Raw genomic sequence first — 50,419 nt, forward strand, 5'->3', positions numbered from 1 at the left:
ACGTTTGGAGCTCACTCGGCCACTGGCCGTCGGGGAAACTCATGACGCAAGCCAATAACGCCGTGTACACCGATCTGAGTGTTGATGATCTGGTAAAAGAAGCCCTGAAGCGCGGTGAGGGCGAGCTTGCCGATACCGGCGCCCTGGTAGTCCGCACCGGTCACCGCACCGGCCGTTCGCCGGTCGACCGTTTCATCGTTGAAGAGCCTTCCACCCAGGCCGCCATCGCCTGGGGCCCGATCAACCGCAAGTTCCCGGCCGACAAGTTCGACGCGCTGTGGGCCCGCGTCGAGGCGTTCAACAACGCGCAAGAGCATTTCGTTTCCCACGTGCATGTAGGCGCGGCGGCCGAGCACTACCTGGCCGTGAAGATGACCACCCAGACCGCCTGGCAGAACCTGTTCGGCCGTTGCCTGTTCATCAACCCTGAACAGTACAACCCGGCCGGCCGCGACGAGTGGCAAGTGCTCAACGTCGCCAACTTCGAGTGCGTGCCGGAGCGTGACGGCACCAACTCCGACGGTTGCGTGATCATCAACTTCGCCCAGAAGAAAGTGCTGATCGCCGGCATGCGTTACGCCGGTGAAATGAAGAAAGCCATGTTCTCCGTGCAGAACTTCCTGCTGCCGGCCGCCGACGTGCTGCCGATGCACTGCGCCGCGAACATCGGCGAAGCAGGCGACGTGACCCTGTTCTTCGGTCTGTCCGGCACCGGCAAGACCACCCTGTCCGCCGACGAAAGCCGTTACCTGATCGGTGACGACGAACACGGTTGGGGCGAAGGCGTGGTGTTCAACATCGAAGGCGGTTGCTATGCCAAGTGCATCGACCTGTCCGAGAAGAACGAGCCGGTGATCTGGAAAGCCATCAAGCACGGCGCGGTGCTGGAGAACGTCGTCATCGACGACGCCAAGCACGCCGACTACGCCGACGTCAGCCTGACCCAGAACAGCCGCGCAGCCTACCCGCTGGAGCACGTCGCCAAGCGTTCCGAGAAGAACCTGGGCGGCGAGCCGAACGCTGTGATCTTCCTGACCTGCGACCTGACCGGCGTTCTGCCGCCGGTGTCGATCCTGAACAACGAGCAGGCGGCCTACCACTTCCTGTCCGGCTACACCGCTCTGGTGGGCTCGACCGAAATGGGCTCGGGCAGCGGCATCAAGTCGACCTTCTCCACCTGCTTCGGCGCACCGTTCTTCCCGCGTCCGGCCGGCGAATACGCCGAGCTGCTGATCAAGCGCATCAAGGGCTTCAACTCCAAGGTCTACCTGGTCAACACCGGCTGGACCGGCGGTGGCTACGGCGTCGGCAAGCGCTTCAACATCCCGACCACCCGTGCGGTGATCGCAGCGATCCAGAGCGGCGCGCTGATCGGTGCCGAAACCGAGCACCTGGACACCATCAACCTGGACGTGCCGCTGGCCGTGCCGGGCGTCGAAACCAACCTGCTCAACCCACGCAACACCTGGGCTGACAAGGCTGCCTACGACGAAGCCGCCAAAGCGTTGGCCGGTCTGTTCATCGAGAACTTCAAGAAGTTCGAAGTGAGCGACGCGATCAAGGCTGCCGGACCGAAGCTGTAAGGTCTGGTTCTGCGCATGAAGAAGCCGCCCCCCGGGGCGGCTTTTTTGTGGGCGTCTTCCTTGCCGGATCCTGCCCGCGGCTCGGCGGGCGGGAAACGGCTGTTCGGCGCCGCGCACTCAACGGATGTGCCGGTACGCCTCCACATCCAGCACGCTGGTCGTCAGCCCGCTGTCCGGCGCGTAGATCCCGCCCTTCACCGCCGAGAACCTGACGCCGTTGCTGCCCAGCGAGACATAGCGCTCGCCTTCGTCCAGCTCGGTGAACCAGGTGTAGGAGCATTTCTCCATGAGCTTGTACTTGGCCGCGTCGCGCACCATCGCGTCGCCGTGTCCCTTGAGGACGGCATCGCTCAGCTTGAGGGTCTTGCTCAGCGGGGTGCCCCAGCGTTGCAGGCACACTTCGGCGAAGTGGCGAACCGTCAGGCCCGGTTCGGCCAGGGCCTTGGGGCCGCTGACGCCGTCGGCGGACGCGTTGCCGACCAGGGTGGCGTGGCGGCCGGGCATCGGATAGATGTGGGTCCGGGTGCCGGTGGCGGTTTGCGGGATGACGCAGCTGAAACCTTTGGAGCGTTCATCCCGGGCGTAGAACCCGACGTACTCCTTCACGTTGCGGTTGAGCTTTACCCGGTGTTCCTGAAAGTTGCCGATCCCCGGCACCGGATCGATGGCGAAGATGTTCACCGGAATGTGCGCCAGTTGCCCGTCGTTGTACATGGCATTGGCCAACATGTGGCAACTGATGCCGCCGCGGCTCCATCCCACAAGATTGACCTGGGTGGGGATGACGCCGTCCTTGCGGAAGGTTTTGATGATCTGTTCCTGCAGGGCCTGTTGGGTAATGCTGCGTTCGCCGTAGTTGTACCTGCGCCAGAACCACGAACCCTCGACCTTGACGTCTTCGATGGGAATGCCGGCAGCCTTGAGACGGTTGTATTCCTCTTCGGTCAGTTGCAGGCGCTGCCAGGTGCACTTGCCCTTGATGATGTTGATCGCGTGCTGGACGTTTTCCTCCCAGCCTTTGCCGAACAGCGTGCCGCTGAGCCCGTAGTCCTTGTTTTGGGTAAACAGTTCGTCGGCCTGCAGGTTGCTGGTGCCGGGGCCGTCGACCACGATCCACTCGGCGAACTCGCGGCCGGTGTGATGCGAGGCGAGGGTGGACACCAGCTCGCCGTCCCAGTAGTTGTCGTGGCTCGTGTCGAACTTGGTGGAACCGGTGCCGCAGAAGAAGATAGTCAGTGTCGTCATGATGTTGCTCTTGATTGAAGTAAGAGCAGGCAGGCTAGTTTTCGCTGTTTTGCATTTGAAGCGATGGATTATTGCCGGATTTGTGTCCCGTGTTGATTTATCCGGGATGCCTTAGTTGCTGCCTCGCAACTTCCAGCAGTTCGCAACCATCCTGGGTCAATAAATAAAGGGCGTTGACGATATTGGGGATGTCTTTGACGTCTGCCTGTTTGAAACACATGCAGTAAAGGGTTTCCAGCAGGTCGCTGGCCGCGCGGATGCGTTGTTGGGCGGCGTCGAGCAGATCCCCGTGACCGGCTGCGGTGTCGATGACCAGGGTGGGGCTGTCGTTGTAACTGGTCTTGAGGGGGCGATAGCGGTCGGGCATCGGATTGAACGTGTTCATGGCTCGGAAGTGTCCTGTACGAAGTCACACCAGTGTTTCGGTCGCGTCGGCCACTATAGGAGCGCAGGCGAAGGTGGGACAAGACAGCCGCAATGGACAGACGTTGTAAGGGTTTTACCGGCGGACGGGCATTTGCCCTACGCGTTTTCGCAGTTATTTCAGGGCAAAACCCCTAGCGGTTAAATTTCCTACCGGATTCTCAGGCGGTTCTTGTAAAACCTCTGTATGGTGCGCGCCAGAATCCGTAGGGCGTTTCCATGCGTCCGATACACGCTTGAAGGGAATTGAGTATGCAGTGGCTAAGAATGGCCTCAATCATTTTGCTGTGGGTGGGCGGTTGCCGTTTGGGGGCCGCATCCGATGCAGGCAATGCACTGGTGTTGACGAACCTGGAGCGCACGGGCTGGCCGGACGCGCTCACCAGCCAGGCGAGCGTCGATACCGCCTCCCGCGCTGAAGTGTTGATGTTCGGCAAGGCGCTGCTGGCCAGCGAGGCGCTGGATGAGCAGGGCCTGAAGCAACGGCTGGATGTGCCGCAGGTCCGGCTCGAATCCATCAGGCGGGTACGTGACGGCTTGTGGGAGCGCCTGCTGGGCACCTATCGCAACGCCAGCCAGAACTGCGACGGGCAAGCGTTCTGCCCGCGGGTGCGCAACGTCGCCGACTTGCGTCAGCTGGCGGCGGCGTTCACCGGCGACATCAGCCCTGCCCACGCCCTGTGGGTGAACAGGAGCCAGGATGTGCACGAGCAGGCGGTGAACGAGCAATTGCGGGTTGCGGTGCTGCAGCCCTGAGACCCGTTGCGCGGGAACTACGCCAGGCGGGCGGTGCCTTGGGCCGTGTGGCCGGCCTGGGGCTGGAAGTCCCCGGGTATCGGCATGCATCCGCTCAACAGCGGCGGCGCAATGATCAGGGCGAGGGTCAACGTCAATCTGTGCAGCATGGTTCATTCCTTTGCCAGTGACCTGCGCACATCCGCCCTCATGGCGGGATGCAGGTTACGCAGGCCGAAGAGCGGCCACCTTATCCCCGAACCGGTGTTTCGGCGATAAACAAAGTGTGTCGCCTTTTCTTTGTCTGGCGCCGTCGCCGGGGCTGTATCATCCCGTATCGATTTGCCCCCCGACCTTCTCTCGACTCGTTGCGATCCCCCGCTAGGCTGTCGGCATTGCAGCGGTCAAAGGAGTGACAGCCTATGCACGACACCCTGAAACAGGTCTTCGGTTTTTCACGGTTCCGCCCCGGTCAGGAGGCAACGGTCGGCGCGGTGCTGGCCGGGCGTTCGGCGGCGGCGATCTTTCCCACCGGCTCCGGCAAGTCCCTGTGCTACCAGTTGCCGGCGCTGCTGCTGCCGCACCTGACCCTGGTGGTCTCGCCGCTGCTGGCGCTGATGCAGGATCAGCTGGCGTTCCTGCAGCGTCATGGCATTTCGGCGGGCAGCATCGATTCGGCCCAGGGCCGCGAGGAGGCCAACGAGGTGATGGCCCGTGCCCGCAGCGGTGAGCTGAAGATCCTGATGGTGTCGGTGGAGCGCCTGAAGAACGAGCGTTTCCGCCATTTCCTGCAGCAGGTGCCGATCTCGCTGCTGGTGGTGGATGAGGCGCATTGCATCTCGGAGTGGGGCCATAACTTCCGCCCCGACTACCTCAAGCTGCCGGACTACCAGCGCCAGTTCAACATTCCGCAGGCCCTGCTGCTGACCGCCACGGCGACGCCGAAGGTCATCGCCGACATGCAGGCCAGGTTCGCCATCGCCGCCGGGGATGTGGTGACCACCGGCTTCTACCGGCCCAACCTCGAATTGCGGGTGGAGCCGGTGCGGGGGCAGGACAAGCGCCGGCGGCTGGTGGAGTGGATGGGCGAGCGCATGGGTCGGCCGGGCATCGTCTACGTCACCCTGCAGAAGACCGCCGAGGACATCGCCGGGCACCTGGGGCGCAACGGCATTCCGGCCGAGGCCTATCACGCCGGGTTGCCCCATGACCGGCGGGAGTCGATCCAGCGGCGCTTCATGGCCGGGCAGACCCACTGCATCGTCGCCACCATCGCGTTCGGCATGGGGATCGACAAGCGTGACATCCGCCATGTGGTGCATTTCGACCTGCCCAAATCCATCGAGAACTACAGCCAGGAAATCGGCCGCGCGGGGCGTGACGGGCAGCGCTCCGAGTGCCTGGTGCTGGCCAACCGCGACAGCCTGAACGTGCTGGAGAACTTCGTGTACGGCGACACGCCGGAGCAGGACGGCATCCGCTGCGTGCTGGACGAAGTGCTGGCGGCGGCCCCGGACGGGCAGTGGGAGTTCCTGCTCGGCCCGTTGGCGGACCGCAGCAACATCCGCACCTTGCCGCTCAAGACGCTGCTGGTGCAGCTGGAGCTCAGGGGGCTGATTGCGCCGCGCTATGCCTTCTACGCCGAGTACCGGTTCAAGTACCTGCTGGAGCCCGAAGCGTTGCTGGAGCGCTTCGAGGGCGAACGGCAAGCCTTCGTCGCGGCGATCATCCAGGCGTCTCCCCGCGCCCGCACCTGGGCGACGGTGGATTTCGAGGCCCTGTACCGGCAGCACGCCGCCGAGCGGGGCCGGGTGGTGAAGGCGCTGGACTACTTCCAGGAAAAGGGCTGGATCGAGCTGGAAAGCAAACAGATGACCGAGGTCTACAGCGTGCTCGACAGCGGCTTCGACAGCCACGCCTTGAGCCGCGAGCTGCATGGTCATTTCTCCCGGCACGAGCAATCCGAAGTGGCGCGGATACACGCCATGCTCGAGCTGTTTTCCTCGGACCGCTGCCTGGGGCGGCGATTGGCCGAATATTTCGGCGACCACAACGCCCCCGTGCAGTGCGGGCATTGTTCGGTGTGCGACGGGCAGGTCGCCCGGCTCCCCGCTCCCCCGGAGTTGCCCGCGCTTGTGGATAAGTCTTTCGCCTCATTGTGCGATGCTTTTATCCACAGGCACGAACAGCAGACGGGCAACACTCCTTCGCCCGAACGGGTGACGCGTTTCCTGTGCGCGATCGGCATGCCGCTGTTCACCAAGCTCAAGGCGCGGGCGATCTCCGGCCATGGCGCGCTGGAAGCCTATCCGTATGCCGAGGTGCGCGCCTGGGCGCAGCGGCATCTGTCCGCCTGACCCGATGCGCGTTCCCGCAAGGGGCGCGGGTCGGCTGCATCCATCCGCTGAATGTCGATCATCACGGCAACGGGCTTCTAAAACGGCCACCGGTTGACTAGGGTGAAACCTGTCTTCGGGTCGCCAACAAGAGAACGACAATGAGCCAGACGTCCTTCGATATCCGCCAGGCCGCCGTGATCGGCGCCGGCACCATGGGCCGCGGCATCGTCATGTGCCTGGCCAACGCCGGCGTGTCGGTGCAGTGGGTCGACAACAATCCGCAGATGCTGGAGCAGGCGCTGGCCGCGGTGGCCGACACCTATGCCCACAACGTGCGCCAAGGGCGCATCGACCAGGCCGAGGCCGATGCCCGCGTCGCCCGCATCGCCCCGGCGGCGGACTACATGGCGATCCGCAATGTCGATCTGGTGATCGAGGCGGTGTACGAGAACCTTGAGCTCAAGCAGAAAATCTTCCGCGAGCTCGACGGCCTGCTCAAGCCCGAGGCCCTGTTGGCCAGCAACACATCGGCGCTGGACATCGATGCGATCGCCGCCGCGACGCGGCGTCCGGCCCAGGTGCTGGGCCTGCATTTCTTCAGCCCGGCGCACATCATGAAACTGCTGGAGATCGTGCGCGGCGCGCAGACCTCGCCGGCGGTGCTGGAGGCGGCGCTGGCGCTGGGGGCGCGCATGGGCAAGGTCAGCGTGGTGTCGGGCAATTGCCATGGGTTCATCGGCAACCGCATGCTGCACCCGTATGTGCTTGAAGCCCGCAAGATGCTGCTGGAGGGGGCTTACCCGCAGCAGGTCGACGCCGCCTTGCAGGGCTTCGGCTTCGCCATGGGCCCGTTTCGCATGTATGACGTGGTCGGCATCGACCTGGAATGGCGGGCCCGGGAGCTGGCCGGCCAGGGACAGGACGCCCCGGAGATACAGGTGGACAACCGCTTGTGCGAACTCGGGCGGTTCGGCCAGAAGTCCGGCAGCGGCTACTACCGTTATGAACCGGGCAGCCGTCAGGCCGAGCATGATCCCGAGGTGGATGCGCTGGTGCTGGAGGTCAGCGAGCGGCTGGGCTTCCATCGCCGCGTGATCGGGCCTGAGGAAATTCTGGAGCGGTGTCTGCTGGCGCTGGTCAACGAGGGGGCAAAGATCCTTCAGGAAGGCATTGCCCGTTCCTCCCATGACATCGATCTGGTGTACTTGTACGGCTACGGTTTCCCGGCGGACAAGGGCGGGCCGATGGCCTGGGCGGACTCCCAGGGGCTGGCGGACATCCACCAGCGCTTGCTGGCGTTGGAGACACGGCAGGGGGATCAGTGGAAGCCGGCGCGGCTGATCGGTGAGCTGGCGGCGCAGGGCAAGGGGTTCGCCGATGACTGAGGCCCCATCGCGAGCCTGCCGGCGATTGGGAACGACGCGGATTTGACCTTAGACTCACCACCCGACTTCAGGAACTGACACCGATGTCCAACCCGATGCCCCAGCGCAGCGATTACCCGCACTTCCAGCCGATCACCACCCGCTGGCACGACAACGACGCCTACGGCCACGTCAACAACGTCACCTATTACAGCTTCTTCGATACGGCGGTGAACACGTACCTGATCCAGGTGGGCGGGCTGGATATCCATGACGGGGAGGTCGTGGGGTTTGTGGTGAGTTCGTCGTGCGACTACTTCGCCTCGATCGCGTTTCCGGACCTGATCGAAGTCGGTCTGCGGGTCGGCAAGCTGGGCAGCAGTTCGGTGCAGTACGAACTGGCGGTGTTCAAGGCGGGCGAAAGCGAAGCCTGCGCCGCCGGGCGGTTCGTCCATGTGTTCGTCGACCGGGCCAGCAACCGGCCTGCGCCGATTCCGCCGCAGCTGCGGCAGGCGCTGGAATCCCTGGTGGTGTGACAGGCAAAAAAAACGCAGCCCTCAGGCTGCGTTTCTCGGATCACCGGGCAACGGGGCGCTGACGCCTCAGTCGCGGTAGTAGCGGTGATGCTTGCGGTGGCCATAGGCGTGGCCACGGCCCGGATGGCCGTCGCGGTAGTAGCGACGGTCGTCGTGACGGCGGTCGTAACGACGGTCGTCGTCATCGCTCTTGTTGCCCATGTAGTTGCCCAGCGCGCCGCCGGCGCCGCCGCCTGCCGCTGCGCCGATCAGGCTGCCGGTGGTGCCGCCCATGCTGCGGCCGACCACGTTGCCGCCGGCTGCGCCCAGCGCACCGCCGATGGCGGCTTCACCACGGCTGCGTTTGTCTGCGCCGACGGCGCTGCCACCTGCGCCGCCCAGGGCCGCGCCGATGGTGGAACCTGTGCTGCCGCCCAAGGACTGGCCGACGACCGAGCCAAGCACCCCGCCCAATGCGCCGCCCACGCCTGCTTCGGTGGTGCCTCCGGCAGAGGCGACGCCGCTGACCAGGCCAAGGGACAACAAGAGAATCGAGGAGAACTTCATAGAGGAGCCTCAAAGGGATGACGGCGCGATCCTGAGGCTCTGGAATGGGCGTGACAATCGAAATCCGACGAGTAGCACGACCTGTGCACAATTCTCTAAGTTATTGTTTTTTGGGTGGAACTTAACCGATTTTCGCCGGTCTTTAGCTACTTCGACGAGGCCGCTTTTATGCAAGAGCGGCCTTTTTTGTGGGCGTTCGAAAATGCGCGGATCCGTGACGGGGAAGCTCGTTCCCGACGGTCGTAGCGCCCCCCAAACGGGAGTCCTTCGGACTCCCGCGCCAGGGTCACGCAGACTTGGACAGGATCAGTCCGGTTTCGCTCGCGGCCTCCAGGCGGATCGCGATGAACTTCGAGGTCGGCGTATGGCTGCCGTCGCCGACGCTTTCCAGCGGCACCAGCGGGTTCACTTCCGGGTAGTAGGCCGCCGCCTGGCCGGCGGGAATGTCAAACGCCAACAGGGTGAAGCCTTTCACCCGCCGCTCGCGGCCATCCTCCCACAGCGACACGATGTCGGCCTTCTGGCCCGGCTTGAAGCCCAGGCGGATGATGTCGGCTTCGTTGGCGAACAGCACGTCGCGCTGGCCCTTCACGCCGCGGTAGCGGTCGTCGAGCCCGTAGATGGTGGTGTTGTACTGATCGTGGGAGCGCATCGACTGCAGGATCAGGTCCGGCCGTTTTCCCGTCGCGTGGGTGCGTTCGTGGATCAGGTCTTGCGGCAGGGCGTTGGCCTTGAAGTTGGCGCGGCCCGAGGCGGTGTTCCACTTGCGTGCGCCGGCGGTGTTGCCGAGGTAGAAGCCGCCCGGGTGCTTGACCTTCTCGTTGAAGTCCTTGAAGGCCGGAATGGTGTCGGCGATCAGGTCGCGGATGCGCCGGTAGTCGGCCACCAGCCAGTTCCAGTCCACAGGCTTGCTGCCCAGGGTCGCGGCGGCGATGCCGGCGATGATCGACGGTTCCGAACGCATCTGGTTCGACAGCGGCTGCAACTGGCCGTTGGAGGCGTGCACCATGCTGAACGAGTCTTCCACGGTGACCGCCTGCGGGCCTTCGCTCTGCAGGTCGATGTCGGTGCGGCCCAGGCACGGCAGGATCAGCGCGTCCTTGCCGTGGGCCAGGTGGCTGCGGTTGAGCTTGGTGCTGATCTGCACGGTCAGGTCGCAGTTGCGCAGGGCCTGGAAGGTGCGCGGGCTGTCCGGGGTGGCTTGGGCGAAGTTGCCGCCCAGGCCGATGAACACCTTGGCGCGGCCTTCGGCCATGGCGTGGATCGCCTCGACCACGTTGTGGCCGTTGTGGCGCGGCACCTTGAACTGGAAGCGCCGCTCCAGGGCGTCGAGGAACGCCACCGGCGGACGCTCGTTGATGCCCATGGTGCGGTCGCCCTGCACGTTGCTGTGGCCGCGCACCGGGCACAGGCCGGCGCCGGGCCTGCCGATGTTGCCGCGCAGCAGCATCAGGTTGGCGATTTCCTGGATGGTCGGCACCGAGTGGCGGTGCTGGGTGATGCCCATCGCCCAGCACATGATCACGTTCTTGCCCTTGGCGTACATCCGTGCGGCCTGTTCGATCTCCACCAGGGTCAGGCCCGATTGCGAGACGATCTGGTCCCACGGGGTGTCGTCGACCACGGCGAGGTAGTCCAGCACGTTGACGCTGTGCTCATTGAGGAAGCCGTGATCGAACACGGCGGGCGCGCCGGCCTTCTGCGCATCGCGCTCCCATTGCAGCAGGAACTTGGCCATGCCGCGCAGCACCGCCATGTCGCCGCCCAGGGCCGGACGGAAATACGCGGTGTTGGTCGGCTTGTCGCCGTTGGTCAGCATCTCCAGCGGATGCTGCGGGTGCTGGAAGCGTTCCAGGCCGCGCTCCTTCAGCGGGTTGATGCACACCACCTGGGCGCCGCGCTTGACCGCCTCGCGCAGCGGTTCGAGCATCCGCGGGTGGTTGGTGCCGGGGTTCTGGCCCCAGACGAAAATCGCATCGGCGTGTTCGAAGTCATCGAAGGTCACGGTGCCCTTGCCGACGCCGACACTCTGCGCCAGCGCCACGCCGCTGGCCTCGTGGCACATGTTCGAGCAGTCGGGGAAGTTGTTGGTGCCGTAGGCGCGCACGAACAGTTGGTAGAGGTACGCCGCTTCGTTGCTGGCGCGGCCGGAGGTGTAGAACTCGGCCTGATCCGGGCTCGACAGGGCTTGCAGGTGCTTGCCGATCAGCGCGAAGGCGTCGTCCCAGCCGATGGCCTTGTAGCGGTCGGTTTCGGCGTCGTACACCATCGGCTCGGTGAGGCGGCCCTGATACTCCAGCCAGTAGTCGCTCTGCTCCAGCAGCGAGGTGACGCTGTGCTTGGCGAAGAACTTCGCGTCCACCCGGCGCTTGGTCGCTTCCCAGTTCACGGCCTTGGCGCCGTTCTCGCAGAACTTGACCATGCCGCTTTCCGGCGAGTCGCCCCAGGCGCAGCCGGGGCAGTCGAAGCCGCCGTTCTGGTTGGTCTTGAGCATCATGCGCAGGTTCTTCAGCGCGTTGTCGCTGGTCAGCCAGGCCTGGGCCACGCTGATCAGGGCGCCCCAGCCGCCGGCCGGGCCTTTGTACGGCTTGTAGCGCGGGACGGGTTTCTGGTCGGCTTGATGATGTTGGCTCACAGGTGTTTCTCCCTTTCTGGGCTGTACACCCGCGGCGCATTCTTCTGCGGCAGGTGGATGAGATTGAGGTTGTGGCGGCGGGCCCACTGCACCGCAAGGCCGGTGGGCGCCGACAGGCTGACGAGGGTCTGGATGCCGGCCCGCAGGACTTTCTGGATCAGTTCGAGGCTGCAGCGGCTGGTGACGATCGCCAGGCCGCCGGCTGTGGATATCTTTTGCCGCACCAGGCCGCCGATCAGCTTGTCGAGGGCGTTGTGCCGGCCGATGTCTTCGCGGCCCAGCAGCAGTTCGCCGTCGGCGTTCATGAACACGGCCGCATGCACCGCGCCGCAGTGCTGGCCCAGCGGCTGGAACTCGCCGATGCGCTGGCGCAGGCCGTCGAGCCAGTGCGGCGGCGGCAAGGGCACGCCGGGCAGCACCTGGAGTTCGGGCAGCGCCTGCTCCACCGCTTCCACTCCGCACAGCCCGCAGCCGCTGGTGCCGGCCAGTTGCCGACGCTGTTGCTTGAGGTTCCAGAAGGCGCGGTTGGCGATGGTCACCTGCGCGTACTGCGCCTGGCCCGAGCCGCTCAGTTGCAGGTCATAGATGTCGGTGGGGTCTTCGATGATGCCGCTGCCCAGGCTGAAGCCGACGATGAAGTCTTCCAGGTCGGTCGGGCTCACCAGCATGACGGCCTGGCTGATGCCGTTGTAGGCGATCGCCAAGGCGACTTCCTCGGCCAGGGCGGTGTCGGCCGATTCGCTTGGGGGAAGGTCGCTGTAGCTGTAGGTCCGGCTGGCGGCGGGCGCGCTCGTTTCGACAGCAGGCGCCGCGCAGGCAGGGCGCTTGGCGTTCATGGCATCACCGACGGATTGATCAACGTTAAGCCTAGGCGCGTCAAGTTGTCGCGTCTAATCGCTAGTGTCGATCTTTCGATAGATGCCGTCGATCAAGCGGCGGCGGGCGATGTTCGGTACAGCGCGAAGCAGGCCTCGGCCAGCGCCGAGCGGGGTGCCCCGCGCCGCATGATCAGGCCCAGCGGCGCGAGCGTGCGGGCGTTGTCGATCGGTTGCAGGCGCAGGTGATCGGTGAGGTTTTCCAGGCCACCGTCCAGCGGCATCACGGCGCAGCACAGGCCGCCGTGCACGGCCTGCAGTAATTGATGGACGGCGTCGGTCTGCAGCAGCGGCTGCGGGGTCAGGCCGCGGCTGTGGAAGTTGTGGTCGATGGACTGGCGAAAGTGCATGCCGCTGGTGAGCATGCCCAGCGGCAGTTCGATCAGCGACTCCCAGCTCAGCGGCGCCTCGCCGAAGCTGAAGAACCGCTGATCGTAGAGCAGGCCCATGCGGGTTTCGCTCAGTTCGAGGGACTCGAAGCGTTCGCCGTCCAGTCGGTCCAGGTAGGACACGCCCAGGTCGATGCGGTTGTTGGCCAGGTGTTCGAGGATCTGCTCGGAGCTGAGCGACGACAGCTCGAAGCGCAGGTCCGGGTGCTGCCCGTGCAGGCGGCGCATCAACGGCACGGCGTCGAAACTCGACAACGGCACGACCCCCAGCCGCAACGTGCCGATCAGGTTGCCGCGGCAGGCCGCCGCTTCGGCCTGCAAGCCGTCGTAGGCCGCCAGCACCGTGCGCGCCCAGGCCAGCACCCGCTCCCCCGGCGCGGTGAAGCCTTCGAAGCGCTGGCCACGGTTGACCAGCGGCAGGTCCAGCTCTTCTTCAAGGCTGCGCAGGCGCATCGACAGGGTCGGCTGGGTGACGTGGCAGCGGGCCGCGGCCTGGCCGAAGTGGCGGGTCTCGTCGAGGGCGATGAGGAATTTCAGCTGCTTGATGTCCATCTTCGCTCCAGGGCGCGGCTTTGGGGGGTGGGCGATTCTAACGCTTGCGCGGGGGCAGGGTCATTGGTCGGGCCGGAACCGGCTCCGTGCGGGGTGGTCTAGGCTTTGTCGACTGACCCTTTATTCCATGGAGAGAACACGATGAGCATTTTCAGTTTTGTGAAAGAGGCGGGCGAGAAACTGATCGACCTGCTGACGCCGGGCAACGCCAACGCCGGCGAACAGCTCAAGGATCACATCAGCAAGGTCGGCCTGGGCAACCCGAACGTCCAGGCGACCGTGGACGGCGACAAGGTCACGGTCACCGGCGAGGTGGCGAGCCAGGAAGAGAAGGAAAAGATCCTGTTGGCCCTGGGCAACATCGCCGGCGTCGGCAGCGTGGACGACCAGATCACCGTGACCGGGCCGGCCGCGTCGGCTGCGCGTTTCGTCACGGTGAAGAAGGGCGACACCCTCAGCGCGATCTCCAAGGCCGAGTACGGCGACGCCAACAAGTACAACAAGATCTTCGAGGCCAACAAGCCGATGCTGTCGCATCCGGACAAGATCTATCCGGGTCAGGTGCTGCGCATCCCCGAATGACCTTGTGGCGAGGGAGCTTGCTCCCGCTGGAGGCCGCAGGACTCCCGGTCTGGGGTCGCTGCGCAACCCGGCGGCAGAACGCTCTCTCGCCACAAAAGCTCAGAGGCCTGCGATCAGGTCCCGGTAATCCCCGACCGCCGCAAACTCCGCCGTGTCCTTCGGCCCCTTGCGGCTGTCCGGCTCCTTGACCGCCAGCAAGTGCGCCACGCCGAAGTCCCGGGCGCTGCGCAGGATCGGCAAGGTGTCGTCGATGAACAGGCTGCGTGCCGGATCGAACCGCAGATCCGCCTGCAGCGCGCCCCAGAACTGCGGGTTCTCCTTGGGGAAACCGTAATCGTGTGAGCTGATGAGCCGCTCGAAATAGGGCGCCAGCTCAATCCGCTCCAGTTTCAGCGACAGCGAGTCACGGTGCGCGTTGGTGATCATCACCACCCGCTTGCCGGCCCGCTTGATCGCCGCGAGAAAGGTGTCGGCATCCGGGCGCAGGGCGATCAGGTGCGCGGTCTCCTGTTTCAGTTCGCGCACCGACAGTTTCAGCTCGGCGCTCCAGAAGTCCAGGCAGTACCACTGCAGCTTGCCCGCGTTGCTTTCGAACAGCGGCTGCAGCTCCATCTGCGCCATGGCCAGGCTCATGCCGTGCAGTTCGGCGTAGCGCCGGGGCAGGTGTTCCAGCCAGAAATGGTTGTCGAAGTGCAGGTCCAGCAGCGTGCCGTCCATGTCCAGCAGAACGGTATCGATGTCGGACCATGGTAATGAAGGCATGGCAACGTCTCGGGCGGTAGAAAGATATCCGACGCAAACAATCGGAAAAGCCGCGTTATAGTAGCGCGTTCACGCCAAGGAGCTTCGCATGCGCCAGAAACCCACCGTACTCGCCCGCGAGATTGTCGCCACCAGCCGGCTGTTCTGCGTCGAAGAACTGAAGCTGCGTTTTGCGAACGGCGTGGAGCGCACCTATGAGCGCCTGGTCGGCAAGGGCGCCGGGTACGGCGCCGTGATGATCGTGGCGATGCTCGATGCCGAGCACGCGGTGCTGGTGGAGGAGTATTGCGGCGGCACCGACGCGTATGAAATGTCGCTGCCCAAGGGGTTGATCGAGCCCGGCGAAGACGTGCTGGCGGCGGCCGAGCGTGAGCTCAAGGAAGAGGCCGGCTTTGGCGCGCGTCAGCTGGAGCACCTGACCGAACTGTCGCTGTCCCCGGGCTACATGAGCCAGAAGATTCAGGTGGTGCTGGCCACCGACCTGTACGAAGAGCGCCTTGAAGGCGACGAGCCCGAGCCGATGCGGGTGGACAAGGTCAACCTGCGCGAGCTGTCGGCCCTGGCGCAGAACCCGAATTTCTCCGAAGGCCGTGCGCTGGCCGCCCTGTACCTGACCCGTGATCTGCTGACCCAGCGCGGTTTCTTCAAGCCATGAGTGAGAGCCCGATGAATCTTCCCCATCCGATGATGGCGCCGGTGGTCGAACTGGCCTTGCGCGCAGGCGAGGCGATCCTGCCGTTCTGGCGCGCCGGCGTGGCGGTCACCGCCAAGTCCGACGACTCGCCGGTGACCGCGGCGGATCTGGCTGCGCATCATGTGATCGCGGCGGGCCTGGCGGCGTTGGCGCCGGACATTCCGGTGCTGTCCGAAGAGGACGCCGACATTCCCCAGGCCGTGCGCGCCGGGTGGCAGCGCTGGTGGCTGGTGGATCCGCTGGACGGCACCAAGGAGTTCATCAGCGGCAGCGAAGAGTTCACCGTCAACATTGCCCTGATCGAGAACGGCCGGGTGGTGTTCGGCGTGGTGTCGATGCCGACCAGCGGGCGCTATTACGTCGGCGGCGCCGGGTTCGGTGCCTGGCGCGGCGACACGGGCGGCACGCCGCAGGCGATCCGGGTACGCGATGTGCCGGGGCCGGGCGAGGCGTTCACCGTGGTCGCCAGCCGTCGGCATTCCAGTCCGGAACAGGAGCGGCTGCTGGACGGGCTGAGCGCCAGCCTCGGTGAGCTGCAACTGGCGAACATCGGCAGTTCGCTGAAGTTCTGCCTGCTGGCCGAAGGGGCGGCGGACTGCTATCCGCGATTGGCGCCGACCTCTCAGTGGGACACGGCGGCGGCGCAAGGGGTGCTGGAAGGGGCGGGCGGCGAGGTGCTGGACCTGAACGGCGAAGCCTTCAGTTACCCGGCGCGGGAGTCGTTGCTCAACGGATTCTTCCTGGCGCTGCCGGCGAAGGCGGCGTGGCGCTCGAAACTGCTGGAGCTGGCCCGCGCCTGACGGGCGAGGGGCTTTTGTGGCGAGGGAGCTTGCTCCCGTCGGGTTGCGCAGCGACCCCAAGCCAGGAGTCCTGCGGCCTCCAGCGGGAGCGAGCGCCCTCGCCACAGGGGGCTTCAGCGATGCAGGACGTATTGGCCGGTGAAGGTCACCGCGTCCTCATCGCTCCCCGCATTGACGATCCGCGTGTGCAGCGTCAACCGTGCGCGCCCGTAACGCCGGTACATCGCCAGGAACCTCTTCCACACCGCCGCACCCGGCGCCGGGCAGAGGGCGATGGCGTCGCCGGTCACCGGCAGGGGATAGCTGATCTGCCCTTCCTGGATCACGATGTGGCCGTCGGCGATGCCTTCCTCTTTCAGCCGCAGGTGCAGCCAGCCCCAACCGGCCAGCACCGCGCCGCAGTAGAGGCTGCCGCCGAACATGGTGCTCTTGTGGTTGACGTTGGCCTCCAGCGGCAGGTGCAGGCGCAATTGCCGCTCATGCCAGTCGAGCACCTTGAGGCCCATGTCCCGGGTCAGCGGGATGTCGTGATGGAGGACGGATTCCAGGTAGCGGCTGTCGTGGCTCATGCCCGATCCCCTTGCGGCAGCGTGTGGGCGGAAAGGCGGTTCATTCGGATTCCTCGGAATGGCCGGCGCTGTCGGCGAAGTTCAGGCCGTGCTTGCGCAGCTTGTCGTGGAGGGTCTTGCGCGGGATGCCCAGGGCTTCGGCCAGGCTGCGCACCGAGCTGTGGGAGCGGGCCAGTTCGGCGGCGATCAGCGACTTCTCGAAGTTTTCCACTTGCTCGCTGAGGCCGGCGCCGACCGCTCCGGCGGTCGGGCTGCCCTGGCCGCCGGTCTCCGAGTTGTCCAGCGCCAGTTCCAGTCCGAGGGCAAAGCGTTCCGCCGCGTTCTGCAGCTCGCGCACATTGCCCGGCCACGGATGGCGCAGCAACAGGGCGCGCTGGGCCGGTTGCAGCTCGTGGGGAGGCAGGCCATGGCGGGCGCTGGCTTCGTCGGCGTAATGCTGGAACAGCACCAGCACGTCCTCGCCGCGTTCGCGCAGCGGGGGAATGCGCAACGGCGCGACGTTGAGGCGGTAGTACAGGTCGGCGCGGAAGCGCCCCTGATCGGCGGCCTGACGCAAATCTTCCTTGGTCGCGGCGATGACGCGGATGTCCAGCGGGATCAACTGATTGCCGCCCAGGCGCTCGACCACCCGTTCCTGCAGCATGCGCAGCAGCTTGACCTGCACGTCCAGGCTCATGCTTTCGATTTCGTCGAGGAACAGCGTGCCGCCGTTGGCGAACTCGAACTTGCCGATCCGGCGTTTCTGCGCGCCGGTGAAGGCGCCGGGCTCATGGCCGAACAGTTCGCTTTCCACCACCGACTCGGCCAGGGCGCCGGCGTTGATCGCCACGAACGGGCCGTTGCGCCGGCCCGACAGGTCGTGCAGGGCACGGGCGACGACTTCCTTGCCGGCGCCGGTCTCGCCGAGGATCAGCACGTCGGCCTTGGTCGCTGCCAGCGCGCCGATCTGTTCGCGCAGGCGCAGCATCGGCGCCGAGTGCCCAACCAGCCGCGCGCTCAGCTCGTTGCGGTCGCTGAGCGCCAGCCGCAGGCTGCGGTTGTCCAGCACCAGGCGGCGCAAGGCCAGGGCGCGGCGCACGCTGTCGAGCAGGGCGTCGCTGGCGAAGGGTTTTTCCAGGAAGTCATAGGCACCGGCGCGCATCGCCTGCACTGCCAGCGGCACGTCGCCGTGGCCGGTGATCAGCAGCACCGGCAGTTCCGGATCCAGAGCGTGCAGTTCGGTCAGCAGCTCCAGGCCGTCCATGCCGGGCATGCGGATGTCGCTGACCACCACGCCCGGCCAGTCGCGCTCCAGTTGCGTGGCCAGGCCGTTGGCCTCTGACAGCGACAGGACTTTCAGGCCGGCCAGGTCCAGGGTCTGGCCGAGGGCCTGGCGCAGGTGCGGATCGTCGTCGATCAGCAGCACCTGGATGCGGTTGTCGATGGTCATGCGCTACGGTCCTCGGACGGTTGCAGGCTGACGCCGGGCGCTCCGGCGCGCAGCCGCAGGGTGATCAGGGCGCCGCCTTCCTTGTGGTTGGCGAACGACAGTTCGCCGCCGAAGGCGCGCATCAGGGTGTCGCAGATCGCCAGCCCCAGGCCGAGGCCCTGGGTGCGGGTCTTGGTGGTGTAGAAGGGCTCGCTGGCGCGGCCGAGGGCTTCCATGCAGAAGCCGGGGCCGTTGTCGCGAATGTACAGGTTGACGCCGTCGCCGGTGGATTCGGCACTCAGCCACAGTTTGCGCGGCGGGCCCTTTTCGGTCAGCGCGTCGAGGGCGTTGGCCAGCAGGTTGCCGAGCACCTGGCGCAGGCGGGTTTCCCCGGCCTCCACCCACAAGGTGGCGGCGGGCAGGTCGCGGATCAGTTCGACGTCCATGCTCCTTCGGCGCTTGGCCAGCAGCGCCAGGGCGTCGTCCAGCGCCGGCTGCAGGGCGACGCTTTCCGGGGCGTGGCGGTCGCGGCGGGCGAAGGCGCGCAGGTGGGCGATGATCGAGGCCATGCGCCCGGTCAGTTCGCTGATCAGCTTGAGGTTGCCGCGGGCGTCGTCGGTGCGCTGGTGGTCGAGCAGCACCTCGGCGTTCTCGGCGTAGCTGCGGATCGCCGCCAGCGGCTGGTTGAGCTCGTGGCTGATGCTCGCCGACATCGTCCCCAGCGCCGACAGCTTGCCGGCCTGCACCAGGTCGTCCTGGGCCCGCACCAGTTCCTGCTGGGCGTGCTCGCGCTCCAGCACTTCCTGCTTGAGCCGCCGGTTGAGCCCTTCGAGGTCGCTGGTGCGCTCGGCCACCCGGCCCTCCAGCTCACGCCGGGCCTTGCCTTCGAACGCGATCCGTTCCAGGTAGTGCCGGCGCCGCTGCATCATCAGCCCGAGCAGCAGCATCACCACCAGCAGCGTGGCGCCGCCGATCGCCACCACGGTGCGCACGGGCCGGTCGATCAGGGTGCGCGGCGCGAGGATGCTGACGCTCCAGCCGGTTTCGGTGATTTCCCGGGTCTGGGTCAGCCACGCCGTGGGGCTGAGGTTCAGCGGGCGCGGATCGCGGGTCGGGTAGGGCTGGATCGCGGTGATCGCCGTGCGCTCGCTGTCGCTCAGGGGCCGGGTCGAGCGGAAGCGCCATTCCGGGCGCGAGGTGAGAATGACCACGCCGTTGTGGTCGGTCACCAGCAACTGCTCGGGCGTCTTGCCCCAGAGGCTTTCGGTGTGGTCGAGGTCGACCTTGATCACCAGCACGCCGATGGTCTTGTCGCCCGCGCGCACGGCGGCGGCGAAGAAGTAGCCGCGCTTGGCCGAGGTGGTGCCCAGGCCGAAGAAGCGTCCGAGGTGCCCGGCCATGGCTTCGCTGAAATAGGGCCGGAAGGAGAAATTGCGGCCGACGAAACTGTCGTGCTTGTCCCAGTTCGACGCGGCCAGGGTCTTGCCGGTGGTGTCCATCAGGTACATGACTTCGGCGCCGGTCTGGGCGGCGATGTTCTTGAGCAGACGGTTGGCGTTGGCCTGGGTGTCGCCGTCGTCGGGGGCCGCGAGCATGGCGCGCAGGGCCGGCAGGTCACCGAGGATCTGCGGCAGCACTTCGTAGCGGTGCAGGGTGCCCAGCAGGTTGGCGACGTAGAGATCCAGCGTCTGGCGGTTCTGGCCGGCCAGTTCGCTGCGGTAATAACGCTCGGCCAGATGCTCCAGCGGCCACAGCAACGGGGCCAGGCACAGGGCCAGCAGGGCGAGGCTGCGCCAGCGGGGCCGGCGGGGGAGGGTCGGAGTCATGGGCATCGTGCGCCTTTGGGTACAGGCGCATTATGCCTAGGCCGACGGCGGCAGTCTGCGCGCCGGTTGTCCGGGGCGCAGCGCCGCTGAAGATTCACGCGGCGATTCAGGAAAAGACGTCGGCGTCCTTGAGCAAGGCGCCGGCCTGATCCTTGGCGGACAGCTTCGGAGCCTCCTCCAGTTGCCAGTCGATGCCCAGGTCCGGATCGTCCCAGCGAATGCTGCGCTCGGCCGACGGCGTGTAGTAGTTGGTGGTCTTGTAGAGGAATTCGGCGAACTCGCTCAGCACCACGAAGCCGTGGGCGAAGCCTTCCGGCACCCAGAGCTGGCGATGGTTGTCGGCGGACAGGCGCACCGCCACCCACTTGCCGAAATGCGGCGAACTGCGACGGATGTCCACCGCCACATCGAGCACTTCGCCGACGGTGACGCGGACCAGTTTGCCCTGGGTGTTTTCCAGCTGGTAATGCAGGCCGCGCAAGACACCTTTCTGCGAGCGGGAATGGTTGTCCTGGACAAACTGCGTGTCCAGCCCGGTCGCGTCCTGGAAGGCCTTGGCATTGAAGCTTTCGTAGAAGAAGCCGCGTTCGTCGCCAAACACCTTGGGTTCGATGATCAGAACACCAGGCAGGTCGGTGGTGATTACATTCATGGGGGTTTCCAGTGACAGGTGTGAATGGGCGACATTCTTGCGCAAAGCGCCGGCCGGCGCGAGTGCCGAAGCACGGACGGGGCCGGATCCGCCGCGCAACGGGATGATCGGAGGGGGTTGCAGATCGCCCGAAGCAGTGGCGATATAGGCGCCTAATAAAATTCCGGGGGTCGTTCCATGTCGTTCGCCACATTGATTCATCGCGCCAGTCTGCCCAGCCCGCAGGTCTCTGCGGAACAGGCCCTGCAACTGTTGATGGAGCATTACGGGCTGAGCGGTGTGCTGCACCCCTTGGGCAGCCAGCAGGACCTCAACTTCCGGGTCGACGCCGGGCACGGGCGGTTCGTGCTCAAGATCTGCCGCGGCGATTACTCGCTGGTGGAGCTGCAGGCCCAGCACGCCGGCCTCAAGTACCTCGCCGAACACTGCGCCGTGCCGGTGCCCCGGGTGATCCCGGCGCGCAACGGCGAGGGCCTCTTGACGCTGAACGTCGGCGGCGAGGCGATGCATGTGCGGCTGCTCGATTACATCGAAGGCCAGGCGCTGACCGCGTTCGGGCATCTGGGGCACGAGGTGGTGGCCGGCTTCGGCCGGCTCTGCGGCGAGATGGACCTGGCCCTGGCCGGGTTCGACCATCCGGGGCTTGAGCGCACATTGCAGTGGGATGCCCGGCACGCTGGCGCCTTGACCGAACATTTGTTGCCGGTGATCGGCGACGAAGCGCAGCGCGCGCTGATCGCCGATGCGGCGGCGCAGGCCCAACACCGGTTGCAGCCGTTGCTGGAGCGCTTGCCGGTGCAGGCGATCCACATGGACATCACCGACGACAATGTGGTCTGGCAGCGGGATGCCCGGCGTCAGTGGCAGTTGCAGGGGGTCATCGATTTCGGCGACCTGGTGCGCACCTGGCGCATCACCGACCTGTCGGTGACCTGCGCGGCGCTGCTGCACCATGCCGAGGGCGACCCGTTCGTGATCCTGCCGGCGGTGCGGGCCTACCACGCGGTCAACCCGCTGCTGCCCGAAGAATTGCAGGCCCTGTGGCCGCTGATCGTGGCCCGGGCGGCGGTGCTGGTGCTCAGCGGCGAGCAGCAAGTCAGCATCGACCCCGGCAACGCCTACAGCCGCAACAACCTGGCCCATGAATGGGAGATTTTCCGGGTCGCCACCTCGGTGCCGTTCGCCCTGATGGAGGCTGCGATTCTCGCGGCGGCAGGGCAGGCCTTGCCGGCCGCCGGCGGCGACGGTTTTGCGCCGCTGCTGCCGGGCCTGGTCGGGCGCGAGTTCGCGCTGATCGACCTTGGCGTGCTGAGCCCGCACTTCGAGGCCGGCAATTGGGAGCAGGCCGGCATCGATCAGCGCCTGCTGGATGAAGCCGCCGCCGTGCACGGGCTGGCGGCCAGCCGTTACGGGCAGTACCGCTTGTCGCGCACCCGGCCCGATTGCGCCGATGAGCCGGACACCTTCCCGCTGCACGTCGAACTGCGCGTGCCGGAAGGCTCGGTGGTGCAAGCGCCGTTTGCCGGTGCGCTCCACCTGGCGGCGGACGGTTCGTGGCGTCTGGACGGCCCGCAAGCGAGCGTGCGCCTGTGGGGGGTGGCTTCTTCGCTGCACAACGGTGCGGCACTGGTCAAAGGCCAGGTGCTGGGAACGGCCGGCGGCGCCTTGACCGTGCAGCTGCTGCGGGACGCGCAACTGGAGGCGCCGCTGTTCTGCACGCCTTCGCGCGCACCGGCCTGGCAGGCCTTGTGCCCATCGCCGGCGGCGCTGCTGGGGCTGGCCTGCGACGCCGAGCCGGAACTGGACGCGAAGACCCTGCTGGAGCGCCGCGACGCGAGTTTCGCCCGCACCCAGAAGCACTATTACGTCGACCCGCCGCGCATCGAGCGCGGCTGGCGCAACCACCTGATCGACATGCAGGGCCGCTCCTACCTCGACATGCTCAACAACGTCGCCGTGCTTGGCCACGGCCACCCGCGCATGGCCGAGGTCGCCCGACGCCAGTGGTCGTTGCTCAACACCAACTCGCGGTTCAACTACGCGGCGGTCGCCGAGTTTTCCGAACGGCTGCTGAAGCTGGCGCCGGAAGGCATGGACCGGGTGTTCCTGGTCAACAGCGGCAGCGAGGCCAACGACCTGGCGATCCGCCTGGCATGGGCCTACAGCGGCGGGCGCGACCTGATCAGCGTGCTGGAGGCCTATCACGGCTGGACGGTGGGGGCGGACGCGGTGTCGACCTCCGTCGCCGACAACCCGCGGGCCCTCGAAAGCCGCCCGGACTGGGTGCACCCGGTGACGGCGCCGAACACTTACCGCGGCGAGTTCCGCGGGCCGGATTCGGCGCCGGACTACGTGCGCAGCGTCGAGCATCAATTGGCCCGCCTCGACGAACAGAAACGGCAACTGGCCGGGTTCATCTGCGAGCCGGTCTACGGCAACGCCGGGGGCATTTCGTTGCCGCCGGGCTATCTGAAGACCGTCTACGGATTGGTGCGCGACCGCGGCGGCGTGTGCATCGCCGACGAAGTGCAGGTCGGCTACGGGCGCATGGGCCATTTCTTCTGGGGCTTCGAAGAGCAGGGCGTGGTGCCGGACATCATCACCATGGCCAAGGGCATGGGCAACGGCCAGCCGTTGGGCGCGGTGATCACCCGCCGGGAGATCGCGGAAGCGCTGGAGAACGAAGGCTATTTCTTCTCGTCCGCCGGCGGCAGCCCGGTGAGCTGCCAGATCGGCATGGCGGTGCTGGACGTCCTGGAGCAAGAGAAGCTCTGGGAAAACGCCCAGGTGGTCGGCGGGCATTTCAAGGCGCGGCTGGAGGCGCTGATCGACAAGTATCCGCTGGTCGGCGCGGTGCACGGCTCCGGGTTCTACCTGGGGCTTGAGCTGGTGCGCGACCGCGAGACCCTGGAGCCGGCGACCGGGGAAACCATGCGCCTGTGCGACCGGCTGCGGGAGCTGGGGATCTTCATGCAGCCGACCGGCGATGACCTGAACATCCTCAAGATCAAGCCGCCGATGGTCACCTCGCGCCAGAGCGTGGACTTCTTCGTCGACATGCTGTCGAAGGTGTTCGACGAGGGACTGTGAAGCCCCGTCCTCTGTAGGTGCGAGCAGGCTCGCTCCTACAGGGGTTCAGTCCGATTAATATCGATTAAATTTCATAGCCTTAAGGTACATGGCATTCATTTGGCTTTTAATGCCGATTTTTATCGGTTATAAAGTCGCCAATGCTCCGGCGTAGGTCCGGTGCCCGTGTTTTCTCCCGAAGGTTTCCCGGAGTCCAGACCACCATGACCACACTGAAAAGCACACCCCGCGCCGACGGTTTCCACATGCCGGCCGAATGGGCGCCGCAAACCCAGACCTGGATGATCTGGCCCGAGCGTCCGGACAACTGGCGCCTGGGCGGCAAGCCCGCGCAGGCCGCCCACGCGGCGGTGGCCAAGGCCATCGCCCGTTTCGAGCCGGTGACCGTGGCGGTGTCCGCCGCCCAGTACGAGAACGCCCGCGCCCGCCTCGACGTGCCGAACATCCGTCTGGTCGAGATGTCCAGCGATGACGCCTGGGTGCGCGACAGCGGCCCGACCTTCGTGATCAACGGCAGCGGCGAAGTGCGCGGCGTGAACTGGGACTTCAACGCCTGGGGCGGCTTCGACGGCGGCCTGTACTCGCCGTGGAACCGTGATTCCCAGGTCGGCGGCAAGATCCTCGAGATCGAGCGCAGCCCGCGCTACCGCACCGAGGGCTTCGTGCTGGAAGGCGGTTCGATCCACGTCGACGGCGAAGGCACCGTGATCACCACCGAAGAGTGCCTGCTCAACCGCAACCGCAACCCGCACCTGGGCCGTGAAGAGATCGAAGCGGTGCTCAGCGCCAACCTGTCGGTGGACAAGGTCATCTGGCTGCCGGACGGCCTGTACAACGACGAGACCGACGGCCATGTGGATAACTTCTGCTGCTATGTGCGCCCGGGCGAAGTGCTGCTGGCCTGGACCGACGATCCGCAGGACCCGAACTACCCGCGCTGCCAGGCGGCGATGAACGTGCTGCAGAGCAGCACCGACGCCAAGGGCCGCCCGTTCACGGTGCACAAGATGCCGATCCCGGGGCCGCTGTACGCGACCGAAGAGGAATGCGCCGGCGTCGACCCGGTGGACGGCACCCAGGAGCGCAACCCGAGCGTGCGCCTGGCCGGCTCCTACGTGAACTTCCTGATCGTCAACGGCGGCATCATCGCGCCGAGCTTCGACGATCCGATGGACGGCCCGGCCAAGGAGATCCTGCAGAACCTGTTCCCGCAGCACGAGGTGGTGATGGTGCCGGGCCGCGAACTGTTACTGGGAGGCGGTAACATTCACTGCCTTACCCAGCAGCAGCCTGCCCCGCACAAAGAGTGAGTGCGGATGTAACAGCTTGAGTTGATTGGAGAATCGCTCAGGCCCCGATCCGGCCTCGTCGCCCAAAGAGAAACCCGCAGCCCGTCAGGACCGCGGGTTTCTTTATGGCCGCCGGTCGGAGATTTACAGAATCTGGCATAGCTCTTGTATCGCTCATGGGGCACTAGGGAGGGGGGAGAACCTCAACGGTTCTGTCATAAACCTTGGATAACTTAGCCGCTCACGAACGGGGAGAGAGCGCTGAAATGAACGCCGAAGTGAACGTAATCAGCGAGCGGACGTTGCATCCCATGGCTGTAAACACTGAGTCGCTCCAGATTGTCGCGCACTGGTTGAAGTCCAATGGAACGCGTCAGATCAGGGAACCTGATCCGCGCCGGATGATGATCGAGCGTTACCCCGCTGGCCTGTTCAGCGAGGCGGAACTGGAAGCGTTGTGGGATGTGATGGAAGGATAAGAAGAACGACATAGGGATGGGTGAGAGCGCTGCCGGGAGGGCGGCGCTTTTTTTTGCCTGCGGGAAGGGCGGGCTTCCCCGGGGTGTCCTTTAAGACGCCTTCGCCAGCAGGCTGGCTCCCACAGGGTTGCGGGATGACCGCAAAGCTATGGTCACCGCAAGACAATGTGGGAGCCAGCCTGCTGGCGATGGCGGCGGGTCAGCCGGAAATGCCCCGAAGGGCACACCGGCGGCCCGATGCTCAGAAGCTGTACGTGCCGGTGACCACCAGGCTGCGCGGCGCACCCGGCTGGATCTGGAACGCACTGGTGGCCGACGAGTAGTACTCGCGGTCGGTGATGTTGTTCAGCGCCGCGCGCACGTCCCAGTCCTTGTGGCGGTAGCCGGCCAGGGCGTCCCAGCGGCCGTAGCCCGGCAGCACCGTGGTGTTGGCGTTGTCGGCGTAGCGCTGGCCGACCAGGGTCAGGCCGGTTTCGGCGTACCAGCCAAGCTCCGGTTTCCAGGTCAGGAACAGGCTGCCGTTGTGCTTGGCCACGTTGTTCACGCGCTTGCCTTCCAGGCCGTTGTTGTCCTTCTCGATGGTCGCGTCCTGCACGCCGACGCCGCCGCGCACGTACCAGTTGCCGGTGATCTTGCCGGTGCCGGTCAGCTCGATCCCGCGCGAGCGCTGCAGGCCGCTGAGCACGGTCAGGGTCGGGTCGTTCGGGTCGGTGGTGCGGCGGTTGTAGAGTTCCAGCTCGTAGACCGCCAGGGTGGTGCTCAGGCGGTCGTCCAGCCAGTCGCTCTTGACCCCGATTTCCTTCTGCTTGGTCAGTTCCGGGCTCAGGTCGTTGCCGTTGCCCGCCGCGCCCGGCGTGATGCCGATCAGGCCGCCGCCGACCGGCGAGAAGGTCTTGGTCCACGAGGCGTAGAACGAGTGGTTCTGCAAAGGCGTCCAGACCACGCCGAAACGCGGGCTGGTGCTGTGGCTGTCGCGGTCTTCGGAAATGTTGCGCAGCTTGTTGGTCGACTCGATGTCGAAGGTGTCGTAGCGCAGGCCCGCCAGCAGTTGCCATTGGTCGTTCAGGCGCAGTTGGTCCTGCACGTACACGGCGCGGCTTTCGACCTCGGTGTGGCTGCTGCTGGAGACCTGCATGCGCCCGGTGTGGCGCAGGTCGCGGTCGGGGCTGTACAGGTCCAGGCCCGGCACCGGCGAGCTGCCGCGCCCGGAAGTGGCGGCGTTGTACAGCGTCGGGTCGCGGCGCTGGCTGCCGGTCTCGATCCCGGTCAGCAGGCGGTGCTCGAGGCCGAACGTCTCGAAGCCGCCCTCCAGCTCAAGGTTGTTGTAGATGTTGCGGGTGGTCAGATCCTGCTGCCAGTGCTGGCGGGTGACCTTGTTGGTCTTCTTGTCGAAGCCGGTGAGGTAGGTGTTGTCGAAGTCGCTGTCGAGCTTGAACACGCCGAGGGTGTGGCGCAGTTGCCAGTTGTCGCTCAGTTCATAGCTCAGGCGCGAGCGCAGGGATTGCGTCTTGTCGTCGATGAAGTCGTGGTCGTTGCCGTAGGTGGTGTCCCGGCCGACGTCGGCGGGGCGTCCGTCGATGCCCGGGATGCCGCGGTCCGGCGTGCGGTTGTAGCGGCTGTATTCGTACTGCACCAGCCAGTTCAGGTCCGGCGTCAGTTGCCAGCTCATCGACGGGGCGAACAGCTGGCGGTTGCCGCTGACGCCGTCGCGGAAGCTGTTTTCGTCCATGTTGCCCATGTTCAGGCGCAGGCTGATGTTTTCGCTCGGGTCGGCGCTGAGGTCGGCGTACAGGCTGCGCAGGTCTTCGCTGCCGCCCTGGGCCTCGATGGTCGAGCGGCGTCCGGCTTCCGGCGCCTTGCTCACCCGGTTGACGATCCCGCCCTGGCTGCCGCGGCCGTAGAGCACGGCGGCCGGGCCCTTGAGCACTTCGACGCGTTCGATGTTGTGCAGGTCGCGCTTGTACTGGCTGTCGTCGCGGATGCCGTCCAGATAGAAGTCGTTGCTGGCGTCGAAGCCGCGGATGCGCAGGCTGTCGAACCGGGTGTCGCCGCCGTTGCTGACGTTGGGGATGCCGCTCAGCGCGTCGCCCAGGTCATTGGTGCCGTAGTCGGCGACGTTGGAGGTCTTGATCGAGTCGATCGCCTGAGGCACGTAACGCACAGGCGTGGCGGTGCGGGTCGCGGTGCTGCTGACTTTCACGCGTGGATCGTCAACCTGCGACTCGGCGCTGATCGAGGTGGCGGGCAATTCGGTCGCGGAGTAGGCGAAACCGGAGGACAGGACGGCGGAAAGCCCGAGGGTGACGGGCGTAAGACGGAACGGGGCAGGCATTGAAAAGCGCATCCGAAAGGGTGGAGGATTCTGAACGCGCGAATGGTAATGCTTTGCATTTGCTTTCGTTAATGATTCGTTAAAAGTTCCTTTGTTTGATTGTTTCAATTTATTTCAACGCTGATACAAAGCCGTTATGGCGCCATTCGACCGATTCAGGAAACAGACTGAAAGCGATTCCGGCGTTTTTCGGCAACCGCTGGAGCACTAATCTGCCGCCATCGATTTTTCCCACCTTTGATGCCGGAGTTTCCGATGATCCTTCACTACATTTACGACCCGCTGTGCGGCTGGTGCTACGGCGCCGAACCGCTGGTCCAGGCCGCGCAGACAGTGCTGCCGGTGATTGCCCACGGCGGCGGCATGATGACCGGCGCCCAGCGCCAGGCCGTCTCGCCGCAGTTGCGCAATTACGTCATGCCCCACGACCGGCGCATCGCCGAGTACACCGGCCAGCCGTTCGGCGAGGCGTACTTCGAGGGGCTGCTGCGCGACCATACGGCGGTCTTCGATTCCGTGCCGCCGATCGCCGCCGTGATGGCCGCCGAACAACTGGATGGACGCGGCCTGGTGCTGCTCGGACGCCTGCAGACCGCCCACTACGTGGAAGGCCGGCGGATCGCCGATGAAGCCGTGCTGATGGAACTGGCGGCCGAGCTGGGTTTCGATCCGGCCGCTTTCCGGGCTGCTTTCGCGTCCGCCGACACCGGTGGCCACATAAAGGAAAGCCGCGCGCTGCTGGCGACGCTCCACGGCAACGGTTTCCCGACCTTCGCGCTGGAGCAGGACGGCCAGTTCGCCCTGATCGACATCGGCCCCTGGCTGGGCAAGCCGCAGGCCTTCGCCCAATGGCTGGGCGAGTCCTTGCCGAACGCAGCAGAGTCACCGTCATTGCCGGTCTGCGGGCTCGACGGCTGCGCTTGAGGACGCGCGGGATTCCCTGAGCGCTGTCATTTATGTGCACGCCGCTATCGCAAAAATTACGTTTTTTAGACGATTTTTGCCTATTTACAGACGATTCTTGAAATTGACACATTGTTCAGGGCGCGGCTACGATTCGGCCCAACGCCTGTGGCCAACCGCCATGACTCAAGAACAATAAGAAGGCCCGACACGGTTTTGCCGTGGGCGGGCCTTTTTGTTCCGGGATGAAAAAAGAGTGCGATAGCGCCGTTTCAGCCGTTCGACACAGCGCGTTTCAACCCGTAATAAGGAAAACAAAATGTTGAACAAGCGGATCAGTCTGATCGCATTGGGGATGTTGAGCGCCACTCAGGCCATGGCTAACGACCAGGCCGAGTCCAAGGGTTTTGTTGAAGACAGCAGCCTCAAAGTGCTGCTGCGCAACGCCTACATCAATCGTGACTACAAAGACGGCAACAAGGACAAGTCCGAGTGGGGCCAAGCGGCCATCGGTACGTTCTCGTCCGGCTTCACCCAAGGCACCATCGGTGTGGGTGTGGACGCCTTCGGCCTGTACGCGCTGAACCTGGAGCGCAACGAAAAACGCAGCGGCGCCCAAGGCATCGACTTCTTCAAGAAGGGCGACAGCGGCGACCCGGCCAACGACCTGTCCAAGGGCGGCGCGGCGGTGAAATTCCGTCTGTCCAACACCGTGCTGACCTACGGTGACCAGATGCCGGCCCTGCCGGTGCTGAACTACGACAACTCGCGTCTGCTGCCGGAAAGCTACACCGGTACCCTGATCACCTCCAAGGAGATCAAAGGCCTGGAGCTGAACGCCGGCCGTTTCACCGCCGAATCGCGCAAGAGCGCCGAAGGCCGTGACAGCGGTGGCCTGAAGTCGATCAACGTGTTGGGCGGCAGCTATCAGTTCACTGAACAGTTCAAGGCTGCGCTGTACGCTTCCGACGTCGAAGATGTGCTGAAGAAGCAATACGTGAACGCCAACTACGTGTTCCCGATCGACAAGGATCAGTCCCTGACCCTGGACTTCAACGGTTACCGCACCAAGCTGGACAACTCCTATGTCCGCGAGAACGGCTACACCGGCGACGACAACAAGATCTGGAGCCTGGCGGCGACCTTCGCCACAGGTCCCCACTCGTTCACCGTGGCGCACCAGCGCTCCACCGGCGACAGCAACCTGGGCTACGCCTACGGCGGCTACCAGAAAGGCCAGAACCGCATCGGCGACGGCGGCAACACCATCTACCTGGCCAACTCCTACTGGTCGGACTTCAACGCTGAAGACGAGCGCAGCTGGCAGCTGGGCTACGGCCTGGACTTCGGCGCCTTCGGCGTGCCGGGCCTGAGCTACAACTTCGCTTACGTGCGTGGCGACAACATCACCACCTCCACCAGCGAAGGCGGCACCGAGCGCGAAATCTTCAACCAGTTCAAGTACGTCGTGCAGAGCGGTCCGGCCAAGGACCTCAGCGTGAAACTGCGCAGCTCGATCCTGCGCGTGTCGCAGAAGTCCAGCGAGTACAACATCGGCGGCAACGAACTGCGTGTGTTCGTGGATTACCCGATCAACATCTTCTGATGATCGCTTAAGCTGCAGACATGGAAAAAACCCCGACCGGTTCGGGGTTTTTTTTCGGCCCGTTTTTGATGAAAAAGGCGAAAAAGACGCCTTTCGACCCCTTCAAACTGCATTTGAAGGTGCTTCAAAAGCCGTTTCAAACAGGGCTTCAAATGCCTGAAATTCTTTCTCATGGACGCAAATTCTCCACCCTCTAGATTAGGGCGTTCAATGCAACGGAGAATTTGGCAATGATCGTTTTGAACAGAGAAGTGGGCGAATCGCTACGGCGCGACAAGTATGTCAACGTCCAGGGTGGTGACTTCAATCTCTACGGTCATTTCGCCGACTTCGTCAGACTGACCAAAAGTTGGGAAAACATGGAACCTGACAGTTATTACGGTCAGGCCGACGCCGGCATGCGCTACCGTCGCTACAGCGACTTCGAGTACAACCCCAAGACCCGCGAACTGCGTCAGCTGGAGCACCGCGCCTATGTGCAGTCCAAGGCCAACAACAGTTACGTGGGCGGCGTCGTGCGGCACTTCCAGGACTTCTCCGACGAAGTCATCACTTCGCCGGTGATGCGCAGCCTGATCGACACCGACTTCGAGGTTTACAAGAACGTGCTGCCGGAAGAGCTGCACGAGGAGATCTGGCAGTGCCAGATCCACCAGATCCGCATCGAGATCAAGCCCGGCAAGCAACTGGAGATCACGCCGGAAGGCATCCACTGCGACGGCTACCCGTTCAGCGGCGTGCACTTCTGGGGGCGCAACAACGTCGACGGCGCCGAAAGCCGCCTGTACGACATCCATGAGCACCAACTGGCGTCGACCACCTACCAGGAAATCCTCGACACCACCTACTTCCTCGACCGCGACATGCGCCACTACGTGACACCGGCGCGCAACACCCACTCGGACGCCATGGCGTACCGGCAGATCCTGGCGATTTCCTTCTCGCGGCCCGGGACCGCTTTCGACATTGTTCGCTAATCAGATCACCCCCATCGACGGCGTCGAATGCTCGACGCCGGTGGTGCTGCGACGCGCCACCGCCAAGGATGCGCAGCGCATGGAGCGCTTCTTCCGCCAGTTCGACGAAGTGTCCTTCTGCGAATGGCAGGACGCCAAGTGCCTGCGCGGCGTGCTGATCCAGAAGACCACCACGGCGTACCTCGCCTTCGACGTCGAAGGCGAGATCGTCGGCGCGGTGCTCGGCGGCATGCTCGGCAGCCGCGGCACCATCAACCACCTGGCGGTCAGCCTGCGCTACCGCAGCCAGGGCGTCGGCCAGCGGCTGGTGGAGGCGGCGTCGTCCGACATGAAGCGTGTCGGCGTGCTGCGGATGTTTCTGTTCGTCGACGATGCTAACCTCGCGGGCAAGCGTTTTTGGACGGCCCAGGGTTTTTGCGAACCTCACGGCGAACGGACTTACGAGAGGGATCTATGAATGAAACGTCCGGCAGTGCGCCGCTGATGGCCGACCGTCAGCCGTCGCGCACGTTCGCCGAAGCCAGCCCGGTGGTGGCCGGCTACTTCACGGTGTCGTTCGTGTTCGGGCTGATGGCGGTCAACGCCGGGCTGCCGCTGTGGCTGCCGGTGGCGATGTGCCTGTTCGTGTATGCCGGGGCTTCGCAGTTCGCGGCGCTGGCGCTGATCAGCAGCGGGGCGTCGCTGACCACCATCGTGCTGACCACTTTCCTGATCAACGCGCGGCACATGCTGATGTCGGTGTACATGGCCAAGGCCCTGCGCGCGCTGGGCCTGAGCCGCATGGAGCGCTGGTGCTACGCCGGCGGGCTGACCGACGAATCGTTCGCCTTCCACAGCGTGAAGCTGGGCAACGGCGCACCGGTGAACGTGCGTTACCTGATTGGTTTCAACCTGTTCTGCCACACCTCATGGGTGCTCGGCGGGCTGCTCGGGGCGGTCTGCGCGCAGTACGCGGCGCACCTGATCAAGTACCAGCTCGACTACGCCCTGACTGCGATGATGCTCTACGTGCTGGTCTCGCTGTGCAACACCCGGAAAAAACTCGTCGCCGCCCTGGCCGCCGTGCTGTGCATGGGCGCACTGAGCCTGGTGGGCACTTCGCCGTTCAACGTTTTCATCGCCACGTTCGTGGGCTGCGGGGTGGGTGTATGCCTGACCAAACGTTCCTGATGCTGGTGGTGGCGCTGATGATGGCCGTGACCTTCCTGCCGCGGGCCCTGCCGCTGCAGGTCAATACCGAGCACTGGCCACCCTTCGTGGCGCGGGCGCTGGAATACCTGCCGGTGGCGATCGTCGCTGCGATCAGCCTGACTCCCTTGTTGATCAAGGACCAGCGCATACAGCTCGACCGCCCGGAATTCTATGCCGCGATTCCGACGTTGTTATGTGCGTATTTCAGCAAAAACCTCTTTCTCAGTGTGGCGGTTGGGACGGCTGCGTACATTGCGCTCGGCTCGTTCATGTAGCGGCAGATCGACCACGTCGTTCAGCGCCTGGCCGGACAGGTCCGGGTTGTTCACCGCCAGGCGCACTTCGAGGAAATCCTCGAACCCGGGGAAAATCGTCAGGCCGTTCTTCTGCGCGGCCTCGCGCGAGACCATGCCGACGCCGTCCATTTGGGTGATCAGCGACAGGGTCAGGGTTTCGCTGCACGAATAGATCATGCGCTGACCGTTCTCGTGATTGCCCAGCCCCGCGTCGAGAAAACGCAAAAAGCTGTGGGAATACGGACAATCCTCTGCGGGACGCACCTGAAACTTGTTGCCCAGCAACGTCAGCGGATCGTTCTCCTGCCCGCAATGGGCACCGACCACCTGCACCTGCACCTCCGGCAGGACAAGGCTCGGCAGGCCCGGCCGCTGCGGGCCGATCAGCACCGCGAGGTCGAAGTCCTCGTTCTTCAGCTTGCTGAGGTTCTCCATCGACTCGGCGTAGCTGAACTCCATCTGGTAATCGGGGAACACCTCGATCAGGCGCCCGATCATCCGCCGGTTGAAGTCCGGCGCCAGCGTGGTGTTCAGCGCCACCTTCAGGGTGCGCTGTCCCGGCGCCTTCAGCGTTTCGACTTTCTCTTCCATCTGGCGCGTGGCGATCAGCACCCGGTCCATGTAGGGCGTCAGTTCAGTGCCCTGCGGCGTCAGCGTCAGCCCTTTGTTGGAACGGCGAAACAAGCGGAAACCGAACTGTTCTTCGACCTTGTTCAACTGTGCGGCCAACGCCTGCACGGTCAGGCACGAGTGCTCGGCTGCGGCCGACAACGAGCCGGTCTGCACGATGCGCATGAGGTTGCGTAAGGTTCTGCTATCCATGGGTAATGCCCTCTGATGTGGGCTGGGTATTGTTGTGTACGTTGCTGCCGGTCCGGCGCCATCTGCCGGCTATATTCCTGTACCTGAGCATAGTTGTCGCGCAATTAGTAGCGAATTGATGTCCCCGCCGATGGCTGGAGGCTGACAGAGGATCGGGTTTTTTGATGACGTGGGGGTGATTGGGGTCAAAAAAGTACCCGAATCAGTCATGGGAGAGTGGTAATTCTGAGAGAAGGAGATGAGAGGAGAGATTCTCCTTTACTTGCGATCATTACGGAAAATTCCTATGGGAAGCTGCAACTGCGCTGATGGCGTCGGTCTCTGTCAGCATCTCTAATAGGTTTTGTTCGTACCAGTAAATGGCAGATACAGGTGATTGCCTTGGATGTTCAGTTGAGATTCGCCGATTCGCGAAGCAGTATCGATAAGGATTTGGAGGCAGAAGCCAGCAAGGTTTTGGACGCTCACGGGCTTACCCTCGCAGATGCAGTTCGTTTGTTTCTCATTAAAGTCGTTACGACTCAGAACCTACCGTTCGAAACGCGAAAACCTTCCCCGAAAGCCGCCCGGGCCATACGGGAAGCTAGAGAGATAGGTCGACGTTTCGACTCCATGGATGGAGGGCAAAGAAAGCAGGGCCGACGAACACGCACTAAGTAGCGGCATGAATAAGGCTTGGCGGTTTGCACCGAATTGATTACACCACCTCACAAATGAAGTACCCCACCCCTACTTTTTCCCCTCCCGCCGCACGCCTAAATTGAGCTCCAACACCTGACCCCATCCCGAGGCCAGGTCACTGGGAGAGTCGTCATGCCATTCGTCAGCGTCCGCATCACCCGCGACGGCGTCACCGCCGAACAGAAAGCCCAGGTGATCGCCGAAATCACGGAAACCCTGGAACGCGTCCTCAACAAACGCCCGGATCTGACCCACATCGTGATCGAAGAAGTCGACACCGATAACTGGGGCTACGCCGGCATCACCACCACCGAGTACCGCCGACAGCTGGCGGAACGGGGCCAGTCATGACCCCGACCGTGACCATCGATTTCGTCTCCGACGTGGTGTGCCCCTGGTGCGCACTCGGGGCGACGGCGCTGGAGCAGGCCATCGCCAACCTGGCCGGCGAAGTGTCGGTGGAGCTGACCTACAAGCCCTTCGAACTGAACCCGGACATGCCGGCCGAAGGCGAACCGGCGGAGCAGCACCTGATGCGCAAGTACGGACGCAGCGCCGCCGACATCGCCGCCGGCAAGCGGATGCAGATCGAACGCGGCCAGGCCATCGGCTTCGAGTTCGACCTGAAGAAGCGCACGCACTTCTACAACACCTTCGACGCCCACCGCCTGCTGATGTGGGCGGCGCAGGAAGGGCGGCAGATCGCGCTGAAGAAGATCCTGCTGCGCGCCTACTTCCGCGACGGCGCCAACCCGAGCGACCGGCCGACCCTGGTGGGCCTGGCCGCCGAAGCGGGACTGGATGCAGCCCGGGCCCGCAAGGTGCTGGCCAACGACGAGTTCGCCAGCGAAGTGCGCCAGCTCGAAATGTTCTACCGGCAACACGGCATCAATTCGGTGCCGGCGCTGATTCTGAACGGCACGCACCTGGTGTCCGGTTCGCAATCGGTCGAGTACTACGAACAGATGCTTAAACAACTGGCCAAGGCCTGATTGAACACCGTCTTTATCATTGAGGAATCCATCATGAGCAGCTCGAAAAAAACCGTCGTCATCACCGGTGCATCCCAAGGTCTGGGCGAAGGCATGGTCAAGACCTTCCGCGAACTGGGCTACAACATCGTCGCCACCTCGCGCTCGATCAAACCGTCGAACGACCCGCAGATCCTGACCATCGCCGGCGACATCGGCGACCCCGCCACCGCCCAGCGCGTGATCAGCGAAGGCGTGGCCCGCTTCGGCCGCATCGACACCCTGGTCAACAACGCCGGCATCTTCGTCGCCAAACCGTTCACCGCCTACACCCCGGAAGACTACGCGGCGGTGCTGTCGGTCAACCTCAACGGCTTCTTCTACATCACCCAACTGGCCATCGCCGAAATGGAAAAACAGGGCAAGGGCCACGTGGTCAACATCACCACCAGCCTCGTCGACCACGCTATCGACGGCGTCCCTTCGGTCCTCGCCTCACTGACCAAGGGCGGCCTCAACGCCGCGACCAAATCCCTGGCCATCGAATACGCCAAACGCGGAATCCGCGTGAACGCCGTGTCGCCAGGCATCATCAAAACCCCGATGCACGGCGAAGAAACCCACGCGGCGCTGGGCAGCCTGCACCCGGTCGGGCACATGGGCGAAGTTGAAGACATCGCGCAGGCGGTGGTCTATCTCGACAACGCGGGGTTCGTCACCGGCGAGATTCTGCATGTGGACGGCGGGCAGAGCGCCGGGCACTGAGTGCGGTTGAAACACAAAGCCCTCGCAGAGATGCGAGGGCCTTTTTTTTGGACGCGGTTCAGGGTTTTGGCTTCGGCGAATCCAGGACTTTCACCGCGTCATCGATCAAGGCCTTGCTCAACTCCTGCAAATACTGTGAGGCGCAGGTGCGCAGGTCGGGATCACGCGCGGCGGAGGTGTCCGCAATCAACAATCGGGATATGTGGAGAAGCTGCGAGGCGTGGGAGAGGGCGGTAGTGACCGGGACGCCGGCGTTGGTGCGGAACAGCGCGTGGTTCGAATGGAAGGAAAAGTGGGTGAGGCCGAGGGTTTTCAGGTCTTGAGGGTGGGTCATTGGGCTTCACCTGCCGTTCGCTGCGCGGTGGAGGGAGATGACCGATGTTTTGAACTTGGACGGATCGATGGCATTCATTTGTGAAACTCCCTGTATCAAATGAGGGCTGCCTATTTCGTTCTCAGGCGAAAAGGGTGGCAGCTATGCGCAGGCTGAGAAACCGGAGATACAGGAACCCGGCAGACCCCGAAGGTCTCCCACGCACAGCCGCCATTGCACGGAAATACGGGCACAAAAAAGCGCCGGCAAACGTGGGTTGGGGGCGCTGGTGCGCCTGTATCTTACTCGGGTTCTCAGGCCCGGTCGCTGGATTGGCAGCGACGGGGTTGACGGTAGCTTGGGGGCGGTGGGAGTGCAATCGTGGCTAAATGGTGGTGGGGTGATATCTTCGGGGATAGATCTGGAAGGTTGGGTCGCGGAATGATTGCAGGAGAGGGGCGGGAATGACGGATGAATTGGAGCAGTTTCAGCAAGACCTGTTGGATTCTGTACGTGAGATGAAGGCGGCGAGGGCTGCGGGTGTCACTGAGGTGCCGCTAACGGTGGTCGCTGGGGCACGGGAAGGTGGGCTTATCGCAGAGCGCGGTTGCCAAACTGATCGGAGTGAGTTTGCGGATATTGCAAGATTGGGAGCAGGGCCATAGGTAGCCAACGGCTACAGCAAAGACCTTGCTGCGTGTCGCTAGTCAGCACCCCGAAGCATTGCGGGATTTACAGTCGTCTTTTGACATTCCGATTGGAATCTAGCGACGCGGTTGCCAATGATCGGAGATGTAGACATCTACAAACAACAAAGCTTCTGTGTCTCTGCTGGGAATCAGGAGTCGAACTGATCTATATCTATATGATTATTATAATTTTTCTTGATTATTTAAATCGTATTATCCCTTCGAATATCCTTTTTCCGGGCATTGATCGAATCGGTCAGTGCACCTGATTTTCGGCTATTTCTAACCGTATTTGGATTGCTATCCCAAAATGTAACTTGAGTTGTATTTCAACGGATGAGCAACAGAAAACGGTGGTGGCTCTTCGGCGAGCTCAGTGTCGACCCAGGATCCAATAACAGAGTTATGGCCTACCTTGTTTGGGCGGCGATGGCTACACTATGGAAACTGCTGCACAAAGCGGACGGCGAGCCCGAAAAATAAATCTGTCCCCTTCTCGGTCCTGACCACCTACCTGCCAAGGGAGGTTATCTCCCTTGGCACACCTCAAGTTATTCCGCGATCAGTCCATGCGTTCTCCACCGAGCACGCACGAAATTCTCAAAGATGTAATCGTCCTGAAGCGGCAGTTTATCGGCATGGTCGCACACGATGATCTGCGGCATGACGCCTGTTTCTTTGAATGTTACATCGCAGAACCTGGCGAGGTTGGTGAACATTTTTGAGACGGAGTCTACGTCCTCATCCACTGTCTTCGTTGTCTGCCTGTCACCGCGCAATTCACCTGCTTTGAAGGCATCCGCATCATCTGTAGAAGGAAAATAAACCTGGGTGGGCTGGTCGAGGAACAGAATCGGCGGCACCTTGCATTTCGGATGCGCCGCGAACTGATAATGCAAGGACAAGAATAGGGTCAGGTGCGAGTAGAGCCAGTTCGCACCGCTGCCCATACTGCGCAAAAATACCTTCTTCACTCGTCCGCCCTCAATCGGCCGTTCATGCCAAAGGTCGAACGTCTCGACATCGAATTTCAATGACCCGCTCTTGTACGTATCTTCGAAATCGAAGTCTTTACCCAAGGCTTTCATCTTCTTGTTGATGCCATTCTGCACCGCCCAGAGCTTCGACTCCACGTTGTACTGGGCCATCTGTCCATCGAGTTTTTCGACTTCCTTCTCCCAGAACTCGACCATACCCTTGATTTCTGAAGGAGGGTTCGCGAGACACTTCTCGATGGCAAGCTCCAGCTTGAGCTTGGCTTTTTGAGCGCCGCCATCGACGGACTTAGATCGCTCCAGTCGATCTGCCTCGTCATCTAGCGGTTTCAGAGCTTGCTCTACAAGAGCCAGCGCCGCGCGATGCTTTTTGAGATCCGCGTCGATGGTTCGACGTTCCTCGCCGAAGCCTTCGCGCGCGTAGGTGGAGACCTTGAGTTCGTCGTTAAGCCAGTGGATCGCTGCCGATAGCTTGTTGGCTTCATCCTCTGCCACATCTGATTGCGATGCGCAGACCGGACAGACCGCATTTTCCAGATTCACGGCTTTCGGGATGGGCAGCGCTGTCACGGATGTTGCAAACCCTGACGCCTGTTCGGCAGAAACCTTCAGCAGATAGCGAGTGTTGAGCGCTTTCTGGATGGTGGACATCAACTCCGCTTTCTGTTCGCGCAGCTCAGCCCTACGGGTTTCAAATGCACTGGACAGACCGTCCACCCTAACGGAGATACCCGTGAGACGCTCCAACGCGGGCTTTGGCCTCGTCCAGATTTCGTCGGGCGTCAGTTCGGTCAGTGGCTGGCCCGCGAACGCCTCGTACTCCTTCAGCAGATTCGAAAACTCGGTCAGGTAGTCGTCCTTGATCTTTTCCTGCTTTGGAATTTGAGCCTGGGCGCGCTTGAGCTCGTACATGGCCTCGGTACGTAACTTGGCGAGATCGAAGTAGTCTTCACCTACGATGTCCATGAAAATTTTGAACTGATCGATGGCCTGATCACGCTTGCGCTTCTCCTCGAAGCGGTAAAATACTGCGTGCCGGTTAGCTACCAGGTTTTGATGCTGCAGCATGAACGATGGGAAGCTGCGAATCGAAGGGGTAGCGCTCCACTTTCCAGTCATTTCCTTCTGCAGCGGATCCGTGTCGATGTTCTCCAACGTAACGCCGAAGAATCGCCCAATGCTCTTGAGGAATTCGCTTTTGTACTGGAAAAAGTTTGGAGCGAAGAATTCCTTTACATTGTCCTGGATCAGCTCCAGGACATTTTCCACCTGTGGCCCCGAAACCTCACGCAGGAAACAACGGTTGCCGGACGCTTCTCGGCCTGTGACGACTGCGATGGTTGGAAATCGAAGTACGGCAAAGAATAGCTTCGCACGATCCGTGATGATGCCTTCGGGAATCGTGTCTTCCGAGCTCCCCAGGCAGTAATCGAAGATGTCGAGTATCGCGCTCTTACCCTTGGAGGATTTACCCGTGATGATGTTGAGCCCGGGCTTGAAGGGAACGTGGTGGACGCCATCATCTTTGTCCACCACACCGATGTACTCTACATAACACTTCATAGCGATTTGAGCCCTAACATCCTGTAAATAGAAACTACGTTTTCACCAGTCAGCACCATCGCCAGCTTCTGGCTGTATTTCAGCAAAGACTTGTCCGCATTGCCCGACTGCGGTTTCTGGAGCGCTCTCACGGAGAGGTCAGGCGTGATCTCAAGGCTTTTCTCTGCAGCCAGGATCAGCAGCGCGGCGTTGGTGATTGGCTTAAATTCCTCAACACGCATGGCCAGGCCGATGAGCCTCTCAGCGTCTGATGCCATCGTCCGCACAGAGCTGTCACGCCGTGCTCTGTTCAAGAACTTGTGCATCGGCTTGTAGGTAACGAGCGGCAGGATCAGGTAACTAAGCAACACATCCTTCTCCACGGGCTCCCAGTCCTGGTAAAAGCTCTGGATCAAAGGGGCCAACGCAAAGGGTGTCCTGTGCAAGGTGTACAGGTGGTCAGAGACTTGAGTGGTCATCACCATAGTCTCCAGTGGAACTCGTCATCTTCATCCTCAGGTTTCTCCCCTGCGAGCATGTGATAAATACCATTGCGGAACTCGGGCATGGTGTGTTCCAAGCCACAGAAAGGCTCTACAGGCAGCCCATTGCGCTCAATGAAGAACACCATGGATCGGGTGCTTAACTCCGTTGGGCAGGTAATGCCTATGCAGCCCAGCATCGCGAGCTCGCGACCATACTGGTGCAGCGTGAGATGGTTCCCGAGGTAGCCATCGAGCATCGGTTTGAAGAGCACGCCATCTGTATACAGATCGGAGATCGTGTTCTGGGCGACCACTCGATGTAGAGCCGCGCGCTTCAGGTGATGCTCGCCCCCGATCTCAACAATTTTCTGAGCAAATGGCATGGGTCGAATCTCTTCGACGTCGATAGCTTTCTTGAGCGCCGCCAAGTCCACTTTTGGGAAGGTTTTGGGGTGCTTCATGTACTGATGCGTGAGCTCAGACAATTTGTCAGTGAAAGCCTGATGGGTGATTTTCCAACCGCTAATCACCAGTTGAGGGCTGCTCATGAAGCCCAACAGATCTTCGATGAATTGCTGGCATTTAGACGGACGAATCGGCTTGAGATGCCGGGTCTGGTAGCTCTGCAGGCGCTGCTCCAGCGACTCAGCGCCGGTAGTGATGTGCATCCGTTCCAGCACTTCCATCAACGCGTTGCGTCGTTCGGGGGCCATCACATGCTGCTGAAGTTTCCTGGCCTTGGAAGATTTGGCGCCCCCCTCCACATCTTCAGATTCCTGCTTCGATTGCTGATCCACCCCAGCGTAGGATGACCCAGCGATGGTCTCCATAATCGACAGTCGCGCTGCAGGTGTGGCCGTGTTCCAACCCTTGAGTAGCGCTTGCGCTCCGAACTCTTGGGTGGTCAGCAACACTAGACTCTTGAACGAAGTGCGGTCGAAGTTCTCATGGAGCCAGTTTTTTACGGTGTTCCAGAAATTGGGATGGCTGTCCGTTAAGCTATTGGAGTAAAGCTTGACCTCGGTCTGGGCTTTGCCGGGTACCGTGACATCACCCATGACTTCAAGCCACAGGCACTCATCAGGTGCCAGGTCGTAGCAGTACTCCACGGCTACGAGCAACTGATACTGGAGCGCTTTGAACAGGAGGGTCGCATCGAACGGCAAAGGAGCGTCGCCGGGTAGCGCCGTATTTGGTGGTTGCGTCGTATCCATACACATTCCAAGTTGGGCATGACTCCCTGACCAACGACTCGCCCAGCAAATCGAGCATGCCCATGCCTTTGGGATGCACAACAGCGAATCAACGCCAGGCACTGGCCCGGCGTTGGTAAGAGCACATAACTGTTATTCCATTACTGTATATAAGTACAGTAAATTTCAAGATTACGATATATGCTACCAGCACTCACCGCCGTAGTCGCCAAATGCCATCATATTGATCGTTGACGTCCTCTCACCACCTAGTGTCGCCAACGCTGCCTTGGCCTATACCCCTTTGCCATCAACCTGAGCGTCTGCCAAAACGTACCTTCCCTGGCGTGTGATGGCATTGTAAGATCAGCGCTGAAGAGGCAGGTACCTCCTCTCGTTCATTCGAGGGCGGCTCTGATAATTAACAGCTTCTGCTGTTGGGCTTATGCCCACCGATCCCCTCGGGGATGTTCAAAGATGACTCAAACCCGCTTGCCTCTTCTCCCAAATTCGATGGAGAAGTATCTGTGAAGGACAGTGTTTGGTTCACCTACAAAGCTCGTATTCAGGCCCATAATCGCCTGGAGTGGTTGGACTTTCATTCACAGATTCTTCTGATCTGGTACGCGATTCTCAGCACCGTTCTGGGTGTCCTGGCCATCCGCTATGAGCACATCCTCGGCCCTGACACCGACGTACTGGCCACCGTACTTTCTGTTGCGCTCCTGGGCGTCTCGCTTGCCGTTACAAACCGGGATTTCCGGGTACGGGCCATGGCCATGCGCAAAAACTACCTGCAGTTGCAGGGTCTGTACCGTGAGCTTGCCCCGAACACCGACCCTACTCTCACTCAGGCGCAGCAGTATGATGAGTTGCTCGCTGAGTCAGAGAATCACAGAGAGATTGATGACCGAATCGCCCGGGTATTTTCGACAGGCTTGACCAGTCGAACCCCTACTGCGTTCGAGAGCTGCTACGCCATTTCCTGGCTCGGTGCGCGCCTGGTTATCACCGTCGCCCTGTACGCCCTTCCCCTTGCAGCAGCCGCATATACCTGGGTAGGGAAATGAGTGCCGCCCGTAGCTTCAAGAAGTATTTTGCCCGCAAACAACTACTTGGCATCTACACGGATAAGATCAAGAAATCCGGTGCTATTGGGCTTGATCGCACTCGCCCGTCCAAGCTCGATTCCAGGCTGACTGATGAGCTTGAACTGATCGTCCAAAAGGTTAAGCAGGGGAAGTATCGATTCACTGCCTATAAGGAAAAGCTGATTTTAAAGGGAGCGACTTCGCTTCCCCGACAGATCTCAATTCCGACCGCGCGGGATCGAATCGTGTTGCGCGCCTTGTGTGAATGCCTCGCAGAAGTCTACCCGACGGCCAAGCTGTCATTACCCCAGGTTGTTATTGAAGATCTGAAAACTGCGCTCGCATCCGGTGCTTATGTCGAGTATGCCAAAATCGACCTGAAGAGCTTCTACCCCTCGATCCCGCACACCCTGATCGATGCCGCTATTCGAAAGAAGATTCGCAAGCCTGAGCTCAAGCACCTGATAACGTCGGCAATCACCACGCCGACTGTGTCTGAATCAATAGGCAGAAAGGACACGCCCAACTTGACCATCGGTGTGCCCCAGGGGCTGGCCATTTCAAACCTGCTCGCTGAGATCGCACTGCAGGAGATCGACCTGGCGTTCAATGGCAGGCCAGGGATATGGTTCAAGCGCTACGTGGACGACATTCTGCTCCTGACGCCAGCCGGGCATTCCGAGACAGTGGCCAAAGAGCTGATCACTGAACTGCAAAGAATGGAGCTGCACCCGCACGATTTCGGCCCGGACTCGAAATCGAAGTACGCCCCCCTGACCGACCCGTTCAGTTTCTTGGGTTACCAGATCGAAGGTGGCCATGTCATCATCCGACGAGGAAGCATCCTCCGTTTCGAATCGTCCATTGCCAATATCTTCACCGCATACCGGCACAAGGTCGCAACCGCTAAGTCGCCTAAGGATATGGAGCGCGCCCGCGCGTATTGCGAATGGAAAGTGAATCTGCGGATCACCGGATGCTTCTTCGAAGGGAAACGACGAGGCTGGGCATCCTACTTTTCCCAGATCACATCGACCGCTCAGTTACGGTCGGTCAATCACACGATACGCAATTTGACCAAACGCTCCTCGCTGGAAGGAAGAATCAAGCTCAAGTCGCTGATCAAGACCTTCTACGAGCTCAAGCGTGGAAGAGCCGGCAATCACGCCTACATTCCAAACCTAGATGATCACAGCATCGCGGATAAACGGAAGGTGTTAGCGCTGTGGATTGGTGATGACGTTGCCACGCTTCGCGATGACCAGGTGGAACGGCTGTTTGCGATCAAGGTGAGCAAGGCCGTGAGGGAGCTTGAAGAGGATATTGCCCAGCGATCATGACCAGCAAGCTCATGCTTTACTCATTGACTGAAACCTCATGTCTTCTGTAGGCATAGGGCTAGCAGCCGTATGGTTAACACGTAGTAATACCGAGTAGCCTCACTACGCTGGCTCAGGTTGTGCTCAAGAAACCAAGCCAGGTGCTTTCTCTGGCAAGTCCAGGGCGTTTCTCGCTGCCAGCGCGCTGCGATTTCAGCCTGAATGATTTTCGCCTGGCGCTAGTGGCGTTGCCGCGCCGCGTGTGAGCCGGTCAGCACCCCTGCCAGGAACAGTTCCATATCGAATGGCTTACTCATGCCAGCCACCGATATAGGCAGCGACTACATCGATCCGACCGTGCCCCAGCTCATAGCCGATTTGCGTTCGGGCATCACGATCAAGGCTTCTGTCTATCTCGTAGCAGCGACCGCCATTGATAGGTGCTCGGTGCTGGGTGATCTGCTCATAGCGCTCACATGCGTAAGCAGCTCGCAGTTCATGAAAGCCTTTGAGGTCATGTGTGTGCAGGACGTCCCGCGCCGGGCGAACTACTTGCTGCAGAACATCCACGTAGCTTTCGTTTGGGACGATCAGGTTTCGGCTACCTACTGGCGAAGCCCGCTCCGCAAATCCAAGTGCATCGCGAATATGCTGATCCACTGTAATCCAGCGTGGCGCCGAAGCGCCGGCGCGACCGCCTTTGGTGTCGTCCTGAATGTTGATCTTGCCGAGGTCTTTGGCCTCTTGGCATAGCCGTGGCAGGTCAGCTAGGATGGCCACACGCAAGCGCATGCCGGTGGCGCGCGCCAAGAGAATGATCGCTGCGGGTCGCAACTGATCACGGCTACAAAACGCATCGACGACCTGCGTAATTTGATCGCAGTCTTGGCCTTGCGGCACCAACTGCCGAACTCCGGTGCGCTGCATACCCAATGCCTTGCTCGGACTTGGCAACGTCACGTACTGTTCACCGCGAAGCGCCGCCATAGTCCTGTTAACACTGGATAGCCGGTTTTGTGCGGTGCTGACGGCGAGGTCGCCGCGCCTAACCACGTCGCGCAGATAGGCCGCATAGTCGGCCAACACTTTTCGATCAATCTGCCGCGCATCATTGATACCGGGCCCCTGTTCGGAACGGCACCATTTGACGAATGCCTTCCAGCGATCACAGTGCGCTTTGACCGTGCCGTAATGACCGCCACCGAACATGTCTTTCAGCGCTTGCGGCCCTGCGTAGCTCAACTGCCTGCCATAGCCGAAATTGCGGCCATCGCGTCTACCCACCAGTCCCATGTCGCTCACCTCATCTTCCGCTCTCCGATCCTCGCCCCACGTCATCCCGCCAAGAATGTTGAGTGTTATCAGGGATCAAGGCCCCTGCGACCTGTGGGGAATGTCCTCTACACGGGACTGGCGGCTCCTTACGACCGGGAGCAAGGACATCTCATGATCTGGCCTCCCGAGCACCGTTACCGGTGGGCGGGTTGAAGGCAGCACTGGCTGACGAAACCAGCGTCTGAAGATCCTGAGCCGGGTGAAAGCAGCAATGAGATGACCGGGGCCTGCCTGACTGTCAGTCAGGTGCAGTCCATTCCTTGGTCTGCGGCAACATCATCTACATGGCTGTTGCTGGTGACATCCGCGTTTGTCACGCCGATTGTCACGAGGGGGATTGCCGCAAAGCCATGTGCGAACAGGGCTGCAGCAGTGGTAGAAGTGCCCGTCTCTTTTCAGAAGAAAGGGACGGGCACAGGTTGGCGCAATATTCGGCCAAGCGGATAGGTTGCTGCAGGGCAGCGAGGTACGGTGTATCTGGCGCACGAGCGCCATATGTGTAAGAGCATCCATCACATTGAGAAAAGATGATCTGTTTTCCAGTGCTGCAACTCTAGAGCGGACATGAGAGCAGCGGCATAGACAGTCAACACAACAACCATCCGCGACAGAAGATTTTTCCAACCCCCCAAAAACAACAAAGCCCCTGCATTTCTGCAGGGGCTTTGTTTTGTATGGTGCCGGCACCAGGAATCGAACCCGGGACCTACTGATTACAAGTCAGTTGCTCTACCAACTGAGCTATACCGGCGTGTGGGCGACGATTATAGCGGTTGGGCGGGTTCTGTAAACCCCTGAATTCTGACTATTTTTGCGCGGGCGGCGGATCAGGCCCGGCGCAGGAGGTTGCGCAGTTTTTGTACAGTGCGCCAGGTGCGGCTGTTCTGCAGGGCGCGCAGTTGGGCTTCGGCGTGTTCGGCGCGTTGCAGGGCGGTTTCCAGGTCGGTGTTGAGCGGGTGGGCGAGTTTGTGGCCCTTGCAGAGCCGGAAGTCGTCGAGGTTGCAGGGCGGGATGTCGAAGGCGGGTTTGAGGTGCAGGTGTTCGTCGGCCAGGAAGTAGCTGTTGAGGCCGTCGAACAGCACGTTCTGGTAGCCCGCGTCGGTCACCAGGTGCTCCCAGGTGTGGTCGCGTGCCCATGGGGTTTCGATGAGGATGACCATGGGGCGGAAGCGGGTGAAGTCCATGCCGCGCAGGACGGTTTCTTCGTGGCCTTCGACGTCGATCTTCAGGAAGTGGATCGTCCGGCCGGCGGCGTGTTCTTCGCAGATCGACGTGAGGGTGCGGGCGGTGACGGTGAGCGGCTGCACGTTCATGCCGAGGTCTTTGCGGGCCTTTGCGACGGCGGGGTCGGCCGTGGAGAGGCCGGTGTCGGCAATGCCGTAGAAGGTCAGTTCGCCGGGCCGGTCGCTGGCCACGCATTGCAGGGTCGTGTCGCGGGGGCGTTGCCGGCGCAGGGCGTCGCAGTAGTCCTGCATCGGTTCGACGTTGATGCCCTGCCAGCCGTGGTCGTAGAAGGCTTTGGTGACGGAGTCGTGGACCGGGTCATTGGCGCCGACGTCGATGTAGAAGCCGTTCTCGAAAAGCTTGAGGGCTCGCCACAGGCGGATGTCTTCGAAGTTCTGGGCGTAGGAAATGAACGTCACGGTCGTCTCCTTACTGTCGGATTTTTCTTGTTGGTGCGTGCGCCGCCGGCACGGAGTGACTGTGTATAGCAAGGGTGCCGGACAGGTGCAATTGCCTGTGCCGGGCGTCCGGGATTCGGCGTTTATGTCCTTTTGATTGGGGGCTTATGCACAACGCGCCAGAGGGGACGTGCGTTTACGCGGGGTTTTGTGGACGGGTTCTCATTTGGGTCGCAAATCCCTGTTTTACAGGTTTTTTATTCATATGAACAAAAAATGACCAGTGCTGTTTCGCCCCTGAAACAGGCGTGGATATTGGATCCACGGAGAATCCATCAACAGAGTTATCCACAGGCTGCGTGGCGTCAGGCGCGCTCGGCCAGCAGCAGGAAGTTGCGGGGCGTAAGCGGGGTGTCGCAGAAGGTACCGAGGCGCACGGTGTAACCCTGCTCGCTGAGGAAAAGTGCCCGGTCCAGGTTCAGCCAAAGCTCCAGCGGCCGTCGGAACAATCCGCGCAGCAGTTCCAGGTTGCGAACGTCGGCCAACCGCTGCCATCCCGCCGCTTCCAGGGCCGGCCAGTCCGGCTCGCCGCTTGTGGATAACTCTTTGAGCGCAGCGAGGTCGCGGCAGTAGTCGGCGAAGGGTTTGTCCAGCCAGGCGCAGGGCAGGGACGGGGTGGGCAAGTATGAATCGACGCCGCGCAGTTGCCGTTGCCACAGGTCGAACCCCAGGCGCCGGGCCATGGAGGTGTCGCGCTGGCGGCGGACGCGTGCGCCGGCGGTGACGGTTTCGCTCATGGGCAGTGCCAGGTCTTCCAGCGACAGTTGCAGGACGGATCGCAGACCCGGCGAGGACAACGCCTGATACTCGGTCAGACGGATCCGGTTGTAGCAGCACGGCGCGATGGCCATGTGTTTGCAGCCGGCGGCGCTGGCCAGTTGCATCAGCCGCACATGCAGATCGCCGCAGGCGTGCAGGGCGACGGGGGTGTGGCGGGCGTCGAGGACGGTTGCAGCGTCGGCGGCCAGAACGTCCTGCTCGACGTGCAAGACGCGCAGATGATGACGCTGGCTCAGTGCCTGGCCACTGGCGACCAACGAAGGGTCGTATTCCACGCAGGTGAGTTGCTGCTCGGCCCCCAGCAGGCGCCGTCCCAAATGCCCTTTGCCGGCACACCAGTCCAGCCAATGCACGGGCCTGGAGGCAAACGACAAGCGACTGGCGAACGCCTCGATCTGCTGCCACTTGCGCCCCGGCACATCGACGTTGAGCCGATGGCCCGCGGCCTCCAGCGCATGCCCCGGCAGTTCGCCCACCGCGCTCAGCTCAAGCGACAACGCTGCCAGGGACGCGAACGGCTCCGGCGCATTCAGCAGATCGGCAGGGTGGTTGTGGGCATTTTCCGCATCCTCCAGCGACCGGCCGCGTAGCCAGGTTGCCAGTTCCGGGTGGGACGTTTCCCAGGGAAGGTGCAGATGAGTGAACGGACGGGGTTTCCACAACGCCTGATGGGCGGTGAGAAAGGCATCCAGTGCCGTGAACCGGGCGAGGAGGGCCTCGCCCGTCAGCACGTGGGCAGCGTCAGCGCCCTTGGCAGGCATCGACGCGCAGCCAGCGTTCCAGCAGCTTGAAGCCGCGGACCAGCACGTAGGCCATGACTAGGTAGAACACGCCGGCGGCGAAGAAGATCTCTACCGGCAGGTAGGTGCGGGCGATGATCGTGCGGGCCATGCCGGTGAGTTCCAGCAGGGTCACGGTGCTGGCCAGGGCGCTGGCCTTGAGCATCAGGATCACTTCGTTGCTGTAGGCCGGCAGGCCGATGCGCGCGGCGCGCGGCAGGATGATGTAGAACAGCGCCTTGGGCTTGGACATGCCCAGGGCCCGCGCCGCCTCGATCTCGCCCGGCGGGATCGCCTGGATCGCGCCGCGCAGGATCTCGGCGATGTACGCGGCGGTGTGCAGGGTCATGGTGGCGGTGGCGCACCAGAACGGATCGCGCAGGTACGGCCACATCGAGCTGTTGCGGATCACGTCGAACTGCGCCAGGCCGTAGTAGACCAGGAACAGCTGGACCAGCAGCGGCGTGCCGCGGAAAAAGAAGATGTAGGCGTAGGGCAAAGCGCGCACGTACCACAGCTTCGACGAGCGGGCGATGCCCAGCGGAATCGCCAGCAGCAGCCCGGCGATCACGGCGATGGCCACCAGCTCCAGGGTCAGGGTCGCGCCCTGGGCCAGTTTCGGCAGCCACTTGATGATGACGTCCCAGTTCATTGAGCGCTCCTCGCGAAGCCGCGTGCGGCGCGTTTTTCCAGCAGGTGCATGCCGATCATCGCCAGCACCGTCAGGCCCAGGTACATGAAGGCGGCGACCATATAGAAGGTGAACGGCTGTTTGGAGACGGTCACGCCGATCTGCGCGTGACGCATGATTTCTTCCAGGCCGATCACCGACACCAGCGCGGTGTCCTTCATCAGGATCATGAACAGGTTGCCCAGGCCCGGCAGGGCGATGCGCCACATCTGCGGCAAGATCAGCTTGGTGAAGATCCGCCATTTCGACAGGCCCAGGGCCACGCCGGCCTCACGGTGGCCCTTGGGGATGGCGAGGATCGCGCCGCGGAACACTTCCGTGGCGTAGGCGCCGAAGCACAGCCCCAGCGCGATGACGCCGGCGGCGAAGGCGCTGAGCTCAAGCTCCGGGTTGCCGAAGTATTCGCCCAGGGCGCGCATGGCGTTGACGGTGCCGAAGTAGATCAGCAGCACCCAGAGCAGTTCCGGGACGCCGCGCACCAAGGTCGAGTAGGTGCTGCCCAGCCATTGCAGGGGCTTGTACGGGGACGTCTTGGCCAAGGCGCCGAGCAGGCCGAGCACCAGCCCCAGGCACAGGGCCGAGAGCGCCAGTTTGACGGTCATCAGCGCGCCGGCGGCGAGCGCCGGGCCGAATCCGTAGAGGTCGATAATCATGGAATTCTTTTCAAGTCGCGGCAGGCAAGGCCGGGGACCGGCGCCGTTCGCAGGCGGCGCCGATCCGGCCGGTCAGGATCAGTAGATGCTGAACGGGAAGTACTTGTCGTTGATCTTCTTGTAGGTGCCGTCAGCGACGATTTCCTTCAGCGCGGCGTTCAGCTTCTCGCGGATCGGATCGTTCTTGCGCACGGCGATGCCGATCTTGTCGCTTTCTTCCACCGGGTCGCCCTTGAATTCGTAGGCCTTGCCGGCGTCGCTCTTGAGCCACTCGTAGTTGACGTACTTGTCGGCGAGGATGCCGTCCAGGCGACCGGAGGTCAGGTCCAGGTAGGCGTTTTCCTGGGTGTCGTACAGCTTGACCTCGACGCCCGGCATGTTGTCTTCCATGAAGGTGCCGGCCAGGGTCGCGCGCTGGGCGCCGATCACTTTGCCCTTGAGGGAGTCCTTGTCGGTCTTGAACTCTTTGTCCTTCGGCGCGATGAACTGCAGCTTGTTGGAGTAGTACGGATCGGTGAAGTCCACCGCCTGCTTGCGTTCGTCGGTGATCGACATCGACGAGATCAGGAAGTCGAACTTCTTGGCGTTCAGGGCCGGGATGATGCCGTCCCAGTCGGAGGTGACCACGCTGCACTCGACCTTCATCTTGGCGCAGAGGGCGTCGCCGATGTCCTTGTCGAAGCCGACCACGTTACCGCTGGCGTCCTTGTTGTTGAACGGCGGGTAAGCCGCCTCGATGCCCATCTTCAAAGTCTCGGCCATGGCGCCGGCGCTGAAGGCCAGGGTCACGGCGGCGGCCAGGAAGACCTTTTTGTAGTTCTGCATGCGGGTAGCTCCGTTAGCGGTTGCTGGACATGAATTGTTTGCAGCGCGCCGAAAGCGGGTTCTCGAACACCTGCTGCGGCTGTCTTCGTCGTTCTGGTAGGCGTACACGCTGCCGCCCAGGGTCAGTTTC

48 protein-coding genes, 1 tRNA gene and 2 pseudogenes are annotated in these 50,419 nt (G+C 62.7%); 25 read left to right on the plus strand and 26 right to left on the minus strand.

The window, feature by feature from the left end:
* The first annotated feature begins 41 nt into the window (after nt 1-41).
* Nucleotides 42-1,583 (plus strand): phosphoenolpyruvate carboxykinase, encoded by a 1,542-nt coding sequence (locus ACIP0B_RS14075; protein WP_400832774.1) that lies wholly within the window; start codon nt 42-44, stop codon nt 1,581-1,583.
* A gap of 117 nt (nt 1,584-1,700) precedes the next feature.
* Here the strand turns inward: ACIP0B_RS14075 and ACIP0B_RS14080 are convergent, their stop codons facing one another.
* Nucleotides 1,701-2,828 (minus strand): hypothetical protein, encoded by a 1,128-nt coding sequence (locus ACIP0B_RS14080; protein ID WP_400832776.1) that lies wholly within the window; start codon nt 2,826-2,828, stop codon nt 1,701-1,703.
* Between the two features lie 97 nt (nt 2,829-2,925).
* Nucleotides 2,926-3,213 carry a hypothetical protein gene (locus tag ACIP0B_RS14085; protein ID WP_400832777.1) on the minus strand — a complete coding sequence of 96 codons (288 nt, stop codon included), beginning with the start codon at nt 3,211-3,213 and terminating at the stop codon, nt 2,926-2,928.
* Between the two features lie 290 nt (nt 3,214-3,503).
* Here ACIP0B_RS14085 and ACIP0B_RS14090 point away from each other — a divergent pair, with 290 nt between their 5' ends.
* Nucleotides 3,504-4,007 (plus strand): polysaccharide deacetylase, encoded by a 504-nt coding sequence (locus ACIP0B_RS14090; RefSeq protein WP_400832779.1) that lies wholly within the window; start codon nt 3,504-3,506, stop codon nt 4,005-4,007.
* A gap of 17 nt (nt 4,008-4,024) precedes the next feature.
* Here ACIP0B_RS14090 and ACIP0B_RS14095 read toward each other — a convergent pair whose 3' ends face one another.
* A complete protein-coding gene (locus tag ACIP0B_RS14095; protein ID WP_400832780.1) occupies nt 4,025-4,156 on the minus strand; it encodes a hypothetical protein in 132 nt (43 codons plus the stop codon).
* A 252-nt stretch (nt 4,157-4,408) separates the two neighbouring features.
* Between ACIP0B_RS14095 and ACIP0B_RS14100 the strand changes: the two genes are divergently transcribed.
* From ACIP0B_RS14100 to ACIP0B_RS14110, 3 genes are all read left to right on the plus strand, one after another.
* A complete protein-coding gene (locus tag ACIP0B_RS14100) occupies nt 4,409-6,343 on the plus strand; it encodes an ATP-dependent DNA helicase RecQ (protein WP_400832783.1) in 1,935 nt (644 codons plus the stop codon).
* A 140-nt stretch (nt 6,344-6,483) separates the two neighbouring features.
* A complete protein-coding gene (locus tag ACIP0B_RS14105) occupies nt 6,484-7,710 on the plus strand; it encodes a 3-hydroxyacyl-CoA dehydrogenase NAD-binding domain-containing protein (RefSeq protein ID WP_400832785.1) in 1,227 nt (408 codons plus the stop codon).
* 83 nt (nt 7,711-7,793) lie between these two features.
* Nucleotides 7,794-8,225 (plus strand): acyl-CoA thioesterase, encoded by a 432-nt coding sequence (locus ACIP0B_RS14110; RefSeq protein ID WP_400832787.1) that lies wholly within the window; start codon nt 7,794-7,796, stop codon nt 8,223-8,225.
* A 66-nt stretch (nt 8,226-8,291) separates the two neighbouring features.
* Here ACIP0B_RS14110 and ACIP0B_RS14115 read toward each other — a convergent pair whose 3' ends face one another.
* The 4 genes from ACIP0B_RS14115 to ACIP0B_RS14130 all read right to left on the minus strand — a co-directional run bounded on the left by ACIP0B_RS14115 (nt 8,292) and on the right by ACIP0B_RS14130 (nt 13,222).
* Entirely contained in the window at nt 8,292-8,771 is a 480-nt protein-coding gene (locus ACIP0B_RS14115) for a YMGG-like glycine zipper-containing protein (RefSeq protein WP_400832790.1), read from the minus strand.
* Between the two features lie 286 nt (nt 8,772-9,057).
* Nucleotides 9,058-11,406 (minus strand): FdhF/YdeP family oxidoreductase, encoded by a 2,349-nt coding sequence (locus ACIP0B_RS14120; RefSeq protein ID WP_400832793.1) that lies wholly within the window; start codon nt 11,404-11,406, stop codon nt 9,058-9,060.
* Nucleotides 11,403-12,242, minus strand: a complete 840-nt coding sequence (gene fdhD, locus ACIP0B_RS14125) for a formate dehydrogenase accessory sulfurtransferase FdhD (protein ID WP_400832796.1) — start codon at nt 12,240-12,242, stop codon at nt 11,403-11,405. Before fdhD ends, ACIP0B_RS14120 begins: the two co-directional genes overlap by 4 nt.
* Nucleotides 12,243-12,334: 92 nt before the next feature.
* On the minus strand, nt 12,335-13,222 hold the full coding sequence (locus ACIP0B_RS14130; protein WP_400832798.1) for a LysR family transcriptional regulator: 888 nt from the start codon (nt 13,220-13,222) through the stop codon (nt 12,335-12,337).
* 141 nt (nt 13,223-13,363) lie between these two features.
* Between ACIP0B_RS14130 and lysM the strand changes: the two genes are divergently transcribed.
* The gene (lysM, locus tag ACIP0B_RS14135; RefSeq protein WP_400832801.1) at nt 13,364-13,804 is read left to right on the plus strand and encodes a peptidoglycan-binding protein LysM; all 441 of its coding nucleotides are present in this window, start codon (nt 13,364-13,366) and stop codon (nt 13,802-13,804) included.
* A gap of 99 nt (nt 13,805-13,903) precedes the next feature.
* Here lysM and yrfG read toward each other — a convergent pair whose 3' ends face one another.
* Nucleotides 13,904-14,566 (minus strand): GMP/IMP nucleotidase, encoded by a 663-nt coding sequence (gene yrfG / locus ACIP0B_RS14140; RefSeq protein ID WP_400832804.1) that lies wholly within the window; start codon nt 14,564-14,566, stop codon nt 13,904-13,906.
* A gap of 88 nt (nt 14,567-14,654) precedes the next feature.
* Here yrfG and nudE point away from each other — a divergent pair, with 88 nt between their 5' ends.
* On the plus strand, nt 14,655-15,221 hold the full coding sequence (gene nudE, locus ACIP0B_RS14145) for an ADP compounds hydrolase NudE (protein ID WP_400832805.1): 567 nt from the start codon (nt 14,655-14,657) through the stop codon (nt 15,219-15,221).
* 11 nt (nt 15,222-15,232) lie between these two features.
* Entirely contained in the window at nt 15,233-16,060 is an 828-nt protein-coding gene (gene cysQ, locus ACIP0B_RS14150; protein ID WP_400832808.1) for a 3'(2'),5'-bisphosphate nucleotidase CysQ, read from the plus strand.
* Nucleotides 16,061-16,173: 113 nt separating this feature from the next.
* On the opposite strand, the gene ACIP0B_RS14155 is transcribed toward cysQ, so the two are convergent.
* The 4 genes from ACIP0B_RS14155 to rfbC all read right to left on the minus strand — a co-directional run bounded on the left by ACIP0B_RS14155 (nt 16,174) and on the right by rfbC (nt 20,515).
* Nucleotides 16,174-16,629 (minus strand): YiiD C-terminal domain-containing protein, encoded by a 456-nt coding sequence (locus tag ACIP0B_RS14155; protein WP_400832811.1) that lies wholly within the window; start codon nt 16,627-16,629, stop codon nt 16,174-16,176.
* A gap of 40 nt (nt 16,630-16,669) precedes the next feature.
* Nucleotides 16,670-18,058, minus strand: a complete 1,389-nt coding sequence (locus tag ACIP0B_RS14160) for a sigma-54-dependent transcriptional regulator (protein ID WP_400832814.1) — start codon at nt 18,056-18,058, stop codon at nt 16,670-16,672.
* Nucleotides 18,055-19,863: an ATP-binding protein gene (locus ACIP0B_RS14165; RefSeq protein ID WP_400832817.1), complete on the minus strand. Its 1,809-nt coding sequence runs from the start codon at nt 19,861-19,863 to the stop codon at nt 18,055-18,057. Before ACIP0B_RS14165 ends, ACIP0B_RS14160 begins: the two co-directional genes overlap by 4 nt.
* 106 nt (nt 19,864-19,969) lie before the next feature.
* The gene (gene rfbC / locus ACIP0B_RS14170) at nt 19,970-20,515 is read right to left on the minus strand and encodes a dTDP-4-dehydrorhamnose 3,5-epimerase (protein ID WP_400832819.1); all 546 of its coding nucleotides are present in this window, start codon (nt 20,513-20,515) and stop codon (nt 19,970-19,972) included.
* Nucleotides 20,516-20,692: 177 nt separating this feature from the next.
* Between rfbC and ACIP0B_RS14175 the strand changes: the two genes are divergently transcribed.
* From ACIP0B_RS14175 to ACIP0B_RS14185, 3 genes are all read left to right on the plus strand, one after another.
* Nucleotides 20,693-23,605, plus strand: a complete 2,913-nt coding sequence (locus ACIP0B_RS14175; RefSeq protein ID WP_400832820.1) for an aminotransferase — start codon at nt 20,693-20,695, stop codon at nt 23,603-23,605.
* A 203-nt stretch (nt 23,606-23,808) separates the two neighbouring features.
* Complete coding sequence (gene aguA / locus ACIP0B_RS14180) at nt 23,809-24,915, plus strand: agmatine deiminase (protein WP_400832823.1); 1,107 nt, start codon at nt 23,809-23,811, stop codon at nt 24,913-24,915.
* 245 nt (nt 24,916-25,160) lie between these two features.
* Nucleotides 25,161-25,373: a hypothetical protein gene (locus ACIP0B_RS14185; RefSeq protein WP_085581914.1), complete on the plus strand. Its 213-nt coding sequence runs from the start codon at nt 25,161-25,163 to the stop codon at nt 25,371-25,373.
* Nucleotides 25,374-25,614: 241 nt separating this feature from the next.
* Here the strand turns inward: ACIP0B_RS14185 and ACIP0B_RS14190 are convergent, their stop codons facing one another.
* Nucleotides 25,615-27,705 (minus strand): TonB-dependent receptor, encoded by a 2,091-nt coding sequence (locus ACIP0B_RS14190; protein WP_400832825.1) that lies wholly within the window; start codon nt 27,703-27,705, stop codon nt 25,615-25,617.
* A 255-nt stretch (nt 27,706-27,960) separates the two neighbouring features.
* On the opposite strand from ACIP0B_RS14190, the gene ACIP0B_RS14195 reads away from it, so the two are divergent.
* The 7 genes from ACIP0B_RS14195 to ACIP0B_RS14225 all read left to right on the plus strand — a co-directional run bounded on the left by ACIP0B_RS14195 (nt 27,961) and on the right by ACIP0B_RS14225 (nt 32,657).
* Nucleotides 27,961-28,629, plus strand: a complete 669-nt coding sequence (locus ACIP0B_RS14195; protein WP_400832827.1) for a DsbA family protein — start codon at nt 27,961-27,963, stop codon at nt 28,627-28,629.
* A 298-nt stretch (nt 28,630-28,927) separates the two neighbouring features.
* Nucleotides 28,928-30,214, plus strand: a complete 1,287-nt coding sequence (locus ACIP0B_RS14200) for an OprD family porin (protein ID WP_400832829.1) — start codon at nt 28,928-28,930, stop codon at nt 30,212-30,214.
* A 20-nt stretch (nt 30,215-30,234) separates the two neighbouring features.
* The gene (locus ACIP0B_RS14205) at nt 30,235-30,411 is read left to right on the plus strand and encodes a hypothetical protein (protein WP_400832831.1); all 177 of its coding nucleotides are present in this window, start codon (nt 30,235-30,237) and stop codon (nt 30,409-30,411) included.
* Between the two features lie 33 nt (nt 30,412-30,444).
* Nucleotides 30,445-31,191: a 2OG-Fe dioxygenase family protein gene (locus ACIP0B_RS14210; RefSeq protein WP_400832834.1), complete on the plus strand. Its 747-nt coding sequence runs from the start codon at nt 30,445-30,447 to the stop codon at nt 31,189-31,191.
* Nucleotides 31,192-31,270: 79 nt separating this feature from the next.
* Entirely contained in the window at nt 31,271-31,648 is a 378-nt protein-coding gene (locus tag ACIP0B_RS14215; protein WP_085582221.1) for a GNAT family N-acetyltransferase, read from the plus strand.
* Entirely contained in the window at nt 31,645-32,361 is a 717-nt protein-coding gene (locus ACIP0B_RS14220) for an AzlC family ABC transporter permease (protein WP_085581903.1), read from the plus strand. Before ACIP0B_RS14215 ends, ACIP0B_RS14220 begins: the two co-directional genes overlap by 4 nt.
* Complete coding sequence (locus ACIP0B_RS14225; RefSeq protein ID WP_085581901.1) at nt 32,340-32,657, plus strand: AzlD domain-containing protein; 318 nt, start codon at nt 32,340-32,342, stop codon at nt 32,655-32,657. The genes ACIP0B_RS14220 and ACIP0B_RS14225 overlap by 22 nt, the downstream gene beginning before the upstream one ends.
* On the opposite strand, the gene ACIP0B_RS14230 is transcribed toward ACIP0B_RS14225, so the two are convergent.
* Nucleotides 32,574-33,500 carry a LysR family transcriptional regulator gene (locus ACIP0B_RS14230; protein WP_400832836.1) on the minus strand — a complete coding sequence of 309 codons (927 nt, stop codon included), beginning with the start codon at nt 33,498-33,500 and terminating at the stop codon, nt 32,574-32,576. The genes ACIP0B_RS14225 and ACIP0B_RS14230 overlap by 84 nt on opposite strands.
* A gap of 372 nt (nt 33,501-33,872) precedes the next feature.
* On the opposite strand from ACIP0B_RS14230, the gene ACIP0B_RS14235 reads away from it, so the two are divergent.
* The 4 genes from ACIP0B_RS14235 (at nt 33,873) to ACIP0B_RS14250 (ending at nt 35,917) form a co-directional block, all read left to right on the plus strand.
* The gene (locus ACIP0B_RS14235) at nt 33,873-34,160 is read left to right on the plus strand and encodes a type II toxin-antitoxin system RelB/DinJ family antitoxin (protein ID WP_400832838.1); all 288 of its coding nucleotides are present in this window, start codon (nt 33,873-33,875) and stop codon (nt 34,158-34,160) included.
* A 153-nt stretch (nt 34,161-34,313) separates the two neighbouring features.
* Nucleotides 34,314-34,532: a 4-oxalocrotonate tautomerase family protein gene (locus tag ACIP0B_RS14240; protein ID WP_085581897.1), complete on the plus strand. Its 219-nt coding sequence runs from the start codon at nt 34,314-34,316 to the stop codon at nt 34,530-34,532.
* On the plus strand, nt 34,529-35,173 hold the full coding sequence (locus ACIP0B_RS14245) for a DsbA family oxidoreductase (protein WP_400832841.1): 645 nt from the start codon (nt 34,529-34,531) through the stop codon (nt 35,171-35,173). Before ACIP0B_RS14240 ends, ACIP0B_RS14245 begins: the two co-directional genes overlap by 4 nt.
* Before the next feature lie 33 nt (nt 35,174-35,206).
* Nucleotides 35,207-35,917, plus strand: coding sequence for an SDR family NAD(P)-dependent oxidoreductase (locus ACIP0B_RS14250; protein ID WP_400832843.1), 711 nt, complete (start codon nt 35,207-35,209; stop codon nt 35,915-35,917).
* Between the two features lie 58 nt (nt 35,918-35,975).
* Here the strand turns inward: ACIP0B_RS14250 and ACIP0B_RS14255 are convergent, their stop codons facing one another.
* Nucleotides 35,976-36,251: a DUF3077 domain-containing protein gene (locus ACIP0B_RS14255; RefSeq protein ID WP_085639411.1), complete on the minus strand. Its 276-nt coding sequence runs from the start codon at nt 36,249-36,251 to the stop codon at nt 35,976-35,978.
* Nucleotides 36,252-36,694: 443 nt separating this feature from the next.
* Between ACIP0B_RS14255 and ACIP0B_RS14260 the strand changes: the two are divergent.
* Nucleotides 36,695-36,998: pseudogene (locus ACIP0B_RS14260) on the plus strand (helix-turn-helix domain-containing protein).
* Between the two features lie 472 nt (nt 36,999-37,470).
* Here the strand turns inward: ACIP0B_RS14260 and ACIP0B_RS14265 are convergent.
* Genes ACIP0B_RS14265 through ACIP0B_RS14275 form a run of 3 tightly spaced genes read right to left on the minus strand, consistent with a single transcriptional unit; the run spans nt 37,471 to nt 41,155 of the window.
* Nucleotides 37,471-39,477: a DUF3732 domain-containing protein gene (locus ACIP0B_RS14265; protein WP_400832845.1), complete on the minus strand. Its 2,007-nt coding sequence runs from the start codon at nt 39,475-39,477 to the stop codon at nt 37,471-37,473.
* On the minus strand, nt 39,474-39,935 hold the full coding sequence (locus ACIP0B_RS14270; protein WP_400832847.1) for a three component ABC system middle component: 462 nt from the start codon (nt 39,933-39,935) through the stop codon (nt 39,474-39,476). Before ACIP0B_RS14270 ends, ACIP0B_RS14265 begins: the two co-directional genes overlap by 4 nt.
* A complete protein-coding gene (locus tag ACIP0B_RS14275; protein ID WP_400832850.1) occupies nt 39,935-41,155 on the minus strand; it encodes a hypothetical protein in 1,221 nt (406 codons plus the stop codon). Before ACIP0B_RS14275 ends, ACIP0B_RS14270 begins: the two co-directional genes overlap by 1 nt.
* 446 nt (nt 41,156-41,601) lie before the next feature.
* Here ACIP0B_RS14275 and ACIP0B_RS14280 point away from each other — a divergent pair, with 446 nt between their 5' ends.
* Nucleotides 41,602-42,204: an SLATT domain-containing protein gene (locus ACIP0B_RS14280; RefSeq protein WP_400832852.1), complete on the plus strand. Its 603-nt coding sequence runs from the start codon at nt 41,602-41,604 to the stop codon at nt 42,202-42,204.
* On the plus strand, nt 42,201-43,565 hold the full coding sequence (locus tag ACIP0B_RS14285; RefSeq protein WP_400832855.1) for a reverse transcriptase domain-containing protein: 1,365 nt from the start codon (nt 42,201-42,203) through the stop codon (nt 43,563-43,565). The genes ACIP0B_RS14280 and ACIP0B_RS14285 overlap by 4 nt, the downstream gene beginning before the upstream one ends.
* Before the next feature lie 35 nt (nt 43,566-43,600).
* Here the strand turns inward: ACIP0B_RS14285 and ACIP0B_RS14290 are convergent.
* The 8 genes and pseudogenes from ACIP0B_RS14290 to ACIP0B_RS14325 all read right to left on the minus strand — a co-directional run bounded on the left by ACIP0B_RS14290 (nt 43,601) and on the right by ACIP0B_RS14325 (nt 50,289).
* A pseudogene (locus ACIP0B_RS14290) lies at nt 43,601-43,861 on the minus strand (hypothetical protein).
* The gene (locus tag ACIP0B_RS14295) at nt 43,854-44,837 is read right to left on the minus strand and encodes an integrase (RefSeq protein WP_400832864.1); all 984 of its coding nucleotides are present in this window, start codon (nt 44,835-44,837) and stop codon (nt 43,854-43,856) included. The pseudogene ACIP0B_RS14290 and the gene ACIP0B_RS14295 overlap by 8 nt, the downstream one beginning before the upstream one ends.
* Nucleotides 44,838-45,554: 717 nt before the next feature.
* Nucleotides 45,555-45,630 (minus strand) — tRNA-Thr (locus ACIP0B_RS14300).
* A gap of 76 nt (nt 45,631-45,706) precedes the next feature.
* Nucleotides 45,707-46,522: an FkbM family methyltransferase gene (locus ACIP0B_RS14305; protein ID WP_400832856.1), complete on the minus strand. Its 816-nt coding sequence runs from the start codon at nt 46,520-46,522 to the stop codon at nt 45,707-45,709.
* A gap of 344 nt (nt 46,523-46,866) precedes the next feature.
* A complete protein-coding gene (locus tag ACIP0B_RS14310; RefSeq protein ID WP_400832858.1) occupies nt 46,867-48,102 on the minus strand; it encodes a methyltransferase in 1,236 nt (411 codons plus the stop codon).
* A complete protein-coding gene (locus ACIP0B_RS14315; RefSeq protein ID WP_085581876.1) occupies nt 48,083-48,772 on the minus strand; it encodes an ABC transporter permease in 690 nt (229 codons plus the stop codon). The genes ACIP0B_RS14310 and ACIP0B_RS14315 overlap by 20 nt, the downstream gene beginning before the upstream one ends.
* Entirely contained in the window at nt 48,769-49,464 is a 696-nt protein-coding gene (locus ACIP0B_RS14320; protein WP_400832861.1) for an ABC transporter permease, read from the minus strand. Before ACIP0B_RS14320 ends, ACIP0B_RS14315 begins: the two co-directional genes overlap by 4 nt.
* Before the next feature lie 78 nt (nt 49,465-49,542).
* On the minus strand, nt 49,543-50,289 hold the full coding sequence (locus ACIP0B_RS14325; RefSeq protein WP_085581872.1) for an ABC transporter substrate-binding protein: 747 nt from the start codon (nt 50,287-50,289) through the stop codon (nt 49,543-49,545).
* Nucleotides 50,290-50,419: the final 130 nt, after the last annotated feature.

The sequence above is a fragment of the Pseudomonas sp. NPDC089534 genome (assembly GCF_044749305.1).
GTDB classification, from domain to species: domain Bacteria; phylum Pseudomonadota; class Gammaproteobacteria; order Pseudomonadales; family Pseudomonadaceae; genus Aquipseudomonas; species Aquipseudomonas ekonensis.

Coding starts and splice junctions, on each gene's coding strand:
- ACIP0B_RS14075 (WP_400832774.1), top strand. CDS start 42: ATGACGCAAGCCAATAACGCCGTGTACACCGATCTGAGTGTTGATGAT.
- ACIP0B_RS14080 (WP_400832776.1), bottom strand. CDS start 2,828: ATGACGACACTGACTATCTTCTTCTGCGGCACCGGTTCCACCAAGTTC.
- ACIP0B_RS14085 (WP_400832777.1), bottom strand. CDS start 3,213: ATGAACACGTTCAATCCGATGCCCGACCGCTATCGCCCCCTCAAGACC.
- ACIP0B_RS14090 (WP_400832779.1), top strand. CDS start 3,504: ATGCAGTGGCTAAGAATGGCCTCAATCATTTTGCTGTGGGTGGGCGGT.
- ACIP0B_RS14095 (WP_400832780.1), bottom strand. CDS start 4,156: ATGCTGCACAGATTGACGTTGACCCTCGCCCTGATCATTGCGCCGCCG.
- ACIP0B_RS14100 (WP_400832783.1), top strand. CDS start 4,409: ATGCACGACACCCTGAAACAGGTCTTCGGTTTTTCACGGTTCCGCCCC.
- ACIP0B_RS14105 (WP_400832785.1), top strand. CDS start 6,484: ATGAGCCAGACGTCCTTCGATATCCGCCAGGCCGCCGTGATCGGCGCC.
- ACIP0B_RS14110 (WP_400832787.1), top strand. CDS start 7,794: ATGTCCAACCCGATGCCCCAGCGCAGCGATTACCCGCACTTCCAGCCG.
- ACIP0B_RS14115 (WP_400832790.1), bottom strand. CDS start 8,771: ATGAAGTTCTCCTCGATTCTCTTGTTGTCCCTTGGCCTGGTCAGCGGC.
- fdhD (WP_400832796.1), bottom strand. CDS start 12,242: ATGAACGCCAAGCGCCCTGCCTGCGCGGCGCCTGCTGTCGAAACGAGC.
- ACIP0B_RS14130 (WP_400832798.1), bottom strand. CDS start 13,222: ATGGACATCAAGCAGCTGAAATTCCTCATCGCCCTCGACGAGACCCGC.
- lysM (WP_400832801.1), top strand. CDS start 13,364: ATGAGCATTTTCAGTTTTGTGAAAGAGGCGGGCGAGAAACTGATCGAC.
- yrfG (WP_400832804.1), bottom strand. CDS start 14,566: ATGCCTTCATTACCATGGTCCGACATCGATACCGTTCTGCTGGACATG.
- nudE (WP_400832805.1), top strand. CDS start 14,655: ATGCGCCAGAAACCCACCGTACTCGCCCGCGAGATTGTCGCCACCAGC.
- cysQ (WP_400832808.1), top strand. CDS start 15,233: ATGAATCTTCCCCATCCGATGATGGCGCCGGTGGTCGAACTGGCCTTG.
- ACIP0B_RS14155 (WP_400832811.1), bottom strand. CDS start 16,629: ATGAGCCACGACAGCCGCTACCTGGAATCCGTCCTCCATCACGACATC.
- ACIP0B_RS14160 (WP_400832814.1), bottom strand. CDS start 18,058: ATGACCATCGACAACCGCATCCAGGTGCTGCTGATCGACGACGATCCG.
- ACIP0B_RS14165 (WP_400832817.1), bottom strand. CDS start 19,863: ATGACTCCGACCCTCCCCCGCCGGCCCCGCTGGCGCAGCCTCGCCCTG.
- rfbC (WP_400832819.1), bottom strand. CDS start 20,515: ATGAATGTAATCACCACCGACCTGCCTGGTGTTCTGATCATCGAACCC.
- ACIP0B_RS14175 (WP_400832820.1), top strand. CDS start 20,693: ATGTCGTTCGCCACATTGATTCATCGCGCCAGTCTGCCCAGCCCGCAG.
- aguA (WP_400832823.1), top strand. CDS start 23,809: ATGACCACACTGAAAAGCACACCCCGCGCCGACGGTTTCCACATGCCG.
- ACIP0B_RS14185 (WP_085581914.1), top strand. CDS start 25,161: ATGAACGCCGAAGTGAACGTAATCAGCGAGCGGACGTTGCATCCCATG.
- ACIP0B_RS14190 (WP_400832825.1), bottom strand. CDS start 27,705: ATGCCTGCCCCGTTCCGTCTTACGCCCGTCACCCTCGGGCTTTCCGCC.
- ACIP0B_RS14195 (WP_400832827.1), top strand. CDS start 27,961: ATGATCCTTCACTACATTTACGACCCGCTGTGCGGCTGGTGCTACGGC.
- ACIP0B_RS14200 (WP_400832829.1), top strand. CDS start 28,928: ATGTTGAACAAGCGGATCAGTCTGATCGCATTGGGGATGTTGAGCGCC.
- ACIP0B_RS14205 (WP_400832831.1), top strand. CDS start 30,235: ATGGAAAAAACCCCGACCGGTTCGGGGTTTTTTTTCGGCCCGTTTTTG.
- ACIP0B_RS14210 (WP_400832834.1), top strand. CDS start 30,445: ATGATCGTTTTGAACAGAGAAGTGGGCGAATCGCTACGGCGCGACAAG.
- ACIP0B_RS14215 (WP_085582221.1), top strand. CDS start 31,271: ATGGAGCGCTTCTTCCGCCAGTTCGACGAAGTGTCCTTCTGCGAATGG.
- ACIP0B_RS14220 (WP_085581903.1), top strand. CDS start 31,645: ATGAATGAAACGTCCGGCAGTGCGCCGCTGATGGCCGACCGTCAGCCG.
- ACIP0B_RS14225 (WP_085581901.1), top strand. CDS start 32,340: ATGCCTGACCAAACGTTCCTGATGCTGGTGGTGGCGCTGATGATGGCC.
- ACIP0B_RS14230 (WP_400832836.1), bottom strand. CDS start 33,500: ATGGATAGCAGAACCTTACGCAACCTCATGCGCATCGTGCAGACCGGC.
- ACIP0B_RS14240 (WP_085581897.1), top strand. CDS start 34,314: ATGCCATTCGTCAGCGTCCGCATCACCCGCGACGGCGTCACCGCCGAA.
- ACIP0B_RS14245 (WP_400832841.1), top strand. CDS start 34,529: ATGACCCCGACCGTGACCATCGATTTCGTCTCCGACGTGGTGTGCCCC.
- ACIP0B_RS14250 (WP_400832843.1), top strand. CDS start 35,207: ATGAGCAGCTCGAAAAAAACCGTCGTCATCACCGGTGCATCCCAAGGT.
- ACIP0B_RS14255 (WP_085639411.1), bottom strand. CDS start 36,251: ATGACCCACCCTCAAGACCTGAAAACCCTCGGCCTCACCCACTTTTCC.
- ACIP0B_RS14265 (WP_400832845.1), bottom strand. CDS start 39,477: ATGAAGTGTTATGTAGAGTACATCGGTGTGGTGGACAAAGATGATGGC.
- ACIP0B_RS14270 (WP_400832847.1), bottom strand. CDS start 39,935: ATGACCACTCAAGTCTCTGACCACCTGTACACCTTGCACAGGACACCC.
- ACIP0B_RS14275 (WP_400832850.1), bottom strand. CDS start 41,155: ATGGATACGACGCAACCACCAAATACGGCGCTACCCGGCGACGCTCCT.
- ACIP0B_RS14280 (WP_400832852.1), top strand. CDS start 41,602: ATGTTCAAAGATGACTCAAACCCGCTTGCCTCTTCTCCCAAATTCGAT.
- ACIP0B_RS14285 (WP_400832855.1), top strand. CDS start 42,201: ATGAGTGCCGCCCGTAGCTTCAAGAAGTATTTTGCCCGCAAACAACTA.
- ACIP0B_RS14295 (WP_400832864.1), bottom strand. CDS start 44,837: ATGGGACTGGTGGGTAGACGCGATGGCCGCAATTTCGGCTATGGCAGG.
- ACIP0B_RS14310 (WP_400832858.1), bottom strand. CDS start 48,102: ATGCCTGCCAAGGGCGCTGACGCTGCCCACGTGCTGACGGGCGAGGCC.
- ACIP0B_RS14315 (WP_085581876.1), bottom strand. CDS start 48,772: ATGAACTGGGACGTCATCATCAAGTGGCTGCCGAAACTGGCCCAGGGC.
- ACIP0B_RS14320 (WP_400832861.1), bottom strand. CDS start 49,464: ATGATTATCGACCTCTACGGATTCGGCCCGGCGCTCGCCGCCGGCGCG.
- ACIP0B_RS14325 (WP_085581872.1), bottom strand. CDS start 50,289: ATGCAGAACTACAAAAAGGTCTTCCTGGCCGCCGCCGTGACCCTGGCC.